Origin of the sequence: Catenulispora sp. EB89 (assembly GCF_041261445.1) — a bacterium.
GTDB lineage: Bacteria > Actinomycetota > Actinomycetes > Streptomycetales > Catenulisporaceae > Catenulispora.
Genome location: NZ_JBGCCU010000006.1, coordinates 403699 through 460242, shown reverse-complemented (window position 1 = coordinate 460242; position 56544 = coordinate 403699). Strand labels below are relative to the sequence as shown.

General features: G+C 68.5%; 52 protein-coding genes, 2 tRNA genes and 2 pseudogenes (2 of these 56 cut by a window edge). 23 read left to right on the top strand and 33 right to left on the bottom strand.

Features of this window, described 5'->3' with window-relative positions:
* Positions 1 to 4142, top strand: the 3' portion of a protein-coding gene (locus ABH920_RS16430; RefSeq protein WP_370349843.1) for a bifunctional DNA primase/polymerase. 3181 nt of this gene lie to the left of the window's left edge; the window shows 4142 of its 7323 coding nt (coding positions 3182–7323); its start codon lies beyond the left edge, outside the window; it ends in the stop codon at positions 4140 to 4142.
* On the opposite strand, the gene ABH920_RS16425 is transcribed toward ABH920_RS16430, so the two are convergent.
* The 4 genes from ABH920_RS16425 to ABH920_RS16410 all read right to left on the bottom strand — a co-directional run bounded on the left by ABH920_RS16425 (position 4054) and on the right by ABH920_RS16410 (position 7160).
* Positions 4054 to 4632, bottom strand: a complete 579-nt coding sequence (locus ABH920_RS16425; protein WP_370349842.1) for a helix-turn-helix domain-containing protein — start codon at positions 4630 to 4632, stop codon at positions 4054 to 4056. The two genes, ABH920_RS16430 and ABH920_RS16425, sit on opposite strands and share 89 nt — an antisense overlap.
* An 85-nt stretch (positions 4633 to 4717) precedes the next feature.
* Positions 4718 to 5170 (bottom strand): ATP-binding protein, encoded by a 453-nt coding sequence (locus ABH920_RS16420; RefSeq protein ID WP_370349841.1) that lies wholly within the window; start codon positions 5168 to 5170, stop codon positions 4718 to 4720.
* Positions 5171 to 5173: 3 nt separating this feature from the next.
* Entirely contained in the window at positions 5174 to 5479 is a 306-nt protein-coding gene (locus tag ABH920_RS16415; RefSeq protein WP_370349840.1) for a hypothetical protein, read from the bottom strand.
* Positions 5480 to 5933: 454 nt separating this feature from the next.
* Positions 5934 to 7160 carry a helix-turn-helix domain-containing protein gene (locus ABH920_RS16410; RefSeq protein WP_370349839.1) on the bottom strand — a complete coding sequence of 409 codons (1227 nt, stop codon included), beginning with the start codon at positions 7158 to 7160 and terminating at the stop codon, positions 5934 to 5936.
* Positions 7161 to 7278: 118 nt separating this feature from the next.
* Between ABH920_RS16410 and ABH920_RS16405 the strand changes: the two genes are divergently transcribed.
* The 4 genes from ABH920_RS16405 (at position 7279) to ABH920_RS16390 (ending at position 10388) form a co-directional block, all read left to right on the top strand.
* Positions 7279 to 7833, top strand: a complete 555-nt coding sequence (locus ABH920_RS16405; RefSeq protein WP_370349838.1) for a flavoprotein — start codon at positions 7279 to 7281, stop codon at positions 7831 to 7833.
* Positions 7834 to 8058: 225 nt separating this feature from the next.
* Positions 8059 to 8970 carry a helix-turn-helix domain-containing protein gene (locus tag ABH920_RS16400; RefSeq protein ID WP_370349837.1) on the top strand — a complete coding sequence of 304 codons (912 nt, stop codon included), beginning with the start codon at positions 8059 to 8061 and terminating at the stop codon, positions 8968 to 8970.
* 279 nt (positions 8971 to 9249) lie between these two features.
* Entirely contained in the window at positions 9250 to 9924 is a 675-nt protein-coding gene (locus ABH920_RS16395; RefSeq protein ID WP_370349836.1) for a hypothetical protein, read from the top strand.
* An 80-nt stretch (positions 9925 to 10004) separates the two neighbouring features.
* A complete protein-coding gene (locus tag ABH920_RS16390; protein WP_370349835.1) occupies positions 10005 to 10388 on the top strand; it encodes a hypothetical protein in 384 nt (127 codons plus the stop codon).
* Positions 10389 to 12734: 2346 nt separating this feature from the next.
* Here ABH920_RS16390 and mobF read toward each other — a convergent pair.
* The 9 genes and pseudogenes from mobF to ABH920_RS16345 form a co-directional block, all read right to left on the bottom strand.
* Positions 12735 to 15005 (bottom strand): annotated as a pseudogene (mobF, locus tag ABH920_RS16385) (MobF family relaxase); the annotation flags it as partial.
* A 170-nt stretch (positions 15006 to 15175) separates the two neighbouring features.
* A complete protein-coding gene (locus ABH920_RS16380; protein WP_370349834.1) occupies positions 15176 to 15754 on the bottom strand; it encodes an isoprenylcysteine carboxylmethyltransferase family protein in 579 nt (192 codons plus the stop codon).
* A gap of 289 nt (positions 15755 to 16043) precedes the next feature.
* Positions 16044 to 16796 (bottom strand): aminoglycoside phosphotransferase family protein, encoded by a 753-nt coding sequence (locus ABH920_RS16375; protein WP_370349833.1) that lies wholly within the window; start codon positions 16794 to 16796, stop codon positions 16044 to 16046.
* Positions 16797 to 16922: 126 nt separating this feature from the next.
* Positions 16923 to 17282 carry an ASCH domain-containing protein gene (locus tag ABH920_RS16370; RefSeq protein ID WP_194893755.1) on the bottom strand — a complete coding sequence of 120 codons (360 nt, stop codon included), beginning with the start codon at positions 17280 to 17282 and terminating at the stop codon, positions 16923 to 16925.
* 1095 nt (positions 17283 to 18377) lie between these two features.
* A complete protein-coding gene (locus ABH920_RS16365) occupies positions 18378 to 18950 on the bottom strand; it encodes an AAA family ATPase (protein WP_370349832.1) in 573 nt (190 codons plus the stop codon).
* Positions 18950 to 19849: a hypothetical protein gene (locus ABH920_RS16360; protein WP_370349831.1), complete on the bottom strand. Its 900-nt coding sequence runs from the start codon at positions 19847 to 19849 to the stop codon at positions 18950 to 18952. Before ABH920_RS16360 ends, ABH920_RS16365 begins: the two co-directional genes overlap by 1 nt.
* A gap of 122 nt (positions 19850 to 19971) precedes the next feature.
* Complete coding sequence (locus ABH920_RS16355) at positions 19972 to 20640, bottom strand: DUF4352 domain-containing protein (RefSeq protein ID WP_370349830.1); 669 nt, start codon at positions 20638 to 20640, stop codon at positions 19972 to 19974.
* A gap of 316 nt (positions 20641 to 20956) precedes the next feature.
* The gene (locus ABH920_RS16350; RefSeq protein WP_370349829.1) at positions 20957 to 21565 is read right to left on the bottom strand and encodes a hypothetical protein; all 609 of its coding nucleotides are present in this window, start codon (positions 21563 to 21565) and stop codon (positions 20957 to 20959) included.
* Between the two features lie 501 nt (positions 21566 to 22066).
* Positions 22067 to 22612, bottom strand: a complete 546-nt coding sequence (locus tag ABH920_RS16345; protein WP_370349828.1) for a hypothetical protein — start codon at positions 22610 to 22612, stop codon at positions 22067 to 22069.
* Positions 22613 to 22830: 218 nt separating this feature from the next.
* Here ABH920_RS16345 and ABH920_RS16340 point away from each other — a divergent pair, with 218 nt between their 5' ends.
* A complete protein-coding gene (locus tag ABH920_RS16340; RefSeq protein WP_370349827.1) occupies positions 22831 to 23274 on the top strand; it encodes a hypothetical protein in 444 nt (147 codons plus the stop codon).
* Positions 23275 to 23317: 43 nt separating this feature from the next.
* Here ABH920_RS16340 and ABH920_RS16335 read toward each other — a convergent pair whose 3' ends face one another.
* Positions 23318 to 24298, bottom strand: a complete 981-nt coding sequence (locus tag ABH920_RS16335) for a DUF2637 domain-containing protein (protein WP_370349826.1) — start codon at positions 24296 to 24298, stop codon at positions 23318 to 23320.
* 77 nt (positions 24299 to 24375) lie between these two features.
* Entirely contained in the window at positions 24376 to 24867 is a 492-nt protein-coding gene (locus ABH920_RS16330; protein ID WP_370349825.1) for a hypothetical protein, read from the bottom strand.
* A gap of 241 nt (positions 24868 to 25108) precedes the next feature.
* Here ABH920_RS16330 and ABH920_RS16325 point away from each other — a divergent pair, with 241 nt between their 5' ends.
* The 4 genes from ABH920_RS16325 to ABH920_RS16310 all read left to right on the top strand — a co-directional run bounded on the left by ABH920_RS16325 (position 25109) and on the right by ABH920_RS16310 (position 28075).
* Positions 25109 to 25303 carry a hypothetical protein gene (locus ABH920_RS16325; protein WP_370349824.1) on the top strand — a complete coding sequence of 65 codons (195 nt, stop codon included), beginning with the start codon at positions 25109 to 25111 and terminating at the stop codon, positions 25301 to 25303.
* A gap of 158 nt (positions 25304 to 25461) precedes the next feature.
* Positions 25462 to 25659: a hypothetical protein gene (locus ABH920_RS16320; protein WP_370349823.1), complete on the top strand. Its 198-nt coding sequence runs from the start codon at positions 25462 to 25464 to the stop codon at positions 25657 to 25659.
* Between the two features lie 5 nt (positions 25660 to 25664).
* Positions 25665 to 25952, top strand: a complete 288-nt coding sequence (locus tag ABH920_RS16315) for a hypothetical protein (protein ID WP_370349822.1) — start codon at positions 25665 to 25667, stop codon at positions 25950 to 25952.
* A gap of 659 nt (positions 25953 to 26611) precedes the next feature.
* Complete coding sequence (locus ABH920_RS16310; RefSeq protein ID WP_370349821.1) at positions 26612 to 28075, top strand: tyrosine-type recombinase/integrase; 1464 nt, start codon at positions 26612 to 26614, stop codon at positions 28073 to 28075.
* A 191-nt stretch (positions 28076 to 28266) separates the two neighbouring features.
* Here the strand turns inward: ABH920_RS16310 and ABH920_RS16305 are convergent.
* Both ABH920_RS16305 and ABH920_RS16300 read right to left on the bottom strand, forming a co-directional pair.
* Positions 28267 to 28340 (bottom strand) — tRNA-Ile (locus ABH920_RS16305).
* Between the two features lie 151 nt (positions 28341 to 28491).
* A tRNA-Asn gene (locus tag ABH920_RS16300) sits at positions 28492 to 28564 on the bottom strand.
* Positions 28565 to 28757: 193 nt separating this feature from the next.
* Between ABH920_RS16300 and ABH920_RS16295 the strand changes: the two genes are divergently transcribed.
* Both ABH920_RS16295 and ABH920_RS16290 read left to right on the top strand, forming a co-directional pair.
* A complete protein-coding gene (locus ABH920_RS16295) occupies positions 28758 to 29045 on the top strand; it encodes a YtxH domain-containing protein (protein WP_370349819.1) in 288 nt (95 codons plus the stop codon).
* Between the two features lie 156 nt (positions 29046 to 29201).
* Positions 29202 to 29942 carry an SDR family NAD(P)-dependent oxidoreductase gene (locus tag ABH920_RS16290; protein ID WP_370349818.1) on the top strand — a complete coding sequence of 247 codons (741 nt, stop codon included), beginning with the start codon at positions 29202 to 29204 and terminating at the stop codon, positions 29940 to 29942.
* Positions 29943 to 29991: 49 nt separating this feature from the next.
* Here the strand turns inward: ABH920_RS16290 and ABH920_RS16285 are convergent, their stop codons facing one another.
* The 3 genes from ABH920_RS16285 to ABH920_RS16275 all read right to left on the bottom strand — a co-directional run bounded on the left by ABH920_RS16285 (position 29992) and on the right by ABH920_RS16275 (position 32101).
* Positions 29992 to 30447: an SAM-dependent methyltransferase gene (locus ABH920_RS16285; RefSeq protein WP_370349817.1), complete on the bottom strand. Its 456-nt coding sequence runs from the start codon at positions 30445 to 30447 to the stop codon at positions 29992 to 29994.
* Positions 30448 to 30568: 121 nt separating this feature from the next.
* Positions 30569 to 31192, bottom strand: a complete 624-nt coding sequence (locus ABH920_RS16280; RefSeq protein ID WP_370349816.1) for a DUF4352 domain-containing protein — start codon at positions 31190 to 31192, stop codon at positions 30569 to 30571.
* A gap of 159 nt (positions 31193 to 31351) precedes the next feature.
* Positions 31352 to 32101, bottom strand: coding sequence for a GNAT family N-acetyltransferase (locus ABH920_RS16275; RefSeq protein WP_370349815.1), 750 nt, complete (start codon positions 32099 to 32101; stop codon positions 31352 to 31354).
* A gap of 75 nt (positions 32102 to 32176) precedes the next feature.
* Between ABH920_RS16275 and ABH920_RS16270 the strand changes: the two genes are divergently transcribed.
* Positions 32177 to 33049, top strand: a complete 873-nt coding sequence (locus tag ABH920_RS16270) for a hypothetical protein (RefSeq protein WP_370349814.1) — start codon at positions 32177 to 32179, stop codon at positions 33047 to 33049.
* On the opposite strand, the gene ABH920_RS16265 is transcribed toward ABH920_RS16270, so the two are convergent.
* From ABH920_RS16265 to ABH920_RS16255, 3 genes are all read right to left on the bottom strand, one after another.
* Positions 33016 to 33777 carry an alpha/beta fold hydrolase gene (locus ABH920_RS16265; RefSeq protein WP_370349813.1) on the bottom strand — a complete coding sequence of 254 codons (762 nt, stop codon included), beginning with the start codon at positions 33775 to 33777 and terminating at the stop codon, positions 33016 to 33018. The genes ABH920_RS16270 and ABH920_RS16265 overlap by 34 nt on opposite strands.
* Before the next feature lie 92 nt (positions 33778 to 33869).
* Positions 33870 to 34247, bottom strand: a complete 378-nt coding sequence (locus ABH920_RS16260) for a winged helix-turn-helix transcriptional regulator (RefSeq protein WP_370349812.1) — start codon at positions 34245 to 34247, stop codon at positions 33870 to 33872.
* A 90-nt stretch (positions 34248 to 34337) separates the two neighbouring features.
* A complete protein-coding gene (locus ABH920_RS16255) occupies positions 34338 to 35225 on the bottom strand; it encodes an NAD-dependent epimerase/dehydratase family protein (RefSeq protein ID WP_370349810.1) in 888 nt (295 codons plus the stop codon).
* A 141-nt stretch (positions 35226 to 35366) separates the two neighbouring features.
* Here ABH920_RS16255 and ABH920_RS16250 point away from each other — a divergent pair, with 141 nt between their 5' ends.
* Together ABH920_RS16250 and ABH920_RS16245 are read left to right on the top strand one after the other, a co-directional pair.
* Positions 35367 to 36218, top strand: a complete 852-nt coding sequence (locus tag ABH920_RS16250; RefSeq protein WP_370349893.1) for a helix-turn-helix transcriptional regulator — start codon at positions 35367 to 35369, stop codon at positions 36216 to 36218.
* A 67-nt stretch (positions 36219 to 36285) separates the two neighbouring features.
* Complete coding sequence (locus tag ABH920_RS16245; RefSeq protein ID WP_370349809.1) at positions 36286 to 36588, top strand: hypothetical protein; 303 nt, start codon at positions 36286 to 36288, stop codon at positions 36586 to 36588.
* Between the two features lie 82 nt (positions 36589 to 36670).
* Here the strand turns inward: ABH920_RS16245 and ABH920_RS16240 are convergent, their stop codons facing one another.
* The 4 genes and pseudogenes from ABH920_RS16240 to ABH920_RS16225 form a co-directional block, all read right to left on the bottom strand.
* Positions 36671 to 37165, bottom strand: coding sequence for a GNAT family N-acetyltransferase (locus tag ABH920_RS16240; protein ID WP_370349808.1), 495 nt, complete (start codon positions 37163 to 37165; stop codon positions 36671 to 36673).
* 52 nt (positions 37166 to 37217) lie between these two features.
* On the bottom strand, positions 37218 to 38813 hold the full coding sequence (locus ABH920_RS16235; protein ID WP_370349807.1) for an FMN-binding glutamate synthase family protein: 1596 nt from the start codon (positions 38811 to 38813) through the stop codon (positions 37218 to 37220).
* An 11-nt stretch (positions 38814 to 38824) separates the two neighbouring features.
* Positions 38825 to 40234, bottom strand: coding sequence for a GntP family permease (locus tag ABH920_RS16230; RefSeq protein ID WP_370349806.1), 1410 nt, complete (start codon positions 40232 to 40234; stop codon positions 38825 to 38827).
* Between the two features lie 113 nt (positions 40235 to 40347).
* Positions 40348 to 40899: pseudogene (locus tag ABH920_RS16225) on the bottom strand (gluconokinase); the annotation flags it as partial.
* Positions 40900 to 41130: 231 nt separating this feature from the next.
* On the opposite strand from ABH920_RS16225, the gene ABH920_RS16220 reads away from it, so the two are divergent.
* Both ABH920_RS16220 and ABH920_RS16215 read left to right on the top strand, forming a co-directional pair.
* Positions 41131 to 41847: a FadR/GntR family transcriptional regulator gene (locus tag ABH920_RS16220; protein ID WP_370349805.1), complete on the top strand. Its 717-nt coding sequence runs from the start codon at positions 41131 to 41133 to the stop codon at positions 41845 to 41847.
* Positions 41848 to 42139: 292 nt separating this feature from the next.
* On the top strand, positions 42140 to 43036 hold the full coding sequence (locus tag ABH920_RS16215) for an amidohydrolase family protein (protein WP_370349804.1): 897 nt from the start codon (positions 42140 to 42142) through the stop codon (positions 43034 to 43036).
* Positions 43037 to 43067: 31 nt separating this feature from the next.
* Here ABH920_RS16215 and ABH920_RS16210 read toward each other — a convergent pair whose 3' ends face one another.
* Positions 43068 to 43610 (bottom strand): DinB family protein, encoded by a 543-nt coding sequence (locus ABH920_RS16210; protein ID WP_370349803.1) that lies wholly within the window; start codon positions 43608 to 43610, stop codon positions 43068 to 43070.
* 44 nt (positions 43611 to 43654) lie between these two features.
* Here ABH920_RS16210 and ABH920_RS16205 point away from each other — a divergent pair, with 44 nt between their 5' ends.
* A complete protein-coding gene (locus ABH920_RS16205) occupies positions 43655 to 44608 on the top strand; it encodes a 2-hydroxyacid dehydrogenase (RefSeq protein ID WP_370349802.1) in 954 nt (317 codons plus the stop codon).
* 1002 nt (positions 44609 to 45610) lie between these two features.
* On the opposite strand, the gene ABH920_RS16200 is transcribed toward ABH920_RS16205, so the two are convergent.
* Positions 45611 to 47851, bottom strand: a complete 2241-nt coding sequence (locus ABH920_RS16200; protein ID WP_370349801.1) for an MMPL family transporter — start codon at positions 47849 to 47851, stop codon at positions 45611 to 45613.
* 87 nt (positions 47852 to 47938) lie between these two features.
* On the opposite strand from ABH920_RS16200, the gene ABH920_RS16195 reads away from it, so the two are divergent.
* Positions 47939 to 48607: a TetR/AcrR family transcriptional regulator gene (locus ABH920_RS16195; RefSeq protein ID WP_370349800.1), complete on the top strand. Its 669-nt coding sequence runs from the start codon at positions 47939 to 47941 to the stop codon at positions 48605 to 48607.
* 297 nt (positions 48608 to 48904) lie between these two features.
* Positions 48905 to 49423 carry a DUF3145 domain-containing protein gene (locus ABH920_RS16190; RefSeq protein WP_370349799.1) on the top strand — a complete coding sequence of 173 codons (519 nt, stop codon included), beginning with the start codon at positions 48905 to 48907 and terminating at the stop codon, positions 49421 to 49423.
* A 143-nt stretch (positions 49424 to 49566) separates the two neighbouring features.
* On the opposite strand, the gene ABH920_RS16185 is transcribed toward ABH920_RS16190, so the two are convergent.
* Positions 49567 to 50508, bottom strand: coding sequence for a nitrilase family protein (locus ABH920_RS16185; RefSeq protein ID WP_370349892.1), 942 nt, complete (start codon positions 50506 to 50508; stop codon positions 49567 to 49569).
* Positions 50509 to 50581: 73 nt separating this feature from the next.
* On the opposite strand from ABH920_RS16185, the gene ABH920_RS16180 reads away from it, so the two are divergent.
* Positions 50582 to 51460 carry a LysR family transcriptional regulator gene (locus ABH920_RS16180; RefSeq protein WP_370349798.1) on the top strand — a complete coding sequence of 293 codons (879 nt, stop codon included), beginning with the start codon at positions 50582 to 50584 and terminating at the stop codon, positions 51458 to 51460.
* Positions 51461 to 51536: 76 nt separating this feature from the next.
* Here ABH920_RS16180 and ABH920_RS16175 read toward each other — a convergent pair whose 3' ends face one another.
* Positions 51537 to 52517 (bottom strand): DUF5937 family protein, encoded by a 981-nt coding sequence (locus ABH920_RS16175; protein WP_370349797.1) that lies wholly within the window; start codon positions 52515 to 52517, stop codon positions 51537 to 51539.
* Positions 52518 to 52648: 131 nt separating this feature from the next.
* Between ABH920_RS16175 and ABH920_RS16170 the strand changes: the two genes are divergently transcribed.
* Both ABH920_RS16170 and ABH920_RS16165 read left to right on the top strand, forming a co-directional pair.
* Positions 52649 to 53152 (top strand): tetratricopeptide repeat protein, encoded by a 504-nt coding sequence (locus tag ABH920_RS16170; protein ID WP_370349796.1) that lies wholly within the window; start codon positions 52649 to 52651, stop codon positions 53150 to 53152.
* Between the two features lie 21 nt (positions 53153 to 53173).
* Positions 53174 to 54205, top strand: coding sequence for a hypothetical protein (locus tag ABH920_RS16165; RefSeq protein WP_370349795.1), 1032 nt, complete (start codon positions 53174 to 53176; stop codon positions 54203 to 54205).
* Between the two features lie 76 nt (positions 54206 to 54281).
* Here ABH920_RS16165 and ABH920_RS16160 read toward each other — a convergent pair whose 3' ends face one another.
* Positions 54282 to 55745: an acyl-CoA carboxylase subunit beta gene (locus ABH920_RS16160; protein WP_370349793.1), complete on the bottom strand. Its 1464-nt coding sequence runs from the start codon at positions 55743 to 55745 to the stop codon at positions 54282 to 54284.
* A 19-nt stretch (positions 55746 to 55764) separates the two neighbouring features.
* Positions 55765 to 56544, bottom strand: partial view of a beta-ketoacyl-ACP synthase II gene (fabF, locus tag ABH920_RS16155; RefSeq protein WP_370349792.1) — the 3' portion only. It continues 465 nt past the right edge of the window; only the last 780 of its 1245 coding nucleotides appear in the window; the start codon falls outside the window, past its right edge — the gene reads right to left on this strand; the stop codon is at positions 55765 to 55767.

Here is a 56544-nt window from a genome sequence, read left to right as displayed (position 1 = left end):
GCTTCGGCACGGGAGTCGAGATTACCCCGGACGGCGGATTCCGGCTCAACCGTCGGCCGGTCGAGATCATCAACATCCCCGAGCTGATGCACACCGTCGCCGAGTTCGCCGAGCTGCGCGCTCCCGAAGCCTTTCCCGTCGTGCGGCCCGATGCCCAACGGCACATCGTGGTCGTCGATGCTTCTGACGTCGTGCGCGACTATGTGCATGATCTGGCGGACCGGGCGGATGACATCCGCGCCGGGGGAGTGCCGGCCAACGTCGACAACATGCTCAAGATCTGCTCCGACGGTCGCAAGGTCGCGCTTCACGAATCTCTCGTCGGCCTCGAATCTGAGGGCCCTGGCAAGGTCGGCGCCGTCGCGGCGAACGTCGCTCGCATCTACCACGAGACGAAGGACCTCGAGCTCGCCGGCCACGGTTCGGGTGTGCGGGGTCGGCTGCAGCTGGTCTTCTGCGACCTCGGCACACCGAACAAGGACAAGGGAAACCAGGTCTACGGGATCCTTCGCCACCAGCTGATCGTCGCTGGCGTGCCGGCGCGGAGCATCCGCTTCATCCACGAGGTCGCCACCGACGCTCAGCGCCTGGTGCTCTTCGACCAGTGCAACAAGGGCGAGATCAATGTCCTGCTCGGGTCCACCGACAAGCTCGGAGTCGGTGTCAACGTCCAGCGCCGCGCCATCGCGCTGCACCATGTCGACGCCCCCTGGCGGCCTGATCAGGTGGAGCAGCGTGAGGGACGCGTCTGGAGACCGAAGAACCTGAACTTGAACGTGGATATCTACCGCTACGTCACGCAGGACTCCTTCGACGCCTTCATGTGGCAGACCCTCGAACGCAAGGAGAGGACCCTGCGTCCGATCCTCTCCGGTCAGGTCACCGCGCGCACGGTCGAGGACATCGGCGACGTCGCGCTGGACTACGGTCAGATCAAGGCTGTCGCCACCGGCAATCCGATGCTCGCCGAGCTGAACGAGCTGAATGTCAAGGTCAAGAGCCTCGCAAGCCTGGCGTCCAGCCATCAGCGCAACCAGCGTCGACTCCGCGCTGACATCCAGACCTTCACCATGCAGGCCTCCGCAGCGGCGACCAGCTGCCAGGCGCTGGACAGCGTCGCTCAGTTCGCCGCGGCCTACGGCGCTGAGTCGCTGTGGCGCGGTGCTGACGGAAACGCGATCTCGTCGGAAGACGTGCCCGCGGTCCTCGGAGCGCTGGCCGAGTCCACCATCGCCAATGGCTACTGCGACCGCGAGGTGCTGTGGCGCGGTATGACGATCGGTTTCGCCTGCACCCGGAACGGGTTGGAGCAACTGCTCTCTGCGCGCATCGTCACCGGCGACAACCGGCGGCTGGACGTTCCGCTGAATGCCGCCTGGACAGCCAAGGGACAGCAGTGGCGCATTCGTGACGCCATCGCGGGTGCGGTCGACAGCGCGCACCAAACAGCCGCCGCGACGCGGGCGAACATCGAAGTGCTTCAGCAGCGGATCGCTGAGAACGAAGCCGCCATCGGTCAGCCGTTTGCCGACCAAGCGGCCCTGGACGAGGCGCGCGCACGTCGCGCGGCGCTCGATGTGGCGATCCGCGAGCAGGCCCAGAAGGACGAGGAAGCGCGTCGAAACCGAGTCGAGCGCGCAGCGGAGAAGGCTGCTGGGGTCGGTGCGGACAGTGAGAGAGACGTGCTGTTTCGTCGAATGCTTACGGCCATGTCTGCCGTTGTTTCGCGAGCGGATGCGGAGCACGAACCGGCGGCCCTGGGCGCGACCGAAGAACAAATCCGCGCTGGCGACGAAGACCGGGAGCCGGCAGCCCCGGGACGGCCTGATGTCGCCGCAGAGTCTGTTGCCGAGCCAGGGTCGCCTGTCGAAGTGCTGCCCGGAGTGCCGGGGCGGCCGCCCGGCCCAGCGGAACAAGCTCCTGCGCCGGAACCGATGCAGTCCAAGCCCGGATTCACATCGGAGCCCGAACCGCGCACGCTGCCGCCGGAGCCGGAGCCGGAGCCGGAGCCGGAGCCGGAGCCGGAGCCGGAGCCGCGACCCGCGCTTCCGCCGGCGCCCCGTACCCCTCAGCAGTCCCCAGCAGAGGAGCGATCGGAGATGCTTGAACACGCGCTCGCCTTGGCCGACCAGGGATTCCACGTCTTCCCGCTCAAGCCAGGCACCAAGAAGCCGATGCTCAATGACTGGGAGAACCAGGCGAGCACTGATCCCGAGATGATCGCCCGTTGGTGGACCGCGGTACCCAGCGCGAACATCGCCGTCGCCTGCGGCCCGTCGAACCTGTTCGTCATCGATCTGGACAAGGCGAAGAAGCCTGGTGGACCGCTGCACGGCCAGCAAACGCTGACGGCGTTGGCGGGCGGTCGCCAGCTGCCCGACACCTTCACTGTCGCCAGCGCTCGGGGCGGTCGTCATCTCTACTTCCGCCAGCCCGAAGGCGCCGCGCTGCGCAACACCGCCGGCAGCCCGACCGCTGGCCTCGGTCCACTGATCGACACCCGTGGCCACGGTGGCTTCATCGTGGCGCCCGGCTCCGTCTTCGAAGGAAGCGACTACCGCGTCGAGAGCGAGGCGGCTGTGGCGTCGCTGCCCGCCTGGATTGTGGACGAACTCTCGAAGCGAAGGGTGGTTGCGGACCCGGCGCCGGCTCTTCCCCGCGCCCCCATCGCTGACCGACGCCGCAGCGCGTACGGCGACACGGCTCTCAGCCGGTCCGCCGACACCGTTGCCACAGCTTCGGAGGGGACGCGCAACGACACGCTAAACAGGGAAGCGTTCCGGATGGGTCGGCTCGTCGGCGGCGGCGTCCTGCACCAGAGCGATGCCGCCGACGAACTGCGCCGCGCGGCTGAGCGGGCCGGCCTGTCACCTGGCGAGGCCGCGAACACCATCGCGTCCGGCCTTGCCGCCGGTATCAGCCGACCGCGCTCCATTCCCGACCGAGATCCGTTTCCGCAGAGCCGCCCCCAGCCTAAGGACGACGTCATGACCAGCACACCGGACGCATCGCCGGAGACAGTCATCGAACCGGAGGGCGCCACAGCGCCTCCCGACGACTTCGAAGACATCCGGAGCGATCTTCGCGCCAGCTTCGAGGACGCTCATCAGGTCCTGCTCGACTGGACCGATCGCGACGGGGCCGACGGTCTTGAGCCTGCGATGGACGAGGCAGCCAGGCTTGTCGCCCAGACCGTCGCCAGGGACGGCCAGGGCAACAGTGCCGGCACCACGGCTGACGAATCGGCACCCGCCGTCGAGCCTCCGGCCGACGACGACGACGTTCTGGTACCGGTGGACGCTGCGTATGACGACGCCCGGATAGCGGGCATCCCTGCCGACGCTCCGGAATGGACGGGCATCAGCACCATCCGCGATGCGATGCGGAACCTCTGGGACACGGTCAAGGCAGTCGCTGGCAGGTATTGGGCTGAGCTGTCTGCCGACATCCGCGTCCGCGGACCTCTGAACGCGCTCGCGACCCGGGCTGCCCTCGGCATCGCGAACCTGGCCACCCGCGCCGCCGACCGCCTCGAACGACGTGGTCCACGGCAACCTCGTGTCGAGTCGTTGGCGGGCCTGCGCGAGGCGTACATCAACGCGCGCGGCCAGGTACGTGCACACGCCGCCACCTACGAGTGGCAACGCATCTCAGCTCTCTGGGGAACGGTCAACACGCTCGCCCGTCAGGTCCAGGACCCGGGAATCCGTGCGGTGGTCGCCCGCAGCGCTGACGCCATCTCCGACCATGCGGACGCACTCAGCCGTCGAGCCGCGCAGGATGTTCACGCCGGCGCTCCGAGTGCACTCGCTGCCCTTGCCAGAGCGGCTGAGGGTCATGCTTCCGCCCTTCGCGCCACCGGCGTCGATGGGCATCCAGTTGCTGGCCCCAGCCTTGTTCCGGGACCGGTGGCTTCCTCCAACGCGCCCTCCGCGCAGCAGGGCGCGGAGGCGCGAGCGCTTCAAGCGAGGGCACAGGAGGTCGCCCGACTTGCTCAGACAAGGCTGGGTCAGCCGTCCGGGACTGATTCTGTTCCGCGTAGTCCTCGTGGCGTCAACGTCCCACGTGGTCAGCAGGACAACCCGATGCGAAACCAGCCGCTGGCGTCCCCACGGGAATCGGCAAGGGGCCCGCGTTGGTGAGCCCGTGGGTCAGGTTGTCAGAACAGGTCGCGTTTCCGCCGTCGTACTGGCTCATGCTCCGTATGGAGAGGCTGTACCCAAGCTTCTGCGCCCAAACGATCAGCGCCATCGGCCGCGGAGGTACACGTGCGAGCTCCCATCGTTGGATCGAGTCCCGGCTGACGCCGACGTGAAAGCCGAGTCCATCCTGCGACAGCCCCAGAGCTAAGCGGCGGTTGCGCAACGGAAGGGCCAGGCGCCTTCGCTCGAAAACCTGCCAGGAATCGCCAGCAGGCCGCCGTATCGGGTGCGTTCGCAGGTCGCCGGACAGGCCGAGGATCACCAGGTAGCTGCCGAGCTTCTGCGCCAACTGCATCAGGTGCTCCAAGGTCGGCTCGACGGCTCCGGTCTCCCACTCGGAGATCGCGCGTCCCCTGAACGGCAGTCCTTCAGCAAGCGCGTTCTGGGAAAGATCCGCTTCTTCTCGGACGGATCGCAGATGCCTGATCATCCGTGCGTATGTCCGCCTCGCAGCGTCGTCGACCTGAAGAGTCCGAGACTGCGCTTCTCGCCTCTGAGCGACGATGGCGGTGCTTCTAGAGACGTCCACGGGCAGTTCCCACCGTCGTCCTTCCCGATGCCATGATCTCCGCCCACACCTCGTGCGCCTTCCGATCACCGACCACCCCCCATGCCGACGACACCGCTGCGACCATCGCCAGACCACGTCCGGCCTCGACCTCATCGCCGAGCGTGTCGAGGTCTTCGGCGCTTTCTATCGACGTGAGTTCGCATAGGTGCGGCACTCGAGGCCCGCCTTCGTCGATCACGCGGACGTGCCATCTGTCGTGGAAGTCCGCGACTTGAATCGTGAACTTCCCACCGGGTCCGCCACTTTCGCTGTGCTGGATCGCGTTGCCGGCCAATTCCGACGCGACCATCTCCACCAGATCGGCGCCTTCACGGTCGCCGGCAACGATGCGCGTGAACTCCCGTACTTCCGTCAGGTGCTCGGGTAGCCCCGCGAAATCCCTGGACCAGTACGACATGGTTCACCCCGCGCTTCCAGCGCTATCGCCGCGCCTGAGGTCGGCCGCGGCTTCCACGAGGTGTCGGTCGACAGTCTCCGCAGCCTTCTGCGGCGTGCTTTTGCGCTCATACATCGCCAGACAGAGCAGTGAGCCCTTCAAGCCGTCGAGGTGTCCGGACCACGTGGTGAGCTCGACGGAGTTGGCCGGGCCGAGCGCCATCGGGTCGACTCCTATGACCGCCACCAGGTACAGCAACGTGCCGTAGCTGTCTGTGTGGCCTTCTTCCATGATTCTTTCCAGGATTCTGTCCTTCGCGCTGTCAGCCATGAGCACCCATCCTTGATCGTGAGGACCGAGACTTGATTTGCTGGTGACGCCAGAACGCCGGGTCGTGGCCACGGGCATGCGAATGCGGCCTCGGCGGCACCGTGGAGGTCGTCCGTCGTACTCGGTGCTCCGAGACGCGATGACGGCCCGAATTGGCGCACTGCTGCCGGCCAGCGCGTCCCCATAGGAGCGAAGCCGTCAGCAATTGCGCGGCGCAGAAGAGCGACGCCTTCGACGGTGTTCGGGACGCGTGCCGTCCGCGGGCGACCGACCGTGTGGGGTAGTAGCCGTAGCACCAGACCGTCAGCGCCAGAAGCGTTGCCTGCATCCGCTCCTCCGTCGTTCTTCGAACGTTGGGATTCGCGGCGGGTTGTGTGCCGTATCCCGTTCTTGACGGTAAGAGCTGTCTACCTCGGTCGATCCAACAAAGTGTTGGGTGGTCTGAGACTGATACCTACGCGATGTCGAGCAGGTGAGCGAGCTGGGCCAGCTGCGGTACCTGGTCGGGCTTGGAGGCGCGGACCTGAGCCAGAACCAGGTCTCGGGCGTCGGAGCTGTAGACGATGGTCTCGCGGGACTCGGCGACGGAAGCTAGCAAGGCCGGGAGCACCTGAGCGGCGTTGCCGGCCCGATGGTGGCTGCGCGCTACGTCGATGAAGTGCTGGGCCCGGCGATTCGTCGACGGGATCTTGCTGGGATCGAGGCGGGCGGCCTTGTCCGCCGCCACGATCGCGTTGCCGGTTTCGACGTGCAGGGCCACGCCGTAGACCGCCACGTTCGCGCTGCTGAACTGCGTATGCGGATGCTGGTAGCCATGATGCAACTGCTCGGCGATCCTGGCCGCCTCGTCCCAGTACCTCCATGCATCGGCGGGGCGACAGACACGTGCGGCGCCGATCGCGGCGAAGAGCAGGAGGGAGCCGCGCAGCGCAGCTTCACGGGGGGTGCTCGTGCCGGAGACGTGCTCTCTCGCGCAAAGTGCGATCGCCGCGGCCTCACCGGGTTCATCGGCGGCGAGCGACGTCATGGCGGCGGCCCAGCCGGCGAGAGCCAGCAGCTCCGGATCATCGGCCTGGTCGGCAGCCAGGAGCGCGCGATCAGTGCAGCGAGTCGCGAGTGACGTCGCGCTTACGCAGAATGCGAAGCGTTGGGCGAGTAGGTAGACATGCGTGAGCAGTTTGTGTGCTGCTCGATGCTCGATTTCCGGCGCCCAATGCGCCAGCGCGATAGCGTCGGTGAGCAGGTCCGGCAGCACGGCGCCAAGCGCGATGTATTGCGCTCGCGACATTCGCCAGCCATTCCACGCGTGCTGAACGCGCTCCTGCAGCGAGCGCATGGTGCATCGCGGGCCATCGGCTGCCGGCGCGAGGAGAGCGAGGCTCAGGGCGAGGCGTACCTCGGCGACCGCAGGATGCTCAGGTACTCCTGCTGTGCCGCGGGGGCGGAGTTCGAAGCCGACGAGCATCGAGGCGTCGCTCATGCCGAGCGCACGCGCGATGTCGACCAGATTGGAGAGCCGTTCCGCGCCGCGTCCCTCGACCTCGAGTAGCCGGAGCCATTCCTCGGATCTCCCGACCAACTCGGCCAGGGCCTTGCGTCGCATGCCGCGTCGTTCCCGGTGCCACTTCACACGTTCGCCAGTGGTGAGCGGGTCGGCGCTACGCTTCTCGGACGACGGCATGGGACACCACCCGGGGCATAGTTAACGGTAGGTGGTTCCGATGTTACGATGCGCGACGTCCGCCCCGGAACCCTCGTGCCCTGATTATTTATGGCCGTGCGGTTGGAAGGACACTGTCTTGCCGAAGAAGCCCGTTCTTTACGCCATCGGTTGCGGTGGCTACCCGTCGGAGCTCATGCCGGATCTCGTGAGGCATGCGCAGGGTGAGGGATGGGACGTCTGCGTGATTGGGACCCGGATGGGAATACGGTTTCTTGACGCCGTTCTGCTGCAGGAGCTGACCGGCTATCCCGTTCGCGATGACTATAAGAAGCCTAACGAGCCCGATGTCTTGCCGGATGCAGATGCCTTCGTTGTTGCGCCGGCGACCTTCAACACCGTCAACAAGGTAGCCGCTGGCATCTCTGACACGTTGGCGCTGGGTTTGATCAACGAAGCCATCGGCATGGGGAAGCCCGTCATCTTGGCGCCCTGGCCGAACCAGGAGCTCGTCAAGCATCCAGCCTTCCCTCGAAGCGTCGAGCTGCTTGCCGAGGCTGGAGTGCGTTTCGTGCTCGATCGGGCCGCCCTCCCACTGCCGGCCTCGGGGAGGCCAGGGGCTGCCACGTTCCCGTGGGCCGAGGTCCATTCCGCGCTCGCGGCGGCGAAGGACGAACTTCTGGCGGGCTTCTGAAGCCTGCTCTCGGCCGGCCGCGCGATATCGCATTCGGCATGTGCCGGCCGAGCTGAAGCGCCTTCACGCGATCGGGTGAAATCTGAGCGTGCGACCTTATGGGGATGCGAGATTCTGCAACCCGGAGTGCCCCGTGGGTACTATCTTCGGCAGCTGAGAAGCAAGTACCCCGGCCGGTGCTACCAACACCGCCGGGGCGTGGCACCAGGAGTAAAGGGCTCCCGAATGCGAATCCATCGTAGCGCGCGCGAACGCTTTTTTACGACGTTGGGCAACGAAGTTCTCCGCGACAGCCGCTTGAGCTTCTGCGCTCGCGGCATCCTCGCCTACCTGCTCTCCCAGCCTGACGGGAAGCGCGACGACATCCGGACGCTCTCGGAACGAACACCGGAGGGTCGGGAGCGTGTGGCTTCCGCGATGCGGGAGCTGGAGAAGCTCGGCTACCTCACCCGGACCAAGAAGCGCACGCCCGACGGGCACATCTACACCGAGGTAGAGGTCTTCGACAGGCCAGAGGGAGCGTCGTCGCAGCGTGAGCCGAACGCCGGGTTCCCGGCCTCCGGTGCGCTGGCGGTCAGCCCAGACGGCGATCACCCCGTGAAGGAACGGGTTGAAGAACCCACCCGCCCGACGCCGGCCGCCGAAGGCGGGGATAACGGGCCCAACAAAAACCTCAACGAGAAGACGCAAGCTAGCGCTGCCCAACTGCTTGCCCGCGTGTTGCGGGCGGAGCCACGGTTGGCGTTGGGATGGACCGACGTACTGCGGTTAGCGCCCTTGGTGGCTGAATGGCGGCGTCGCGGCGCCTCAGAGCTGCACATCGCCAGTTCATTGACCTCCGGACTGCCGCGGGCTGGAGTCCACCACCCGGCGCGGTTCGTCGAGACGCGACTCGTTGCCAAGATGCCCCTTGAGCGCTGCGTGGTCCCGCTGCGGCCCGAGTGCGAAGGGTGCGGCGTTCCGGCTCCGACTCCGGGCCTATGCCGATCCTGCCGAGAAGCCCAGCCTGCTGGAGCCTCAGCGGCGACGGAAAACCAGGTCCTTGCTCGCGGTGTCGCGAAAGCCCGCGCGGCACTACGAGGTCTGTCGGTAGAGCGTTTGACGCCTGCTTTGGCCTACGGGGCGGTGGATCTTTAAACCGCAGCGTTATGTGTGATGCAAATCACGCGGATGTGCCGTATTTCGATCTTGGATAGCGGCTCTACGCGCGATTCATACGTGTTGTGCTGGGTGCCTTCTTTAGCATGTCAAATGATGCAGATCAAGAGGCCGTTATGATCCGTTGACAATGACGTTCGGTGCTGGAAGGATCACTGCACATGGGTCGCAGGGCCCTGACATGGGGGCGGCCGGGTGGTAGGACACCCGACCGCCGAAGATCCCCACTGTCCGTCCACTCGTGAAGGGGAGGGGTCCGTGAGGACACCGAACATGGTACTGCGCGCAGGCGCAGCTCTCAGCATGTTGCTTGCAGCTGGAATCATCAGTACGGGGGCGGCGTCGGCCGCATCGCAGACGCTGTCTGTGAGCTCAATCGCTTCAGTGACGGGTTCGCCGGTTCGGTGCGTCGACGACGTGAAGAGCCAGCTTCCGGCGTCGGCGCAGACGACGGCCAACCTGACTGAGGCGGCGGAGAAGGTGTGCGCAGTCCACACCACCGTGCATCGTGCTGCTTCCAGCGCCTTGGGCGTGGCAAGCCCGCAGGCTGCGCACGCCACCTGGGTGTCGGAGACCGACGCCTACGGTGGAAAGTTCTGGGGCGAGAAGATCACCTGGGGTTGGAGCGACATCGAAGGGATCTACAACAACCGGTACACGTTCGGTGCCACGCCGAACGGGAACCCGGACTGTCAGGACAACTGGGCTGTTGGCGGGGACGTCACGCTATCGACCGGCGCCGACGAATGTTCGTGGTACGGGCAGATCCCCGCCTTCACGAGTGGCCAAGGATTCGGGATGACGCAGGACTTCCAGGTCACTGCCATTGTCAAGGGATTCCCGATCCACGCGGGTCACGTGCTGCGTGGGGAGACCCGTGGCGATGGCGCCACGTGCTACAGCAGTGATGGCGACGGCGGGAGCTGCGGCTAGTAACCCGACGGCCCCCGCTTCGCAGCGGGGGCCGTTCTTTGGATGTAGGTTGAACGGCGATCTAGCGAAGGTGAAGCCCAATGACCGACTCACTCGGTGCTCCGCTAACCGTGTTTGCTCCGCACCGGCCGACCTGGCCGATTCTAGGAATCGCCGCGCTAGAAGCTGTGCAGTATATGTCAACCGCCTATCCGTCATCGCTTAATGCAACTGTCGTTCTTTGGGCTCTCTTGAGCGGCTATTTGGTGTGGCGAATCTGGCGGGGTGGAGAAGTCGCATGGAACGTCTTGCTGGCTCTTGTCTCCGTCGTGGCAGTGTTGGACGGTTTGGCGATCTTCAACGTCGTTCATACCGGCCAGAGCAACCAGTGGGCGTTTTGGCACCTTGTTCTCGTTGCCGCCGAGCTCGGCTTGCTCCTGATGCCTCGTGTTCGGCGCTGGGTTGAGCAAGGCCGTACGGCGTAGCTGAATCACGGCGACTCGGACCCAGCCTGCACGACCTTAACGTCCTGCCTCTGGCCTACGTGGCTGGTCCGGCGCGGTCTGGGGCGGGCGCTGAGCGAAGGTGCCCGACCGGCTTTCTGGCGACTCGATGATCTCGGGGATTCTAGGCAGCTGCTGCTGCGGATTTGGGTGGATCGAGCGGCGGTGGCGCTGCTTGGCACGACCGCGGGCGCTCGGCGTCCTTGGTGTGGGCTGGCTGGCGAGGCTGGGTTCGGGGATGTCCAGGTGTCCGTGCTCGACGAGGATGGCGGCGAGTTTCTGGTGGTAGACAGGCTGGTCGGCGTCGACAGCCGGCTCGCGGTTGTCTCCGAGCCAGTTTCGGCCGAGTCGGTTGGCGAGTTCGGCGGCGATGCGGTTCTGCTCCTCGATGTCCAGAGTCCGGTAGCGGTCGGCGGCCAGTCGCCCCCAGCTCGGGTCTGCGGTCGGACTGGTGCCACGTAGGGCCAGGAGGGACGCGGCAGCGATCCAGTAGGCGCGATGGCCGACCCGTCCGCTCTCGGGATATGGGCCGAGAGCGGACGGGTCGTCGTCTGCGACCTGGTACTGGTCGCGGTAGGCGGCTATGGCGGCGACGTGGTTCAGCCAGGTTTCGCGCTGGGCCGGGTCGGTGGGTTCCATGCTGAGGTGCGCGGTCCAGGTGGGTCGTTCGGCCACGGCGGTTTGGGCCAGCTGGTCGACGCGACGGCGGATCAGTTCGGCTCGCGCGTCCAGATACGGGCGCCACTGCGGAGCGGCGACCGGTCGCGCGCTGCGGAGCCAGGCAGGTAGGAGGGGGTCTTCCGCACGACGCGCAGCCGACTCCAGGAGCTTGGCCAAGGTGCTAAGGGCGACGCTGTCCGCGCCGGCTTGGAGGCTCATGATGGCCTCGGTCAACGCGGCTTCGGGTTCGGTGCCGGCCTCTTCGAGCCGCGTCAGCGCATGCGTGATCCGTCGCCAAGCTGAGCGCGAGTCGTCGGTCGTACTGGTGGTTCTCGCGTCAAGGTAGCGGTGGACGGCCAAGGCGGCGGATTGACAGATCGAGGCTCCGAGACGGAGTGTTCTGCGGCAGGTCACGGCTTCCAGAACTTCGGTGGCGTCCGCCCCGAGGGCGTCGGCGCGCCGTAGCGCGAGCAGCAGTGCCGGCCAGGTGTCTTCCACGCGAGCCTGTTCGGTGCGGACGGTTCCCAGAGCTCTATAGACGGCGCGCTCGTACAGCCGGTCGGAATCGTCGCCAGGTGCACCCGGAGCCGGGACCGTCGCCGGAGGAGCCGAATCGACTCCAGATGCCAGGGCCGGGGCGACCTCGGCGAGGACGGAGCGATAGCGGATCTCGTCGGAGCCATCGGTGAGCGGCGCCGATTCCGTCTCGATGACCTGGCGTAGACGCCACGAAATGACTTGAGCAAGCGAGTCTGCGGTGGCCAACTCGCGCTTGCGTGCGGTCCTACCGAGAAGGGCCGAGACGTCCCATCCGCCAGCGTCGGCATCGCGAAGTGCCCGCAGGGCCGCGTGCCATGCCGGATCGCTGATGATCGACTCGGCCAGATCTGGCAGCACCTTCTCGACTACCTGCCGGTAGTGGGAGTCGGTTGCGACATCGAGTGCGTGGTCGTATCGCGGTACGAGGCTGAACAGCGATTCGGCTTCGGCGAACGAGGCTCGGATCTGCTCGGTCGCTGACAGCTCGGCAGTCTCACGAGCCACCACGTGTTCGAGGATCTCGCGGGCGACGTAGGCGTCCGCGTCGAACTTCACGGCGTCTACATGCTCGTCTTCGTCCAAGCTCGCGAGCTCATGAGTGGCGACATACAAGACCGTGCCGTGCCGGGCCCGGGAGGCGATGACGTAGAAGTTCTCCCGTCCCATCTCCTCGGTTATCAGTGCGTGGCAGGTGTCCACTGTTGAACCCTGGGCACGGTGGGCGGTGGTGGCGTAGAGCAGTTCGACGTTGGCGGCGACGTACTCCGGCGGGAGCGACACACGCCCGTGGTGCTCCAGGTGCTCGACGGTCAGGGCGCCGTTGGCGTGGCGTTCGACCACTTCCCAGGCATCGCCATTCTTCACGAAGTCGCGTGTCCCGGAGCGGAGCCGGCGGTCGTTGTCGCGGGTCACGATTAGGTCCCGTGTGCCCGCGAGGTTGCCGTCGTGCAAGCGCACGCCGTCAGCTTCGACCTGTCCGGCGGCGACCCGGTCGGCACGAGCCCGAGCGCACAGTTCGGCCACATCGGCGTTGGCCGCGGCGACCATGAGAGCGTTGCGGCCGGCGAGCATGTCGGTCTTCCAGCCGGCGTACGCCTGCTCGGTCATGCCCTGACGCGACCCGTGCTGAATCCGTCCGGCATCCTGGTAGAAGTCGAGCCCGGCGGTGTCGCCGACACGGATCTTGAGTGTTGCCTCTGCTTCGAAGGGGTCCTCGAACCGGTACAGGGTCGACAACTCCACCGCTCCGGACTCGTTCGCGATGAGCCTCAGGGCTCCACCGGATTCGACAGCGCCAAGCTGCCGGTAGTCGCCTAGCAGGCGCACGGCGGCACCATGTTGGGCGGCGATGGTCACGAGCCGGTCGAGGTTCAAGGTGCCGGCCATGCCGGCCTCGTCCACCAAGACGGTGTCGCCCGGGTTCAGGGCGAAGAACTCCTTCCCCCGCGGTACCTTCCGTCCGGCAGCCAGGGCCTTGGCGTGCGGTCCTTTCCTCCATTCCCACAGGAACTTGTGCAGGTTTTCGGCTCCGGTTCCCAGCTCCGCAGCCAAGACCCCGGCCGCCGATGCCGAGGTCGCCAACGGCACCAGCCGCCCGCTCCTTCCAGCGCCGATTACGGTGGTCAGAGCCTTCATAGCGGTGGTTTTGCCAGCTCCGGCTGGGCCGATTCCGGCCAGCAGCAACCGTCCGTCGCACGCGAATGCCTTCACCAGCGCTCGCTGACCCGCGTCGAGATCGTCGCCGGTCTGCTGCTCGTGAGTGGCCAGCACCCGGTCGGTGGTCTCCCCGTCCACCCCGACCGTGGTGCGATATCCGGCGGCGCCGACCAGCCGGGCCTCGGCGTCCAGAACGGCTTGGCTGGTGAAGCGTTCGGCGCCGTGTTGGACGAACACCGACGACCCGTCCGAGCGGCGCAGCGCCGTCGGCTCAGCCACCAGCTCCGGCGGCTCGGTGGAGATCGACCACCTGGACAGCGCCGCATCCACGACCGCGGTGACGGCGAACTCCTGCTCGGCTGGCGTCGTGAACCGCGTTCCGCGCAGCTCTCGCTGCGCCTGTGCGAATACGCTCCAGCGGGTCCACGTCGCGTGGTGCTCTTGGACTTCGGCCACCACTCGCCTGGCGACATCTGCCACATCCAGCTCGGCGCTGGTGATGGGCCGCGGTCTGCGGCGGCCGCGCGTGGGGACGACCGCGCTCACTCCGGCGAGGGCACGCGGACCGAAGGTCGCTATCAGGTCGTCGCGCCACTCGTCCCGCATCAGGGCCCACGCTCGTGGTGGCTTTTTGCCCTTGCGGGTCGCCAACGTCGCTTGCTGAGCGAGTTCGTGCGCCGCCGGCAGTGTCGGATCGCGTCCATGCGCCGCGCGGAACTCGGCCACCAGGCGCTGGTACTCGACCTCGATGTCGGTTCGCCGGCGGGTGAAATGCGACAGCACCTGCGCAGGGAAGCCTCTGATCTCGCGCACAGGCTCGCGCTTTCCCACGGTGTCCGGACGGGTCTCGAATTCGAGTCCGAGGCGGGCGTGCAGCTCGTTCTCCAGCACGGTGTTGTAGAGCTCGGAGGCCGCCACCGTCATCCGGTACAGGCTGCGGGCGTCGAGTGCCTGCCACTTTCCGTTGGTCCCGAGGACCTTGCTGGAGACTGCGACGTGTGAGTGGAGGTTCGGCTCTCCCAGTCGGTTGTCCGCGTGGTCGAAGACGGCGGCGATCAGTCCATGTGTCTCGATCTGTGCCTGTCCGGATGAGCCGGTACGGGTGTACGCGGCGTGCTCTTCGAGCAGTTTCAAGGCGGCGTCTCGGGCTGCGCGGTGTGCCTGCTCGATCGCCCCGCGGACCCACGGACGGGGATCGAGACCCCACAGCCGCGAGACTGAAGACACCGGTGTGAAGACCAGATCGAAGCCAGCCACAGCCCGCCGCTGGCGCCGGGCTTCCTCCCGCCGGACCTTCTTCTCCTCGGCCGCTGTCGGTGCACGGCCGACTTCGGTCTGGATTGCTTCCAGCCTGGCCGACACGCGATCGTCGAAGGGGCCGAGATCCTGGTACTCGGGGAATGGCCGGCCGAGGCCGGCTGCCTTCCGCGCCTGCTCGTTGACCTTCTTAAGCTGCCGTTCCGACATCTCGGCTGTGACGTTCTCGCGCTGGTAGTTCGCGATGATGGCGGCGGCGTTCGGGTGCAGGCCCTGCCCGTACAGCGCCGTCATCTGTGCTTCTGAGACCTGGCCGGATACGCCGAGACTCTGTAGTCCCGACCCCATCCATGATCCCGGCGGGTTGCCGGTTTCGGTGTAGTACTCGGCCGCTGACTTGCCCCTCTGTGGGCTGCTGTCTCCGGCGGCTACTTGCCTGGTCAGGTAGGTATAGCCGTCCCCGGCGGTGATCTTGTGGATCGTCATCACGATCGGATCACCGCCCTTCGCGAGTCGGCTGTGTCACCGCGTCCCGCGTAGCGGGCCCATGTTCAGATTGTCTGCAAAAGGTGTGTTAGTAGAAATATATGGCAAGTTGTTCATGTGCGCTAACGCAGTCGCGGTCTCGCGGCGAACCCTCAGCCTAGGTACGGCGGTCACCAAACGAAGGGGATCAGCCGATGGGGAGTGGCCGCTGCGTATGTCCGGTAGGCATCACCCAGTTCGCGGTGCAGAACCTCTTCCTCCACCTTGATCGCTGCGGTGAGGAAGACCACGGTCGCCACGGCTGCGACGCCGAGCGACAGCCAATTCGACATCAGCGTTACTGAGCCCACCAACACCAGGACGAGGCCGGCATAACTCGGGTGCCTGACGATTCTGTACGGGCCGGAGGTGATGACGGCCTGGTCGCTGCTGGTCATCAGCTCGAAGGTGAAGTAGTCGCCCAGTGTCTGGAAGCACCACAAACGCAAGGCGGCGCCGCAGCCCATTGCTCCGAGCCCAATCGGAGCAATCAGCCACGAGGGACGGATTGCGGCCTCCGGCACGATCCATGACAGGACGGCCCCCGTGACAACGCCGGTTACAGGGGCGAAGGTGAGGACCCTGCCGCAGCGGTCCTGGGCTTTTTCGGCGGTGGGGCGGGTCCGTCGGCTCTGCCGGAACTCCATCGCAAGCCAGATGACTGAGACCACGAGGAGAGTCGCGTTCTCCGGAGACAGTTCGGGTGGCACAGTGGCACGCTAGGCAGCGCGGAATATGTAAACCTCATTCTATGGACGCCGACACGGCGAAGTTCGCCCCATTGGGTGTTCACCAGGCCGCAGTCACCACCGAGACTCGGTGATGCTTGCGGAGGGTGGGAAGCAACTCGAAGCCGCTCTGGTCGGCTTCTACGGAGCGCAGGACGAGGTCGAGCGGAGCCACAGGACCGCCGAAGTAGTGGCTGCCCCGCGCTGGCTCGCGAAGCTCGATCCCGGCACCCACCAGTAACTGGCGTGGCCGAAAGACCGGCAGGATCCGTCAGTCGATCAGACGCCGGTTGGCCCGGCTCCACGCGACACGCGCTCGAAGCTCCTCCAAATGTCCTTCAGCCACCCAGGTGGCCTGGGGCTCGTGGCCCTGCTCGGCCAAGCGCCGAACAGCGTCGATGCCCTCTTCTTGAACGGTGATGACGGCATCGACGAGACCCGTGGTGTCGGTCAGGCCGTAGGCGCCAGCGAACACCTCAAGGCGGCGGCGCCGATCGGGCGGCTCGGGATAGCGGAGCCAGCGCAGGCACTCGGCATCGTCGCGGAATGGCGCGACGTATTCGAGGGCGTAGGCGACATCATGCCGGCGCTGCGCCGGACGAGCGTGGTCCCAGTCGATGACTCCGACTGGCCGATCGCCGTGCCAGACGATGTTCCAGGGACCGAAGTCTCCATGGCAGACCACCTCATCGTCCGCTGGGGCCGCGGTCGTGGTCGACCAGCAGGTCGTCTCAGTAGGACGGTACCCGGCGACGGCATCGTGGTAGTCGCGCAACAGGCGCGCGAACGCGATCAGCCCACGGTCGCCGATGACCTTGGCCCAGCCGTCCGGGCCGGACTCGCCACCGATCCAGGTCAGAACCTCGCGCCCCTGCTCATCAAACCCGAGAACACGGGGCGCCTGCTCGTAGCCGACTGCCTCAAGATGGCGAAGCAACCCATGGATCGCCGGAGTCCATGGCCCCACCGGTCGGTGCACCGTGTCACCGATCCGTTCGACCCTGCCGAGATCGTGTGTTGTCACCAGGCCAAGGTGGCGAGGCAGCTGCTGAGGCGCAACCGGTTATCGCGCCGCTGCCGGAGAGCCAAGCAGGCCCTGTCGAACTCATCGACAAGCGCTGCCGCAACTTGCAGACGACGCCGGCGTCTGTCAGACGAGTTCAATCTCGATGGCCAGGACGCCGAGGGCTTCCTTCTCCGGGCCGTAGATCCGGCGGATGTTGGCGAGTTGTTGCTCGCGCGGGCTGTCGGGGTTGACGCGTGCCGGGCCTTCGGTGTCGAGCATCTGCTCGAAGGAGGTGTAGCGGGCGACGCGCTTGACGCGCGTCAGGGCGTCGTCGGTGCCGCAGATGAAGCGGATGTGGTCGCCGGCGGCCAGGCTGCGCAGGTTGGGGTACTGGACCCGGACCTCGATGGTCTTGCGGCCGGAGGCGACCAGGTCGAAGTAGCGCCGGTAGAGGTTCATCTCGCGGGCGCGCACGCCGGTCTCGGTGTCAGGGCGGGCGTTCATCAGGCGGTCGATCTCCAGGGTCGTGTACGAGCGGTAGAAGTGTTTCGGGTCCGACAGCACGCGGCCGACGAGCCAGACCATCGCGTCGACGTAGTCGTCGACGGCGCCGGTCCAGGCGGTCGCGTCCAGCATCCAGGGACGGGCGCCGGGCGGTGGGGCCATCCGGCCCTCCCGGATCAGGGACTTGGACAGTTTCGCACCGGTGTCGGTCAGCACCATGGGAGTGAACACGCGCGGCGGCGGTGTGAGGCCGGGCAGCTGGGTGAAGGCCTCGTCGACCAGTTGGCAGCCGAAGGCCCAGTCGCCACCTTTGATCATGACTGACAGTGTCACAGCGTCGCGGGCTGCCACGCGCTCCTTGACGAGGTTCCGGTACAGGGTGGCCAAGTCCAGGTAGGCGTGACTGTCCGGGGTGATGGTGACCTTGTAGTCGCCGTGGTCGGTGCAGACCGCGGCGAAGTCGGCGCCGCCGGAGCCGGCGGCAACCAGGCGCGTGCGTTCGGCTCGCTTCTCGGCCCAGCCGCACGCCGGACACGGGAAGCGTAGGTGGACCTGGCCGTGTGAGGGGGCCAGTGGCCAACGGATTGTTTCCAGATGGCCTAGGGTCGCCAGGAACTCGTACCGGAACACGGGGTCGGCTTGCTGGGTGGTGTAGGTCTCGACTTCGTAGTCGACGCCGGTGGCGTCGGCGAGGGAGTCGAAGAAGGCCCGGTAGTACTGCTCGATCAGGCCATCGACAGCGGGCGCGCCCAGGGCGTGGTGGTAGGTCTGCTGGTAGGCGTGGTGCGTCTCGGGGTCCAGGACGACGTCGTAGGGGGCGTTGTCGAGCGCGCCGAAGCGGACTATGGCATCGACGTTGAAGGTGCGCTTGGCGGCTTTGGCCAGTAGGAACGCGGCGGTTTGCACCAAAGAGGTGCCCAAGTGCGGCGCGCCGTTGATCTGCGTGCCGACACAGAACGCGACGCGCTCGGGCCGGGATGCCTGCAGGCGAGGCCGGATCATGTCGATGCTGCGCAGCATCGCGTTGGCCAGGACGTTGTTCGGGCTGACGATCTCCACGGTCTGTTCGAGGGCCACGAGCGATCTCCTGCGCTGCTAGGCGGTGGGTGCGGAAACGTTGGCGAGGATCTGGTCGACGCGCTTGGCGGGGTCGTCGGCGGGGATGAAGATCGGGCGGTAGCCGGTGTCGTAGTAGCCCTGAACGATCAGTTCATGGACGCGACGGATCTCCCGGTCTTGGGCGAACACCAGGTCGTCCTCCGCGTTGAAGGAATCCAGCGGGTCCAGGACGAACACGGCGTCGTAGCGGTAGATCCTGGCGGCCTCCTCCAACTCCGGGTATGGCGACAGGCCGAAGAAGGCGTCCCAGCCGTAGCCGTCGGGGATGCCGCGGTTGTAGAACCGCAGGCCGTGCTTGTGGGCGGTGTATTCCTGGACAAACGCTGCGAGGACTTCACGGGAGTACTCGCGGCGGTCCCCGACCTGGAGGTGACGGCCCAGGCGTTCGCGGTGCGCGCGGTAGATCTCGCGGGCCGGCTCACCCTCGGTGGCGGGGATGGCGCGGGTGGCCAGCTCGTCGAGCACGGCCTCCTTGCCGGCGGACGGCCCGCCGGTGATCACGTAGCGGCGGGGTGGTCCAGACGGGTCGATCAGTGCGGCGAGGTCCATCAGGAAGCTCCTTCTTCGGCGGCCGCTGAAGCGGCCAGGTCTGTGCACCAGGAGTTCGCTCCGGCGGCGGCGGAGCCGGCTTGGACGGCGGTCCAGAACTGCTCGGGCTGGTCGGACCCGGAGGCAGCTGCCGCCAGTTCGGCGGCGAGTTCATCGGTGAGGACGGGGTACCAGCCGGCCAGCAACGCCAACTCCTCAGGCTCGGTCGGCGGATCAGCCCCGAGCACGCTCGGCCCATATGCGACCGCGTATGCGGCGGCCGCGTTCAGGGTCTGGGCCAGCCGCCACAATGCAGTGCGGGCGGCATCGACCGCTTGTGCCGAGTCCGGCCCGCCGGTTCCGGTGGCCACTGCGGCGGCCAGCAACGCGGCCCGTAGTGCGTAGACACCGGACCACAGCACGGACAGCGCCTGTTCGTGCTCGGCGGCCTCCCACGCGAACACGTCGGCCGGCAGCCGCAGAGGCTTGCGAGCCTGGCCGAGTGCCGGAGGTATCGCTCGGCTGCGCAGGTCCTCGCTGTCAGCGTTGAGCATGTCCGCGAGCTGTTCGCAGATCTCCGGCTCGATGCGCTTTCGGAAGTGGTGAACTTCGTAGTCGGCTGACGCCGCGGCCTTCTCTCGCCGTTCGGTCAGCGTCAGTCCCCTGGCCTCCGGGGCGGCGCCGAACAGCAGGCGGGCCGGGACGGCCAGGCGGTGGTGGGTGAAACGGGCGAGCTGCCAACGAAGCAGCGAGTCCAGGGCCCGCAGCCGGCTGGCGGGGTCGTCCGGCCACGCGGCCCGCGCGACGACGCCGCGCAGATCGAGCAGGACCGGATCGACTGACGCGTAGTCGGACAGCGGTAGCCCGCCACGCAGCAGATCACGCAGGACCGCTCCCGAGGCCCGCGGCGCGGTGGTCACTGGCGGCACCTCGTGAGCGTGAAGGACCTGGTCATAGCATCAGTTAACCACCGATGCCCAGTAAATGCCCAGCACTTTGCCCAGTAAATGCCCACCGACTAGGAGTTCGAATTTCCCGCGGCTCAGAGAGGAAGCGGGACCACGCCGGGAGCAGGGCCGACTGCGAACTCGCTCACGACGGCGTCGAGTCCGTGGGGGTTGGCGGGGACCATGAAGACGACATCGCCTGCGCAGGACGCGCCGGGGGCGAGTTGGCAGTCGGGGAGGTGCAGACCCTGGGCGCCGGGGCCGTCGCTGACGTACTTCATGCCCGAGGAGTCGGAGATCGACAGTTCCATGTGGGAGAAGTTGTCGGTCTTGGTGCTGATGTTCTTCACCTGGATCGAGACGCGGAGGTAGGCCTGGCCGGCCCACGGCTTGTAGGTCGTGCTCTTCGTCGGGTAGGGGAACTGGACGGACTGGATTGTGACGAGCCAGGACGCGTAGGTCGTGGTCTTGCCGACGGCATAGGTCTTGGCGGGGGCCGCTGACGTCGCGGTGGTCGTGGTCGTGCTCGCGGCTCGCGATGGTGCGGTGTGCGACGACGCTGTGGACGTGGATGCGGGTGCGGATGTCTGGGATTCGGACGTTGTCGTCCCACCCGGCGTTGCGGAATCGGAAGCCGCAGAGCTCGTCGCGGGCTGCGTGGCTGAGACCGAGGTGGTTGTGCCCGGATCCGGACCGCTGGCCGCAGTTCCAGAGCTGGAACAGCCGGCGACCATACCGGCCATCGCGACGCTGAACGCCACCATTTGTGCCCGTTTCAAAGCGCCCGTCACCGAACGTGAATCTTGCCTTGCCACGATCCCACCCCATCGCCTGTCAGCTGTCATCGGTCACACAAAGGCTGTAGATAACCAGATCACGGGGGAGGGGTCCAAGCGGCGATCGCGATCCGTTGAGGGCTCATTGAGGCGGTCGTCGCATCGAGGCTCCGCGGCCGTCACCATCACGGCCGGCCTCACCCTGACCGCCGGGAGCGCGACCGCCGCGCTGCGACCCGACGCAACCGCCGGCGAGAGGGTCGAGCGGCTCTTCGATGGGAGTCAGGCGGGTTGGGTTGTCGCCTCAGCTTTCTTCGCGCGCGAGCCACCGCTGAATGGTCCGCGCGCTCACGTCGTATCGTCTGGCCAGCTCGGCCGTGTCAGGCCTCGCAGATCCTGCGTCGTCGAGCTCGGCCAGGTGGGCGGCCAACGAGGCCGCCTGTTTGTTCGCCTTCTTTGCCGCCGGCGCTGGTGTTCCTCGCTTCTTTCTTGGCGTGAGGTCCTTCGCGCCTGCCGGTTTGCCACGCTTGCCGGGTGCCATCTCGTGGCGTTGCACCAAGTCCCCGCGGCGCCAGTAGCGCAGGTTGTGCGCTTCGATGCTGTGTGCAGTGAGACCGAGGCGGAGGACCTGGTCCGTGAACACGTCGACCGATACGCCCACCACGGCCGCAGCTTCGAAGTCGTCGAGTAGGTCGTCGGGGGAGGACCCTGGCGCTACGGGAGGAGTCTGCCCAGCCATGTGCGCCTCGACCGCGGCCGGATCCCATACGTAGTCCCGCCCGCGGTGAGGGTTGAGCGGCTTCGGGAAGCCGGCGTCCTTGAGCACTTGCGTATTGCGCAGTGTTCCCAGCGTGACGCCGCGGATCCGGGCGACACCGGCGGCATTCACGGGCTCGACGCCGGCTGGGATCACCCTCAACGGTCCTTCCTCGTGGGCATCAGCGACGAGCCGCTCAGAGCTTCAGGGCGGCTGGACTACTCCGACCTATACTCAACACCACAGCGCTTCTCAAGGGCTGTAACCGGTCGGGGTCGGCGAGCTTCCACCGCGCGAGCGGACATCTCCGTCGGCCCCGATTCCTTCTTCTCCCGGCTGGTGATGATTCAGCGTCCCCGATGTCGCGCGCAGGCGCTGTGCAGCCCGTCCCCGACCTGCGTCTGTGCGCTCCCGGTGCGTTCGAGTACGTCGTCGTGCATCTCGAGCGGCACGATCCGAGTCAACTCACCGATATGCCCGGGTGCGAAGGCTCCCGCAGCTACCCGGATCGTGCGTGATATTGCAGCCCGCTCCAGCAGCGGAGCCCCCTTAGTGAGGATGTCTTGGAGTGACAGCCCTCTTCTGCGGGAGCTCCGCTTTTTTGCTTACCTCAGGCCTTGATACACCCCCACCACGCCTAAGCGAACGACGTTGGGACTAGTGCAGCAAGACGTATGCACGTGTTTCGGTGAGTTCGTGGAGAACGCGTGCTGAGCACCGTCGGACGGCCGCCGTGTCGAAGTCACTCTCGACGTTGAGCACGTCGGCGAACCACTGACCGGCGACCATCTCGCGGACGCGTTCGGCGAGTGTGTTGTGGGCTGCGTCAAGGGATCGCAGCGCCAGGTTGTCGGCCACTGCCCAGCGGCCCAGGCTTAGCGCGCACCATCCCGCGACGCTCAGCGCGGCGGCGCCGGACGTGCTTACGTGGCCGGCCATCCTGGCGAGGCCGAGCGTCAGCAGCAAGACCCGGCGCGCTCCCTCCTCGGTGCAGGCGAATGTGGCGAGGTAGTCCCGCACTACAGCGTCTTCGCCGATCCGGCGAAGCACCGTCGCGGACCACGGGTGGCCGTCGATCAGGTGGCCGGGGGTCTCGCTGAAGACGACTCGATCGGTTGCTGCGCGGTCCTCGACCGAGAGCAGGGCCATGAGTACGACCGTTTGCTCGCTCCTTGGCATGACCTGCGCTGTGTTCTTGTTCATGCGTGTCCCTTCTCAAGGCTGTGACCTGGTCCGTCGCGTCGGCTTCCATCTCTCGGCGACAAGTCAAATATAGCAATGAAAAGTCACGCGATGCGGGACTGAGGCGGATTGGAGGGTGGGATTCACTCGCGTGGGCGAGTGCGCCTCGGGCGGCCCGGCGGAGGCCGTTTGTGAGCTGAGATGCACTCAAGTCGCCGTTGGCTGGCTATCCACTTACCGTGGTGAACATGCCACGACGAACTGGAGCGTCAGCGCGGACCCTGGCACTGACCAGGGCGCAGGAAGCGGTAGCGCTGCGAGACGCGGAACGGATCAAGCGGGAGAGGCAACTCGAAGCCACGCTGGCCGACTACTACCAGGCTCAAGGCGAGGTGGCGCGAATACAGAACGATGCCGAGGCGGCAGCGGCACCGTTCGAGGCCATGATTCGCGGGGCTGTGCGTGCCCTGGACCATCTGGGCGAGACCCGTGCCGGCATCGCCGGGCTCACTGGTCTTTCGGTGCCTCGCGTCCGTGACTACCTCTCCGACATGGCTTCGAACGAGTCGGCGCCGGGTGCGCCGACTGTCGAAGAACTGGCGCGGCGCGGCAGCCGGCCGGATGCCGACACCGTTGGCGGGCAAGCACCCGCTGACACGCCTGTCGTACGCGCCGGAGGCTGATGGCCATCCGCTCCGGAGTTCGAACTGCGCCGCTTCGGGTGCGTCAGCCGGACTTCGGTGCGCCCGCTGACGTCGGCAACTCGAGAGGCGCGCCGCTCTTCTCCAAGCGTGGCAGAGCTTGCACCACGTAACGCCGAGCTGTTCCGCGAGAAAGTGGCGCAGGAAGTGACGCGGCAGCCTGATACGCGGCTGCGTTTCGTTCACGCTCGTCTTGCGAGAACAGGCGCAGATCGCCGGACTGCACCTGATCCTTTAGCGCGGCTTCGAAGGCGATGCGCTTGGGGCCCGGGCCCCGACCGCGACGAAACGCTCGCGCGGGCGCTTTTGTGCGTCGGGTGCCCTTGGTGCCCTCCGGTCGTTCCACTTGTTCTTCCACGGCCGAACCAGCACATGGCGAGACGTCGTCGGAGCAGGACGCAGATTCCGACGCCTTCAGCGCGCTTTCGGCCTCGTGGCGCAGCAAGCTGCGCCGCGTACTCCACATCAGTGCGGGGAAGTTGACCCACAACGTGGACGTGCGCCACATGCTGCGCCGCTCCTCATCCCGCGCTAGGACGTTGCGCACGTTGGCGAGCAAGTGCTCCAGAAACACCGCGTACATCACAGGCGGAACGGCTGCGACGAGATACCCGCCAAGCGAGTGAGAAGGAGTGTTCAGCAGGTTCATGACCACGCTCGCCGTGATGCATCCGAGTAACGAGACGCTCGTAGCCACATTCGTACGGCGCTGCAGCGTCTCGTAGAGACGGAGGAGGGAAACGCCGGCCGTCCCGGCGTCCAGGAGTAGAGCCCAGACTCTTGCCTCCGCGGCCTGGTTGCCGTTGTGGGCCAGCACGTACCCCACCTGGGCGTGGTACGACAACCAGGCGGAGGCGCACGCGAGCGCGAGCAGCACACCTCCGGATAGAGCCAGCAATCCGGTCGCCAGCCAGGTCGGCAGAGGCGGGGCATCGGACGCATGGCCGGCCGCTGCGGACGATGGTGCGACCGCGCGTACAGGCCAAACCGTATTCTGGTGAGACATCAGGGGTGCCTTCCTCTGATCAGGCCCCGATGGGATCCGCCAAGATCTTCACCATCGGGGCTGCCTAATTTTCGTGTTCAACAGCTGGCAGTCGCCTCGCGGGAGTCGAGGAACTGCAACCAGGACGTCAGCAACTCGCCCTCGGTCGCACCGCGAAGCGCGTCCTGGTGCCGAGCGAGTCCGGCGACGGCAACCCGGATCAACGTGCTTACGGTGATCGGATCGCCCACTGTGTTTCGGGCAGCGTCGAGATCGTTGGCTGCGTCAATGAGCGCCGTCTCAAGGCTTCCCAGCGACGCGGCAAGGCTCAGGAACTCGCGCCATGACGCGAGCAGCTGCACTTCGTTGTCGCCGTGCAGCCGGTCTTCGTGCTCGACCAATCCGTCGATCGCGACCCGAAGCACTGTGTTGGCGGTGATCCTCTCGCCCTTGACACTGCGATCGTCATGGAGCCGGCGAGCCAGGTGGTCCAGTCCGGTCTGCTGGTCGGGGCGGATCAGCGCCTGCTTCGGGCGAGTCTTCGGGCGTTCATCCGAACCCTGCGAAGTGTCACGGCCCAGGGGCGTCATCTCGTGCCTTCCAGCTGGAGCGAGTCAGGAACATGCGGTAGTCCTACCTTTGTAGCCCGCTATCAGCTCAAATCCAAAGAGATTCACTCTTTTGGACCTCTAAGACTTTAAGGGTTCTGAGCTATCGTGAATCTTGGAAACGCGAGAGGGGGCCGGGTTGGCGCCCGACCCCCTCGTTAGACGCTCGACTCGGTGTTACAGCACCGGCCGGGCCAGGACCCCTAACACAGGAGGGAATCCAGTGACCCATTTTGCCATTCCCGACGACGAGTTCCTGCCCTTCGAGGACGAACCCGTCCCCGGTCTCGACGACATGTTGCTCGCTGACGGCCTTGAGCCCCTCGGGCTGTCGCTTGTCGGGAAAGACCTCACCTTCAGCATCGTGGTCTTCGCCGTGGCTGCCGGGATCGATGCCGGAAAGTGGTGGAGCCGGTGAGCGAACCGTTGGCCGTCGTCGCCTTCGGAAACCCCGAAGTCTGAGGCTTCACGCGCACGTCCCCTCGGAGTCGAGTTGGCGCTCGATCCCATCAAGAAACTGCCCGGCCGGTGTTACAGCGTCGGCCGGGCCAGGACACCCCTACACAGGAGGATTTCGTGTCCCAGTTCGTCATGTCCCGGCGCATGTTCGCCGGAGTCGTGGTCATCGTGGCCATGGTGACAAGCCCTTTCGCGGAGCCGCACGAGCCGCGCCGTGTCGTCGCTCTCGGGCGGATTTCGCGACGTGGTGGTCAGATCACCATCTCCGACCGGCTGGTCGGCCTGAATGTGGCTCCGGCCACGGCTGGACGGTGATCGCCGTGTGGGATCTCAACGAGAGCGACCTCGCTCTGGCGTGTATCACCGACGCTGTCTTCTGCTCCGACCTAGAAGCCGGCGCCGTTCTCACCGGCAGTCAGGTGGGTCAGGCGGTCAGCGATGCGTTACGAGCCCATCGTGACTGGAACGGGCTGACCCGGGCGGTCCGTGCGGCGTTCGCGAATGAGCCGGTAGAAGCCGCCTGCCGCGAAGAGTGGTCTCGCAAGGTCGCCGAAGACGTGCTCAACCGCAGAGACGTCCTGCTGGATTGCAGCGCGTTCTCGGCCTAGGCCCGGCTGTCGTCGCTTCAAGCGCTGGTCGCAGGCCTGATTCCGCTTGCACAAGGCGGGCCGCGGCGTGCGGCCAGCGCTGGCACCGAACCACAGTCTTGTTCACGGGAGCACTACAAGTTGCTGCACGTTAGCTGAGGACCGACCCTGGTGTTAGCTGAAACGAACAGTGGCGACCGGATTGGCTTACGCCGTTCATTTGGGATCGATTGCTGTGAGGTCCGCGCCCGCAGCTCGGAACCGCTCCGGTACGGCTCAAGCCCGCCTAGGCCGCCACCCCGGCACTACCCGTGGAGGACTGCGCATGGCCGAGGAGCACACCATCGCCTTGGTCGCTGGACTCAGTTCCCGCCGTCCGGTCTTTCCGATCCCGCGATGAGCCGGCGACTTGCCGCCGGGCTGCGGCCTCACCTCGACACGGTTGATGTCCTCGCGGGTACCCCAGCGTGCACCTGCTCTTCAGCCGTCCAACTCGTCTCGCTCAAGCGCCTGTTGGCTGAGCTCGGCGAGGACGAAGACACTCCACTTCCGCGCTCCACATTCGATGACTGGCTGGCGAAAGGAGCCGCTCCCGTTGGGTTCAAGCTCCCCAACGGCCAGTGGCGATTCCGCCGCGCGGCTGTAGAAGCCTGGCTGACCAGGCTGGAACAGGGTTGTTCTTGAAAGACGTCCGTACGACCTTCAAGGTGAGGGTGTGGGCCAACCGCCCGGTCAAACTCGCCAAAAGGACTCACTATCAGGTCCGTTGGTTCCTCGACGGCCAAGAGTTCAATCAGTCCTTCCCCAACGCCAAGGCCGCGGACAGCCATCGGTCGATGCTGGTCGCTGCCCTTCGCAACGGCGAGGCCTTCGCGTTCGTCACCGGCTTGCCGCTGTCGCACCCCAAGACGGTCGAGGCGCGGACCGAGCCTGCCGTGCAGCAACGGAGCGCTTTCGACCTGGCTACCGCCTTCGTCGACCGTAAATGGCGCGACGCTGCGGCTGCCTATCGGGTGGATATCGCGAAGGCGATGACGGCATTCACCGCTGCGATGCTCACCGAAACACCATCTGCGCGCATCAGTGGCACGAAGCTGCGCGCGGCTTTGAGGAACTGGCAGTTCGCCGTCACTCAGCGAAAGGCGATGCCGGCAGATGTCGCTGTGATCGTCGAGTGGGTGAGTGGACGTACTCGGCCCGTTGCCGACCTGGAAGACGCAAACACCTTCGAAGACGTTTTCTCGAAGATTGTTCGCAAGCTCGATGGCAAGCCGATGGCGGAGTCGTCCTACAAGCGCTATCGGGCGATCATGAACAACTTCCTCGCCTACTGCGTCCGCTTCAAGCAGTTGGAGGTCAACCCGCTGACGGCAATGGAGATCTCCGACACCAAAGCGAGCCCGCCGACCAAGGCGATCATCCCGGTCGACAGGAGGCGCCTCACAGACCAGGCGACGGCCGAAGCACTTCTGGCCGCCGTGGGCCGCACCAGTCGCAACGGCCGGGTGCTGGAACTGGCGATGGAGGTGATGTACCGGGCGGGGCCGCGCCCGGAGGAGATCGTGGCTATGGAAGTCGGCGACTTCGTGGGTGCCAAGACAGGCGGGGGATGGGGCGAACTCGTCCTCTATGAGGCGGCTCCCGAAACTGCCAAGCGCTGGACTGATGACGGCACGCGCCGTCAGCGTCGCGGGTTGAAGGGCAGGGCTCGCAGCGAGAGCCGTCGCGTGCCCGTGCACCCGGTTCTTGAGCAGAAGCTCTCCGCCTACATCGCCGAGAAGGAGCTCAAGCCGGGGACCCGCATGTTCAGTGGGCAGCGGGGCGGCGAACTCGCCTACTCCGTGCTCGACAAGGCCCTCAAGAGAGCGCGGCAGGCGGTTCTCAGTGAGGAGCAAGTCGCCTCGGCGCTGGCCAAGACGTTGTACGACTGGCGCCACCTGTGCCTGACCAACTGGCTCAACCGTGGCATCCCGCCGGCGAACGTCGCCCAATGGGCGGGCAGCTCTGTGCCGGTACTGCTCGCAACCTACGTGAACGTCATCGACAACGAGGCGGTGCTGCGCGGCCTGCTTGACCGGATGTACGACCTGCCGGTCGACGCGGAGGTCCTACGGGACGTGAGCGGAGATCAAGATGACGGTTGACCTGGGAGGCCGTTCAAGATCTTTTGCCGCGTATTTGCCGCGGCCAGCCGTAAACGGCCGTGAAAAGTCGGGTAGAGCCGGGTAGCGCGTGCTGGACGAGTCTCACTCAAAGTCAACAGCTTGAGCTGAATAGAACGGCCCTGACCTGGTCATTCCCTGGTCAGGGCCACATGTTTTCATTAAGTTAGGAGTGGGGCGTGAGGGACTCGAACCCACGACCAAGGGATTATGAGTCCCCTGCTCTAACCAGCTGAGCTAACGCCCCAAATGGGAAGTGTCTCGCCGCTCACGACGATGGTGGGCATCTGCCCGGCGCCGCGGCGGATCAACCCTCCCCTGTGATCGACTCCCCCTACTGACGGCAAACGTCTCCGGGTCGCGTGGGTTTCCACGTGAGCGGAGACGTTCGTCGTGCGCTCCTGCAATAGGACTCGAACCTATAACCTGCCGGTTAACAGCCGGCTGCTCTGCCAATTGAGCTATGCAGGATCGTTCTTGTCCGTCGGTCCTTGGCGCTTGGCGCGGTTCCGGTCCGGCGGTGCGTGACTAGGTTAGCGCATCCTGGGGGGAGATCCGCAATCCGCTTTGTTCGGCAGGTCGGGGCGGGTGTGGGAACTCTGGTGGGTCGCCCGTCCGTCGTAAGGTCCGTTCGTCGGATCGGGTCGGGGGTATTGGGGTTGCCATGAAGGCTGGGACGAAGATGACGTTGGCCGCCGGGCTCGGGGCCGGGTATGTGCTTGGCACGCGTGCCGGGCGCGAGCAGTACGAGAAGATGCGGACGGCGGTGCGCAAGGTCGCCGATGCGCCGGCGGTGCGGCAGACCGCGAACGTGATCCAGGTGCAGGCGTTCGAGATCACGCGGAACACCGCTTCCAAGGGGCGTGAGGCGGTCGGGCACGTGGTGGAGACGGTGCGGCATCGCGGGGATGGGGACGGTGGTGACCCCGGCGCCCCGGATGACCTGCGGTAGCGGGCTCTAGGGCAGGCGGCGAGCGCGGCCGAGCAGACTGTGGCCGGGCGGCGATGTCGTATGCGCGAAACCGCACCGCTTGACTCTCACACTGATGGCAAGGATCGATCCTTTCGTCACGGGCCCACACCGGACCCGTGACGAAAGGAACCGATGATGAACGACCTGGCCGGAACCGTAGCCCTGGTCACCGGCGGGAGCCGCGGGATCGGCGCCGCGATCGCCCGCAAGCTGGCCGCGCAGGGCGCCGCGGTCGCGCTGACCTACGTGCAGGCCGCTGAGCAGGCGGAGAAGGTGGTCGCGCAGATCCAGGCCGACGGCGGCCGGGCCGTCGCGATCCGCGCCGACCTGAGCGCGCCGGATGCCGCCGCCCGAGTTGTCGAACAGACCGTTCGGGACCTCGGCGGCCTCGACATCTTGGTCAACAACGCCGGCTTCCTCACCTACGGCCCGCTGGACCAGGTCACGGAGACGGAGCTGGACCGCGTGCTCGCCGTCGACGTCCGCTCCGTCTTCCTGATCTCCCAGGCCGCCGCCCGCCGCATGCGTGAAGGCGGCCGGGTGATCAGCATCGGGTCGTGCTTCAACGGCCGCGTGCCCGGCGAGAACTTCGTCCTGCAGGCGATGGCCAAATCGGCGCTCGTCGGCCTGACCAAGGGCCTGGCCCGCGAGCTCGGGCCGCGCGGGATCACCGCCACGATCGTCGATCCGGGCCCGATCGACACCGACATGAACCCGGCCGACGGCGACAGTGCCGACTTCCAGCGTTCGCTGACCGCCCTCGGCCGTTACGGCGCCGCCGAGGACATCGCGAACGCCGTCGCGTTCCTGGCCGGGCCCGGCGGACGCTACATTACCGGCACCGCCCTGGCCGTGGACGGCGGCTACACGGTCTGAACGCGGCGGAAGGGGGCGGGCAAACCGAAGGTCAGGAAGTTCGGGAAGCTCAGTAGTACTCGCGCATCAGCTCGGTCGCCCACTCCGGCTGCGTCACGTCGCCGATCGGCCCGAACTCCACCATGTACGGCTTCACATCGAGCACCGGCGTCCCGTCCACCGCGTCGAGCCCGGCGACGTGCATCTCGAGCCCGTCGACCCGCACCAGCCGGCAGCGCGAGACCCCGATCCGGTTCGGCCGGTTCTTCCCGCGTTGCGCGAAGATCCCGACCAGCGGCCACTCCGTGTTGTTCCGCGGATGCCGGGCCCCGGTCTGCACCTTGTCCGGGTCCACCAGGTGGAACTGGTAGACGACCTCCACGTGCGAGAACGCGTCCAGCCCGGCCAGCGCCTCGGGTACGAAGCGCTCGTCGAGCCGGATGACGGCCTGCTCGCCGCCCCAGTCGTCGTCACGGGGCTCGGTACGGCCGCCGACCACTTGGCCGATCGGGATGATGTTGGTCATGCGGCCCAGGATAGGCAAGCCCGGCGCGGAGGGCGGCCTCCGGGTCCGGCGGAGGGCACCTCGCCGGACCCGGCCGATCTCACATACGCGGCGTCAGTTGGCCGCGCTCACCGGGCCGCCGTCACTTGCTCAGCGAGATCGACGGCGGGTTCTGGCTGGCATGCCACATGTTCCCCTTGAAGATGAGCCGGAACGGGCCGCCGTTCTGCGGAAGGTCGAAGACCACCTCGCCGCGCGCCGTCTCGCCGGGCTTCACCTCGTGGTCCTGGAACAGCTTCCCCGCCGGCAGCGTGTCACCGGGCACGACCGACGTCAGATGCGAGGCGTTGGCGTTGTCCCGCAGGTCGAAGGCGCCGATGGTGTCGAACATCGACTGTGCCCCGCTGACGTTGGTGACCGTGAAGTCCATCATCAGCCAGCTCCGGGTGGGCGCCGGCGTGAACTGCGCACCGGCCGGCGGGTTCCAGGGCATCGTGATGGAGTTGATTTTGAGCGTGAAGCCGCCCTCGGTGACGGTGTCGGTCAGCTTGTAGAGCTTGCCCGGCGCGCTGGCCGACGTCGAGCTGTCCGACGGCGGCTGGTCGACGGACGAAGCCGAGTCCGCCGGCGAAGCCGATGACGAGCTCGACACCGCGGACGGCGAATCAGTACCCGAAGTCACGGAAACCGGCGGCGAACTGATCGCCCCCGAATCCGCCGCCTGCCCGGCGGTCACCCCCTGCGAGGCGCACCCCGCAGCCGCCAACGACACCACTCCCACTGCGAGCAAAACGCGGACGGGCAGGCTGGAACGCCGAGAACGCAAAGACATTACTTCCCCCATGTCTGAAATCACCCCTGTGCGCGGCCCCCTCCCGAGGACGCGCGCACGCAAGGTTAGCGGGCCGCAGCGCCTCCTGCCAGGTCAACCCCGGGGCGCGAGATGCAGCCACCACGTGATGCCCGCGCCGATCTGACGGAAGCCGCAGGACTCGTACAGCAGCTTCCCCTGCGGCGTCGCGTTCAGCACCGCGTGGCGCGCCCCGGCGTCCGCAGCAGCCGCCACCACCGCGCGTAGCAGTCCACTGCCAAGCCCTCGCCGCTGGAACGCCGGCCACACCTCCATGTCGAACACGCCGGCCGTCTCGCCGGCCGTCCCACCAGCGGCCCCACCCTGCGCCCCACCGCCCAGATGCGACCACGCACGACCCGCGAACCGGCCGCTCGGGTGGTTGTAGGCGGCGGCGTACCACGTGTGCTGAGGACGCACACGGGTCATCAACAAGGTCTTCCGGTAATCCGCGTACTCGCCGGTGTAATCGAGCGTGTCCTGCTGAAGCTCGATCCGCGGGTCGTCGGCGGCACCGACATCGGCCACCGCAGCCGTCATCCACCAGGGCTCCCACCCGCGCTCGAACCCCGCAGCCGCCAACGCCGACGCGTCGACCTCCGCCCCCAGCCACGCCCCGATGATCCGCACGCCGGTATCCCGAGCCCGCTCCACGCCCCGCAGGACGGCGTCGGCGGGAAGTCGTTGCGGGAACATCAGGCTTTGCTCGTCGCCCTCACGGACCCACGTCAACGGTCCATCGGTCCAGCTCTGCCCGCCGAGAACCTCGGCGCGGCACGTGAACCAGCAGGTCTGAGCGACTTCGCAGTCCTCGACGGTCGGCATACCGCCACCGTAACAACCGTCGCCCGGCGCGCGTCGAACATCACGCAGGAGGAACCGAGCCGGAAGAGGAGACCCGTGCGCGACGATCTGCCTCAAGCCATGCGGGAGACCGCGCGCCGGTTGGAACCGGACGTCGTGCGGCTCGCCGCCGGCGGCGTCACGCGCGGGACGCGGATGCGGCGCCTGCAGCGGGGCGTCCAGGTGCTGGGTTCGGCGCTGGCTGTGACGGTCGTGTTCGCGGGGGTGGTGCTCTTCGGGCCGCATCGGACGAGCGGTGCCGGTGCCGGTGGTACGCCGACAGCCGGCACGCCGACGACCAGCCTGGCGACGGCCACGCCGTCGACGACCAACCTGCCCGGCACCCCGGACGCCGGCGCCCCAACCTCCACCGGCGCTCCACAGACACAGACACAGACGCAGACACAGATCACCGGCAACGAGCTCATCAGCACCCTGAAATACAGCCTCCAAGGCACCGGCGTCACCGGCAGCTCCTACCTGGCCCGCGGCAGCGACTTCACCGCCCCCGTGAACGTGATGCCCCTGGACATGATCGTGGTCAGCGCACGCCTTTCCACCCAGCTCGGCATCGGATCCATCGTCATCGTCGTCTCCGGCCACCCGGACGCCGCCTCCGAGTCCGGCGTACCGCAGGCCGTCGGCGGCGGTTCGACCGTGTACGTCAGCCAGATCTCCGCCGGCACCGACGGCCCCCAATCCGACCACACCACCCTCGACGTGACGCTGGTTCGCGCCGACGGCTCAAGCCTGTCCGCCATCGAGACCAACTCCCTGAACGACAAGAGCCCCGCGGCGCCCGGCGCCCCGCTGCTCCTGACCTCGGATCAGGTCACCACGCTGCTGGAGAGCCCGGCCTGGGACGCCGCCAGCGCCGCTGCCGAAGCACTTCCCGCTCAGCAGCCGACTTCTGCGACGTCCTCCCCGTGACCCGCCGAGAACTCGTTGACGAGGCGGACGACGTTATCCGCCTGTTCGTAGAGCAGGGCGTGACCCGAGTCCAGCACCTCGGTCCGGACATCGGGGATGAGCGCCTCGACAGCAGCAGTCTGATAAGCCGGGATGACGTAGTCCTGGCTTCCCCTGACGATCAGGGTCGGCGCGGTGACATTCGGCAGGTCGGCCACCAGATCGGCTTGTCCGGCCAGCCGGATGCGGGACAGGGTGCCCGCCGGCGCCGGCTGCCGGACCATCGCGTCGAGGTCTTCGCGGGGGATCGCCGCCATCTTCGCCGGGCTGATCGACAGGCTGAGCGCGAAGCGTGCCGCCTCCTCCGGGGCGGTGGCCTGCAAGCGGCCCCAGGTGCTGAAGACGAAGTCGTGGCGGGGATCGGAGGCGTCCGCCCACGGCGCGATCAGCACCAGGCTCCGAACGAGGCCCGGGTGCCGAGCCGCCGCGGCGGCCGCGACGACCGATCCGAGGGAATCGCCCACGAGGTCGACAGCCGTGTCGGTGGCCGACCGGATTTGTGCGACGACCCGGTCGACCACTCCGCTCAGGTTCTGATCGGCGTTTCCGGGACGCTTGTCCGCCGAATAGTCGGGGCAAATGACCTGCGAATGATTGGCGAAGCGAGAAATGACATGACCGAAATTGGACGGCGCGTCGAGACTCGTACCGTGGATGAGGACAAGTACACGCTTCGGTGCGTCGGGCATATCGGGGTTGGTCCAATTATGCATGGAAGGACTCCTGTCGGTGAATTCCCTTCACCGTAAGGAGAGCCCGACACGGTCACAAGAAGGCACCTTCAGGTACCCTCCCCAAGGCGCGCTTGCCGCGCCGCCTCCACCTCGGGAAGATGCTCCTCCGCCCACACCTTCACGGCCTGCACGATCGGCAGGAGAGTCTGTCCCAGCGGGGTCAAGTCGTACTGCGAGTTCCGTACCCCGCCCTCGACACTGCGTGTGGCGGACACGATCCCGTCGTTTTCCAGGCGGCGCAGAGCCTCGGTCAGAACTTTCGGTGTGATGCCCTCGATACGGCGCAAAAGTTCGCGATAACCGGATGGTTCCTTCGCCAGCGCGACAAGGATCAGAGGTACCCATCGACCGCTGATGGTGTCGAAAACCGTCCGGGTAGGGCAGTCTTCGAAAAAGGCATCCCCATAGGATTTCGGGCGACTCACAGCTTGCGATCCTTGTATTCCACGGCGATCAGATAGCGATCAGGGGCAACTCATCGAGATGAGTTGCCCCTCATTTTAGTCGTACCGCTTTCACATGGCCCCGGCGTCCACGGCCTGCCACATCGTCGGGTACAGCGGCCGGTACCCGAGCACCCGCCGCGCCTTGCCGTTCTGCACGATGCCGAACCACGGCTCGGTCACGTCCCGCTCGGCCATCTCCGGCGTCAGCTCGCGCCCCACGTAGCGGTAGATCTCCGCGAGCGTCGCTGCGGAGTCGTCGGCGATGTTGAACACCTCGCCGCTCAGGCCTTCGGCGCGCAGCGCGAGCAGTACGCCCTGCGCCACGTCGGCGTGGTGCACCATCTGCAGGCGGCGGGAGGAGTGCCAGTCCAGCGGGCGCTGCATGAACTCCTCGATGTGCGGGTCGCCGTCGCCGTAGACGAAGGCCAGACGTACCACCCGGAGGTCGAGACCGCGCCGGATCCGCAGGTCCTGCAACGACTTCTCGGCGGCGACCTTCGACTCCGGGTACGGGCCGCCCCACGCGATCGGCCCGAGTTCGGTCTGCTCGTCCTGCGGGGCGTGGTGGCCGGCTCCGTAGACCAGGTTCGTGCTGGCGAACACGAAGCGGGTCACGCCGGCGTCCAGCGCGGCCTCGGCCAGCGCCGTCGTCGCGTCGGTGTTCACCGCGGTGGCGCGCTCCGGGGTCGGGGCGTCGCGGAAGGTGGCCGCGAGGTGGATCACCGCGGAGGTGCCGTCGACGACGTCCTTGAAGCCGGCGGCGTCCAGCGTCGCGAGGTCGCCGACGACGAGCTCGGCGCCGGCCGCGCGCAGCCGCAGCGCGGCCTCCGACTCCGGGTCGCGGACCAGGGCGCGGACCGCGTCGCCCTGGGACAGCACGCGCGGGATCAGCCGGCTGCCGACCTTCCCGGTGCCGCCGGTGATCAGGACGGGCTTGGCGGAAGTGGTGGTGGTCATGAGGTTCGTCTCCTTCGGGCGACTTCTGATGTCCAGAGCGTTGCCGCAGGTCGGAGGCGGTGTGCAGAGACCCGCTCATCCTGGGACTCGCGATCCCTGGATAGCTCGCGGCGGGTGCGCGATGCTGGAGGGGTGCTCAAGATCGATCGCCCCGAACTCGCCGCCTTCCTGCGCACCCGCCGTGAGCGGCTGCGTCCGGAGGACCTCGGTCTGCCCGCGAGCAGCCGCCGCCGGACCGCCGGCCTGCGGCGCGAGGAGGTCGCGATGGCCGCGGGCATGTCAGTGGACTACTACATCCGGCTGGAGCAGGCGCGCGGGCCGCAGCCCTCGGCGCAGCTGCTCGGTGCGCTCTCCCGCGCGCTGCGGCTGACCCGCGACGAGCACGACCACCTGTTCCACCTGTCCGGCGTGATGCCCGAGAACGACAGCTTCGTGCCGACCGACCACGTCCGCCCGGGCGTGCTGCACCTGCTGGACAAGCTGGACGACACCCCGGCCCTGGTGTGCAGCGACCGCGGCGACATGCTGGCCTGGAACGCGATGCAGGCCGCCCTGATGGGCGATCCCGGCCGCTTCCCGGTCGAGCAGCGCAACATCGCCTGGCAGCACTTCTGCAACCCGGAGGCCGCGCAGTTCTTCCTGCCCGAGGACTTCGTCCGCAACGGCGAGCACACCGTCGCCGATCTGCGCGCCGGGCTCGCGGCCCGGCCCGACGACGCCCGGCTGCGGGTCCTCGTTGAGGAACTCAAGGCGCGCAGTCAGCGATTCGCGGACCTGTGGGAGCGGCACGACGTCGCGCGGCGCCGCTCGGACCACAAGACCGTGCTGCACCCGGTCGTCGGCCGCATCGACCTGGACTGCGAGGTCATGCTGTCGCCGGAGCACGACCAGCGCCTGATCATCCACTCGGCGCGGGCCGGGACGCCGGCGCAGCAGGCGCTGCAACTGCTCAGGGTGATCGGCACGCAGCGCATGGCCGAGGTGGATACGTAGTCAAAATACGTCGCGAAACGGAGGAGACGCTCCCGCGCGCGGGTGTCCCCCCGATACGGTTGTCAGCATGTTGGCGAGGGCAACGAAGGTCGGACTGGTCGTCGGTGTGGTGCTGGTGATCGTGGCGGCGTACTCGATGTACAAGGGCTCGAACACCACTCCGACCTGCGACGGCCGGCAGATGACCGCGACGGACCGGTGCATCACGCACTATGCCGACGGCCACACCGTCACCGAGGACTACGCGCAGGCCAAGCACTACGACAATGCGGGCCTGGCCTGGGTGCTGCTGATCGCCGGCGTCGCGATCGGGGCGGCGTCGGCCGCGGGCTGGCAGCGGCGGCGCGGGTTCCGGCTGCGCGAGGCGTGAGGGCGTCGGCCGTCAGGCGCCAGGCATCGGGCGTCGGGCGTCGGGCGTCGCGCGTGAGGCGTCAGGCGTCAGGCGTCAGGCTCTACTTCCCGGGCCGGTCCAGCGCGTAAACCGTGCAAGGCATCCCCAGCACCTCGTCCTCCCGGCGCGCCGTGAACCCGAGCCGTTCGGCGACCGCGATCGACGCCTGGTTGCCGGGGGCGATCATCGCAGTGATCTGATCGAGCTCGAGCTTGCCGAAACCCCACTCCAGCACGGCCCGCGCGGCCTCGGTCGCGTACCCCTTGCCCCAGTGCTCGCGCCGGAACGTCCACCCGATCTCGGTCTCGCCGAACTCCTCCCACCAGTTGAGTCCGGACCGGCCGATCGCCTCGCCGCCGTCCAGCAGCTCCACGACGCACAGGCCGTAGCCACGCGCGGCCCAGCTGTCCGAGATACGGCGGAGCCGGTCCTCGGCGCGCTCCTCGGTGTACGCGCCGACGAACCTGTTGACCTCCGGATCGGCGTGCAGGTCGACCCAGAAGTGGACGTCTTCCATGGTCGCGGGGCGCAGCCGCAGGCGCTCAGTGGTGATCATCACACCACTCTAGGCCGGACGGTGATCAAGCCGGCGTCGGGTTCCCGACGCGCTAGGCCTTTTTCACCCCCACCGCCCGGAACGTGTCCGGATCGGCGGCCTGCCAGTCCTCGTCCCAGCCCGGGACCGGCTCGGCGAGCAGTTCGCCCGGCCGCAGGTAGTGGTAGAGCTCTGCGTACGTGCTCGTCTTGCGCTGGCTCACGCGCCGCTGCACCATCTCCGGCCGCAGCTCGTGCGGGCCGCTCAGGCCCATCGCGGCGATGAGCTGCTGCGCCTCGGCGACCGTCGCGGACTGGAAGCGCTGCACGCGCAGCGCCTTGTCCGGCACGTCCAGGGCCCGGTAGCGCTTCGGGTCCTGGGTCGCGACGCCGACCGGGCAGTGGTTGGTGTGGCACTTCTGCGCCTGGATGCAGCCGACGGCCATCATCATGGCGCGCGCGGCGTTGGTGTAGTCGGCGCCCTGGGCGATGCGCTTCACGATGTCGGTCCCGCGCGCGATCTTGCCGCTGGCGCCGATCCGGATCCGGTCCCGCAGCCCCACGCCGACCAGCGCGTTGTGCACCGTCAGCAGGCCGTGGGTGAGCGGCGTCCCGACGTTGTCCTCGAACTCCAGCGGCGCCGCGCCGGTGCCGCCTTCGGAGCCGTCGACCACGATGAAGTCCGGCGTCACGCCCTCGGCCAGCATCGCCTTGCAGACGGCCAGGAACTCGCGCCGCGAGCCCACGCACAGCTTGAAGCCGGTGGGCTTGCCGCCGGACAGCTCCCGCATCTTCGCGATGAACAGCACGAGCTCGCGCGGCGTGCTGAAGACCTTGTGCGACGGCGGGCTGATGACCGTGACGCCCGCCGGGACGCCGCGGATGTCGGCGATCTGCCGCGTCACCTTCGGCCCCGGCAGCACGCCGCCGAGCCCAGGCTTCGCGCCCTGGCTCAGCTTCAGCTCCACGCACTTGATCTGCGGGTCGGCGGCCTTGTCGCGGAACTTGTCGGGGTCGAAGTTCCCGTCGGCGGTCCGCGCGCCGAAGTAGCCGGACCCGATCTCCCAGACCAGGTCGCCGCCGCCCTCGCGGTGGTACGGCGAGATGCCGCCCTCGCCGGTGTCGTGGGCGAAGCCGCCGGCCTTGGCACCCTTGTTCAACGCCAGGATCGCGTTGGCGGACAAGGCGCCGAAGCTCATCGCCGAGACGTTCAGCAGCGCCATCTCATACGGATGCCTGCAATCCGGGCCGCCTACGAGCACGCGCGGCTGCTCCGGTGTCGGCTGCAACGGCGACATCGAGTGCTCCAAGAACTCGTAGCCCGAGGACTCGACGTCCAGCTCGGTCCCGAACGCCTGGTCGCCGTGGATGCCCTTGGCCCGCTCGTAGACCACCGAGCGGGTGTCGCGGTCGAAGGGACGCCCGCCGGTGTTCGTCTCGATGAAGTACTGCTGGATCTCGGGGCGTATGTACTCCATCATGAAGCGCGCGTGGCCCAGGACCGGGAAGTTGCGCAGGATGGAGCGCCGCGGCTGCAGCACGTCGGAGATCCCGAGCGCCAGCAGGAGGGCGAGCGGGATCAGGGCGAAAAGCCAAAAGGGCGAAACAGACACTGCCCACGCCGAAAGCAGCGTGAGCAGCGCCAAAACCGGCAGCATGAGCAGTCCCATGCCGCCGCACACTAGTGCACGAAGGTTCCGAGGATCAGGATGACCACGATGGATACGGTCGACAGGATCGTCTCCATCGCGGACCACGACTTGAACGTCTGCTTGACGTCCATGCCGAAAAACTCCTTAACCAGCCAGAAACCGGCGTCGTTGACGTGCGACAGGAACAGCGAGCCGGAGCCCACGGCCAGCGCCAGCAGCGCGGTGGAGGTGTTCGTGTGGCTCGCCGCGATCGGCGCGATGATGCCGGAGGCGGTGACGGTCGCCACCGTCGCCGATCCCGTGGCCAGCCGGATACCGACCGCGATCAGCCAGGCGAGCAGCAGCAGCGACAGGTGCGAGTTGTTCGCGGCCTTGCCGATCGAGTCGGCGATGCCGGTGCCGACCAGCATCTGCTTGAAGCCGCCGCCGGCGCCGATGATCAGCAGGATGCCCGCGATCGGGCCGAGCGCGGCGCCCATGACGTCGGAGGCCTTGCGGCCGAAGCCGAAGGCGAACACGGCGTAGACCACGCCGACGATCATCGCCATGATCGGGTCGCCGACGAAGTCCATCACCTTGTGCAGCTCGGAGGTCGGGCTGCTGTCGGCGATGTCGACCACCGTCTTGACCAGCATGATGGCCACCGGCAGGAGGATCACCGAGAGGGTGGTGAGCACCGAGGGGGTCTTGCCGTCGGTCCGCTCGGTCGTCGTGTACTGCGCCGCCAGGGTCTCCGGCGGGTGCGGGTGCACGCGCTTGGAGATCCAGGTGCCGTAGAGCGGGCCGCCGATGATCGCGGTCGGGATCGCGACGATGACGCCGAACAGCAGCGTGGTGCCGAGGTCCGCGTGCAGGGCGTTGATCGCCACCAGCGGCCCGGGGTGCGGCGGGATCAGGCCGTGCAGGATCGACAGGCCGGCCAGCGCCGGGATGCCCACGCGCAGGATCGAGCCGCCGGTGCGCTTCCAGACCAGGTAGATGATCGGGACCATCAGGACCAGGCCGACCTCGAAGAACATCGGGATGCCGACGACCATCGCGGCCACCACCATCGCCCACGGCGCGCGCTTCTCGCCGACCCGGTCGACGATCGCGCCGACCAGCCGGTCGGCGCCGCCGGAGTCGACCAGCATCTTGCCGAGCATGGCGCCCAGGGCCACGATCACGCCGACGTTGCCCAGGACGCCGCCGACGCCGGTCTCGGTGGTCGACAGGAGCTTGTCGACCGGGATGCCGCCGGCGATGCCGACGAACAGGCCGCCGATGAGCAGGGCGAGGAAGGGGTGGATCTTCGTCACCGCGGTCATCAGGACGACCAGGGCGATGCCGGCCAGGGCGACGAGGATCAGGCGGGTGTCGTGGCCGGTCCAGGCGGTGGATTTGGCGGTTTTGGCGGCGGCTTCGGCGAGGGCCGGGTGGGCCGCTATCGCTGCGATCATGCGCCGGCCTCCTTGTCGGCGTTGCCGGCGGTGTCGGCCGTGTTGGCCGTGGCGACCGTGTCGGCGTTGCCAGCCGCGGTGTCGTGGTGCGCTGCGCCGGGCTCGTCATGCGCGGCTTCGTCCCGGTCGTGCTCGGCCTCGACGGCTTCCAGCTTCTCGGCACGGATCAGGCGCTCGGCGACGGTCAGCGGCGAGTCGTGGTCGTCGACCTTGACGCGCACCGGGTGCTCGTCGTCGGCCGGCGGCTCCAGGTCCCCGAACTGCGAGTCGAGGAGCTCCGGCGGGAAGAAGTGGCCGTTGCGCGCGGTGAGCCGCCGGGCCACGGTCTCGCGGTCGGCGTCCAGGTAGATCAGGCGCACCTGCGGACGCCCGGCCAGCAGCCGGTCGCGGTAGACGCGCTTGAGCGCGGAGGAGGTGACGACGCCGGGCCGCCCGCGGGCCGTGGTCTCGTCGATCCAGCGCCCGATGTTGTCCAGCCAGGGCCACCGGTCCTCGTCGGTCAGCGGATGCCCGGCGGACATCTTGGCGATGTTGGCGGCCGGATGGAAGGCGTCCGCCTCGGCGTACTCCCAGCCCAGCCGGCCGGCGAGCAGCGAGCCGATGGTGGTCTTCCCGCTGCCGGAGACCCCGGTGATGAGCAGGATGGGCGGTAGCGCGCCCGGCACGGCGGGCAATGCTGCGGGCGATGCGGCATTCACGGTTCAGTCTCCTTTGACCCCGTACGCGACACCTCGTGACGCGCCACGCGTCACGGTAGGCCAAAAAGTATGACGATTGAAGAGGTGGTGACTATTCCGTAATACGAAACGACTCGCGCCGGGGCGCTGAACCGGCGATGGTGGCGCGATGATGGTCTCGGACTCACCCGCACAGGACCTGGCAACGGGAGGAACGGCATGCCGGAGTTGGGCAAAGGACTGGCCGGCAAGGTCGCGGACGACCTCGGCCACGCCATCGCCGGCGGCCGCCACAACCCCGGCGACGTGCTCCGCACCGACGACCTCGCGGAGCGCTTCGGCGTCAGCCGCACGGTGGTGCGCGAGGCGGTCCAGGCCCTGCAGTCGAAGCGCCTGCTGCGCAGCTCCCCGCGTGTGGGACTGACGGTACGGCCGGTGCGGGAATGGCACCTGTACGACCCGGACGTGATCCGCTGGCGCCTGGCCGGAACGGAGCGCGCGACGGTGCTCGACGAACTGACGGAACTGCGCGGCGCGGTGGAGCCGGCGGCTGCGGCCGCGGCCGCTCGGCAGGCGGACCGGGCGAAGCGCACGAGCCTGCTGGAGAGCTCGGCGCGGATGCGCGCGGCGGCGGCGGTGGGGGACCGGACGTCGTTCCTGGAGGCGGACGTCGACTTTCACCGGCTGGTGCTGGGCATGTGCGGCAACCCGCTGTTCGCGCAGCTGGCGCCGGTGACGGAGGAGCTGCTGCGCGGGCGCGCGGCGCTGAAGCTGCTGCCGACCGCGCCGGATCCCGCCGACGCGGACCGGCACGACGCGGTGGCGGTGGCGGTCGCGGCGGGGGACCCGGGGCGGGCGGAGGTGGCTATGCGGGCTGTGGTGGCGGAGTCGTTGGAGGACATTCATATGCGGTTGGCGGGGCGGCGGGGGGAGTGAGCGCGGCGAGGTTTCGGGCGCGTCGGCGAGAGTGGTCGGGCGCGGCGGCGGGTTGCGGCTGCCGCAGTTTCGGTTGTGCTGACAGCGTTTCAGTGACTGGCGCAGAAGCCGGGCGCCGCCGTGCTAATAACAGGCCCGACTTCTACGGCCCGGCCGCCATCGGTACGACTGATGAGAGCCCTGATTTCCATGCCCGGCGCCCGCTCGGCCGGAAGTTCGGCGAGCTACGGTAGATCTTGTGTCAGAGACAGATCGCGTGCCTGAGAAAGATCTTGTGTCGGAAACGGATCTTGTGCCGGAAACAGATCGCGCGGCCACGGCCGAGGAGACCTCCGACGTCCGCCGCTTCTGGCAGGCGCTGGGCCTGCCGGGCCTGATCGACGTCCACACCCACTTCATGCCGCACCGCCTCCTGGACCGCATCCGGGCCTACTTCGACGCCGCCGGGCCGCTGATCGGCCGCGAATGGCCGATCCGCTACCGCCAGGACGAGGAGCAGCGGCTGGAGATCCTGCGCGGCTTCGGCCTCCTCGCCTTCACCTCGCTGGCCTATCCGCACAAGCCGGGCATGGCCGAGAGTCTGAACGCCTGGACCGCCGATTTCGCCGCCCGCACCCCCGACTGCCTGCACAGCGCCACGTTCTTCCCCGAGCCGGAGGCCGCCGCCTACGTCCCGGCGGCGATCGAGGCCGGGGCCCGCGTCTTCAAGGCGCACATCCAGGTCGGCGACTACGATCCCGCCGATCCGCTGCTGGATCCGGTGTGGGGGGCGCTGGCGGAGGCCGGAGTGCCGGTGATCGCGCACTGCGGTTCGGGGCCGGTCGCGACCCGCTTCACGGGCCCGGCGGCGATGGCGCCGGTGCTGGCCGCGCACCCGACGCTGCGGCTGATCGTGGCGCACTTCGGGATGCCCGAGTACGTCGAGTTCCTCGACCTGGCCGAGCGGTATGACGGCGTGCTGTTCGACACCACGATGGCGTTCACGGACTTCTTCGGGCGCGTCGAGCTGTCGGACCGGGACCGGAAGCGGATCGCAGAGTTCGAAGACCGGATCCTGTTCGGGAGCGACTTCCCGAACATCCCCTACTCCTACACACAGGCGCTGGAAGCCTTGTCCCGCCTCGATTTCGGGGACGACTGGCTCCGCGCCGTGTGCCACGGGAACGCGGCGCGGATCTTCGGGGTGTGACGCCGGACTTCAGCGCTTGGGCCCTCGGTCGTCAGCCTTCGTGGCGGCGGCCGGTCACGTCCCACAGGTGGTGGATCGGGTCGTGGACGAAGTAGCGGGCCAGCGACTCGATCGTGAAGTCGGAGCCGTCGCCGCGGTGGCCGGTGCGCTGCCACTCGTCTTCGGGCACTGATTCGAACTTCGCGGCGATCGTGTCGGTGGTGTCTACGAGTGCTGCGATGACGGTGTCAGGGTCCTGTTCGCCGTACTTGTCGTCCACCGCCGTGGCGTCCTGGTCCCAGTTCGCGTACTGCGGGTCGTCCTGCTCGACCATCAGCTCGACGCGGCGCAGGTAGACCTGGTTGCAGTCGCGGACGTGGCAGGCGTACTCCAGCGGCGACCACTTGGCCGGCTCCGGGCGCGTGCGGACGTGCGCGGCGCCGTGCTCGGCGAAGTAGGCGCGCCAGGCTTCGGCGTTGGCGCGCAGCAGGGCCGGGATCTGCTCGCGGGCGACGGCGCCGGCCGCGAAGCCGCACTCCGGGCAGGGGCGCTGGAGGACCCACGTCCAGTTCTTGGTGTCCGGTGTGATCGTCATGGCGTCACCCTAGCGGCGGGGGTGCGGTCGGTAGAGTGCGTTCCATGCCGCAGACAAGCTCACGCCGGGTATGGGTGCCTTACGGACAGTCCGCGAAGGAGGTGCCCGAGGGGCTGGTGGCCGACGTGTTCACCGGCCGGGACCTCGACGCGCCGGGCGGGGTGCCGGAGTCGATCGACGAGGTCGAGTTCTTCGTGCTGCCGTACATGTTCGTCAACGCGCACCCGGAGTTCATGGGGCGGATGCCGCGGTTGAAGGTGGCGCAGACGCTGACGGCCGGGTACGAGAACGTGCTGCCGTACGTGCCCGACGGCGTCACGCTGTGCAACGCCCGCGGACTCCACGACGCCTCGACGGCGGAGCTGGCGGTGACGCTGACCCTGTCGGCGCTGCGGGGCATCCCGCGCTACGTGCGGCATGCGGAGCGCGGCGAGTGGCAGCCGACGTACAAGGCCGACATCGACGCGGTCGACGACGCGCTGGCCGACAAGACGGTCCTGATCCTCGGCTATGGCTCCATCGGCTCCGCGATCGAGCGCCGCCTGGCCGGCTTCGAGGTCGAAGTGCTGCGCGTGGCACGGACGGCGCGCGAAGGCGTGCACGCCTTCACGGAGATCGACGCACTGCTGCCGCAGGCGGACGTGGTGATCGTGATGGTGCCGGCGACGGACGAGACGCGCGGCATGGTCGACGCGCGCTTCCTGGCCCGGATGAAGGACGGCGCGCTGCTGGTGAACGTGGCGCGCGGCGTGGTGGTGCGCACCGACGCGCTGATGGCGGAGTGCGCCTCGGGGCGACTGCGCGCGGCGATGGACGTCACGGACCCGGAGCCCCTGCCCCCGGACCACCCCCTGTGGCAGACGCCGAACGTGCTGATCACGCCGCACGTGGGGGGCGCTACGACGGCGTTTCTGCCGCGGGCGTTGCGAATGATCGATGCGCAGCTACGGCGGTTCGCGGCGGGGGAGGAGTTGGCGAATGTGGTGCGGGCGGGGTGAGGGGCGGTTGGTGGTGACGTCGGGGTGCGGGCGGCCGGCTTGGGGTTGAGGTGGGTGGCTGCGGTTTGGTGGGCGCGGGCGGGTGGGTCGGGTTTTTGCGGCGGCGGGCGCGGCAGGCCTGCGGTTAGCCGGGCTGGGGTTCGCGGCAGTGGTGGCGGGTTCGCGGGCGGCCGACGGCGGCGGCGGGTGTGCGGGGCGGCGAGGCCGGGTTCGCGGCGGGCGGCGGCGGCCGGCGGCGGGTGTGCTGGGTGGCTGGGCTGAGGTTCGCGGCGGGCGGCGACGGCCGCCGGCGGTGGCGGCGGGTACGCGGGGCGGCGCGGCTGCGGTCTGGTGGGCGCGGGCGGTTTGGGGGGGTCGGGTTTTTGCGGCGGAGGGTGCGGCGGGTGTGCGGGGCTGGGGTTCGCGGCAGCGGTGGCGGTCGCGCGGGCGGCCGTGCTGAGTTCGGGGCGGCGTCTGCGGCGGCGGGTGTGTGGGGTGGCGAGGCCGGGTTCGCGGCGGCGGTGGCGGCGGTCGATCTGGGGCTAGGTCCGGTTGCCCACGCTCAGACCGCAGCCCGGGCGACCAAAGCCGAGCCGCCGCGGCTGAGATCTTGGACCTCGGTGGCTTCGTGCAAACCGCCGGCCGCCGAAGGGCCGCGAGCTGCGACTCGGGGCGGCGCGCGGTCGTGTCCACCGGCACCGGCGGCCGCCAGCGGACCTTGCGCTGCGCATCCGAACTGCGTCCCCCCGCGAGGTCATCAAACCTTAGGCGAAGCCGTAAAAATCGCCTGTGAACCGCAAACTGGCCGCAGCGCCACGCCCACGTTCGGCCCAACTTCGCGGCGGATTTCGGGCCTGGGCGTTGACGGTGGAGCGCGCGCCGCCGATCCTGAAGTGGATCCGGTGGCGCGCGCTCCTTATTTGAGGTGGTCAGCCCCCTTGGTAGGGCGGGGCCCTACACACTGGAGCTCTGCGTACTGGGGACCTGGGCGCTAAGCGCTAGGCATTCAGCGCCAGCAACGTCCTACGCCCCCTCGCGTGAAGATCCGACCAGCTCCACCGGCCGGCCCGCGCCGCTGTCGGTGCCGATGTCCTCGCCCGCGTCCTCGCTCACGCCGAACCGTTCGTGCACCCACCGCAGCGGGCCCGGGGCCCACCAGGCGCTGCGTCCCAGGATGCGCATGGCGGCGGGGACCAGGATGCCGCGGATCAGGAGGGCGTCGATCAGGATTGCGATGCCGCAGCCCAGGCCGAAGAACTGCAGGAAGCTCACTGATGCCGTTCCGAAGGCGAAGAAGCTCACCGCGAGCAGGCCTGCCGCCGTCGAGACGATGCGGCCGGTTCGGGCCAGGCCCTCGCTCACCGAGTGGTGCAGGTCCGCGCCTTGGGCGTGGAGTTCCTTGATGCGGCTCGTGAGGAAGACCTCGTAGTCCATCGACAGTCCGAAGGCGATGCAGAACAACAGCACTGTCATCGCCGTGTCCATCGGACGTGGTGTGAAGCCCAGCAGTCCGGACAGGTGTCCCTGCTGGAAGACCCACACCATCGTTCCGATCGACGCCGACAGTCCCAGTGTGTTCAGCACCAGTGCCCGCAGCGGCTGGGTGACGCTGCCGGTGAACAGGAACAGCACGATGAACGTCGTCAGCACCACCCACGCGATCGCGTACGGCAGCCGCGCCGTGATCCCGTGCTCGGAGTCGATCAGCCGTGCCGTCTCGCCGCCGATCAGGGTCGACGTGCCCGCCGGGCCCGGGATCGCGCGGGCGTCCCGGACCAGCTGCTCCGCCGCGGCCGAGTGGCCGTCCGAGGAGGTGAACACCGTCAGTTCCTGGGCGGTCTTCGCCGCCATGCCGGCGTCGGACGGGTTCATGCCCAGCGACGCGCCGTGGGCGTACGAGCCCGCGCTGCTGTCCACGCGGACCGCGCCCGGCAGGGTCGAGAGCTTCGCCGCGTACGTGCTCACCGAAGCGGTGTCGGCCGGGCCCGTCGTGACGATCTGGACCGCCGTCGCCTGGTTGCCCTGGAAGTCGTTGTGCAGGGCGTCCGCGGCCTGGCGCGCCGGGGCGCTGGTCGGCAGCACCGTTTCGTCGGGGGTGCCGAAGGACGCCCCCAAGAGCGGCGTGGCCAGGAACGCCAGGACCGCCACCACCGGCAGCGCCATCAGGGCGGGGCGCTTCATCACGAGCGAGGCCAGGCGGCCCCACGCCGGTGCCGCCGAGCCCTGCTGCGCACCTCGTGCCCAGGGCAGCCGGCCGGCGTTGACGCGGGTGCCGAGGACCGCCAGCAGCGCCGGCATGATGATCAGGGCGCTGGCGGCTGCGATCGCGACCACGCCGATGCCGGCGTAGGCGAACGAGCGCAGGAAGTAGAGCGGGAACACCAGGAGTGCGGCCAGGGCGGCGGCGACCGTCAGGGCCGAGAAGGCGATGGTGCGGCCGGCTGTGCGCATCGTTCCGAGCACCGCGTCCTGGACGCTTGTGCCCTGCGACAGGTACTCGCGGAAGCGGGCGACCATCAGCAGCGCGTAGTCGATGCCCAGGCCCAGGCCCAGGGCGGTGGTGATGTTGATCGCGAAGACCGAGACGTCCGTGAGGCGGCCCAGGATCGCCAGTTCGGCGAAGGTGCCCAGGATCGCGACCAGGCCGATGGCCAGCGGCAGGAGTGCGGCCACCAGGCTGCCGAAGGCCAGGACCAGCAGGATGAGGGTCAGCGGGACGGCGATCGACTCCGCGACCGCCAGGTCCTTGGTGACCTGGTCGGTGACGTTGTGGTTCACCGCCGCGTCGCCGCCGGCCTGGACCGTCACCGCCGCGTTGTCCTTGACGTAGGCGCCGAGCAGGCGGTTCGTGGTCGTGCCGACCTGGTTGTCGTCGCCCAGGACGCGGACCAGGACCATCGCCTCGTGGCCGTCCGTGGAGCGCAGGCCCGGGCTGTGGTTGGCGAAGTACGACACGACGTTGCTCACGCCGTGGTCCGTCGACAGCTGCTGGGTCAGCGTCTGGCCGGCCTGCGCCGCGGCGCCGCTGTCGACGTCGCCGGTGCGGGCGCCGACCACCAGGACCAGGTTCGGCTGGCCGCCGAACTGGGCGTCGATCGCTTCCTGGGACCGCCAGGACTGGGAGCTGGTGTCGTCGAAGCCGCCGGACTTCAGCACGCCGAACGCGCCGATGCCGACCACGACCATGGCCACCAGCAGTATCGATGCTGCCGTCAGGACGGCTTTGGGCCGCCCTACCGCGAGTCTGCCGATTCTTCCGAGCATGGTTGTACAGACCCCCTCCGGGTCGGGCGTCGCGTCAAGTTGACGCCGTTAACATCGAGCATGCCGGTCATTGTTAACGGTGTCAACATGAGGCACGATGAACAGGTGACCACGTCGAAGACCACCCCCCGGACCCGCTACCACCACGGCGACCTGCGCAACGCCATGATGGATTCGGCGGTGGAGCTGGCGCGGACCGGCGGGCCGGACGCGGTGGTGCTGCGCGAGGTGGCGCGGCGGGTCGGGGTGTCGGCGACCGCGGCTTACCGGCATTTCTCCGATGCCGAGGCGCTGCTGGACGAGGTGAAGCGCAGCGCGCTGGAGGTGCTGGCCGAGGCGATGACGGCGGCGGTGGCGCGGGTCCCGGCCGACGGCGATCCCGGAGAGGTCGCGGTGGCCCGGCTACGCGCGGTGGCGCACGCTTACATCGACTTCGCGATCGAGCAGGCCGGGCTGTTCATGACGGCCTTCTGCCGGACGAACACCGTGCCCGGGCACGTTTACGGCGGCGAGCCGTATTCCGAGACCAGTGCCTTCCAGGGGCTGGGGTTGCTGCTCGACGACCTGGTCGCGACCGGGCGGATGCCCGCCGACCGCCGGCCCGGCGCCGACATCGCGGCCTGGTCGATGGTGCACGGGTTCGCGCTGCTGCTGGTCGACGGGCCGCTGGAGCGGCACCTGTCGGCCGAGGAGCAGGATTTCGCCCGGCGGCGGACGATCGATGTGATTGTCCGAGGGCTGACGGACGGCGAATAGGCGGTGGGAGGGAAAACCCCGAACAGTCCGTCGCGTATAGGACGGTCTGCCCATATCAGCGATCATATCTAAGGACTCATAGGGTCTGGCGGGTTCTGATGCGGTTGGAGATCACCCAATTGGCGGCCTGTGCTCAGGCCGCCGGGGAGCTTAGAGTGCAAGAGCACTAAGACAACTGGTGCCGCGCCCCGAGCGTGCGGCAGAATAAAGGCCGCTGACATGGGGCTCCACGAGTTGTGGTGCGGGCAAGGCCGCTGGGGAAGGCGAACCTCGCCGCAGCACAGCCAGGAGGTCCCGATGACGGCACAGTCGGCAAACAAGACAGTGACAAGCGGAGTCCTCTACATCCACTCCGCTCCACGCGCGCTCTGCCCGCACATCGAGTGGGCGGTGGCGAGCGTACTCGGCGTGCGCGTCAGCCTCGACTGGACGCACCAGCCCGCCGAACCGCACATGTGGCGGGCCGAGCTGTCCTGGCGCGGACAGGCCGGGACCGCCGCGAGCATCACCTCGCAGCTGCGGGGCTGGCAGCAGCTGCGCTTCGAGGCCACCGAGGACCCGTCGGACGGGACCGAGGGGGAGCGCTACTCCTCCACGCCCGCGCTCGGCGTGTACCGGGCCGCTACCGGCATGCACGGCGACATCGTCATCGCCGAGGACCGGCTGCGCGCCGCCCTGGCCCGGGCCCACCGTGGCGAGTCCACGCTGGAGCGCGAGGTCGAGGCGCTGCTCGGCAAGCCCTGGGACGACGAGCTGGAGCCGTTCCGGTACGCGGGTGAGGGGGCGCCGGTGCGGTGGTTGCATCAGGTCGGGTGATGCCCGCCGGGCGGTGCCCCGGATGCCGGACAACGACGCCGGACCATGACGCCGGATCATGGCGCCGTTCACCCTCACGGGTGGTCTTCGGCGACCGGTATTTGAGCTGGCTGATGATCGGCTCGGCGCCGGAAGCGCCATGATCAGCTGAACCGCGCCGTCCGTGCGTCCACCTCGTCGCCGTACTTCGTGGTCAGCGGCCGGTACAGCTCCGGCCGCCGGGCCCGCAGCCAGCGCCGGCCGGTGGCGGTCGGCACCAGGTCCAGGTCGAGGTCGGCGGCGACCATGTCGTCGGCCGCGGCCCCGGACTCGGCGAGGATCCGGCCGTAGGGGTCGATGATCATCGCGTTGCCGGTGCGGACCTCGTCGTCGTCCCGGCCCACGCCGTTGCTGAAGACCACGAACAGGCCGTTGTCGTGGGCCCGGGACGGCAGCCAGCGCAGCAGCCACTCCCGGCCGTTCGGGCCGCGGAAGGCGTCCCGGACGGCCGCCGGGTCGGTGTGCCGGTTCTCCCAGACGCTCACCGGGATCGGCTTCATCCCGTGCGGGCTCACCGAGTTGGTGCCGCCGGTCTGGTGCGGGGCCAGCAGCACCTCGGCGCCGAGCAGCGCGGTGGCGCGGACGTTCTCGACGAGGTTGTTGTCGTAGCAGATCAGCACCCCGACCCGGACGCCCCACGGCGTGTCGAACACCGTGTAGCGGCTGCCGGAGGAGATCGCCTCGTGTTCGAAGGCGTGCAGCTTGCGGTGGAGGTGCACTGTGCCGTCGGGCAGACAGACGGCGTAGGCGTTGAACAGCCAGCCGTCGCGCTCGGTGAGCAGCCCGAAGCCGATGCCGAGGCGCAGCTCGGCGGCCAGGGCGCGGACCCGGGCGATGCTCGGGCCGTCGTCGGGCTCGGCGACGGCGTGCAGATAACCGGCGTCGCGCTTGGTCAGGTGCCAGTATCCGAGCAGGCACATCTCCGGGAACGCGACCAGCTGCACGCCGTCGGCCGCGGCGGCGCGGGCGAAGTGCTCGACCCGGGCCAGGTTGTCCTCCTTGGCGCCCGGGCTCGGTTCGAACTGGACTGTCGCGGCGCGAAGCATCATGCGTCTATGCAAGCTCCGCCGCCTTCGATGAGTCCAATGAATGTCGCGAGGCTGTCGATAAACTGCGGGAATGGAAGACCGGCTGGTGCGGGCATTCGTCGCGGTCGCCGACCACGGCACGTTCGGCGCGGCGGCGAAGGCCCTGGCCGTGACCCAGCCGGCGCTGACCAAGCAGATCCAGGCGCTGGAGGCGCGGATCGGCGGGGCGGTGTTCCGGCGCGGACGCCTCGGCGCCCGCCTGACCCCGCTCGGCCGCACCCTGCTGCCCGACGCCCGGGAGGCCCTGGACCGGCTCGACGGCTTCGAACTGCGGGCCAGACGGCTGACGGCCGGCGGCGCGGGCCGGCTGGCGCTGGCGTTCGGGCTGTCGACGATCGACTTCGCGCCGCGCGCGGTCGCCGAGTTCCGGCGCCGGCACCCCGACGTCGGCGTCACGCTCGACGACATGGCCTCGGCGGTGCAGCTGGAGCGGCTGCGGCGGGGGCAGTTGGACGCCGGGTTCGCGCGGCTGCCGGTGGACCCGGACCTGTCCGTGCTCGAACTCGGCGTCGACCGGCTGACGCTGGCGGTCCCGGGGAACGTCGACACCGGGCCCGGCGTGCGGGAGCTGATCCGCCGGCACGGGATGGTGGCGCTGGTGCAGACCCGGGGGCCGGGGTTCGTCGACCAGGTGAAGCGCTATCTGGCCGCCGAGGGGATCAAACCGCGGGTATTGCAGCGCGCGAACGATCTGCAGACGGTGATGGCGCTGGTCGCGGCGGGTGTCGGGGTGGCGCTGGTGTCGGCGCGGGCGCCGGTGGTGATCGCGCCGGAGCGGATCCGGTGGGTGCCGATCGATCACGAGGCGGCGCGGTGGCGGGTCGGGCTGGTGTGGGGCGGGGGCGAGGTCGCGCCGGCGTTGGCGGCGTTCCTGGAGGTCACGCGGGAGTTGGCGGCCGGCGGGTGGTGATCGGGGATCAGGTCTCGGCGATCGAAGCGATGAAGCGATCGGAGCGATCGAAGCCTGATGCTCGGCGCCGAACGAGCTAACGCCCCTGCACGACCCGGTCGCCGAGCTCGGTCCGCCGGTACCGGATCTCGTGCCGGTGCCGCTCCCCGACGACCATCCCAGCCTCCCGCAGGACCGTGAGGTGCTCCGAGACCGTCCCGAGCGCCAACGCGTGCCGGTGCGCCAGCAGGCTGGTCGAGGTCGGCTCCTCCAGCCCGGTGAGCAGGTGCGCGCGGGTGCGGCCGACGAGCTTGGCCAGGGCGGCGGCGGACGTCCCGCGGCGAGGTTCGAAGGCGTTGCCCAGGCCGCGCGCCGGGTAGACGAGGGTCGGCTGCCAGGGCGCGTCGGTGATGACGACGACCTCGTCCCACTTGAAGACGGTCGGCATCAGGATCAGGCCCCGGCCGTCGAGGTCGTGGTGCTCGTCGCCGCCGGGGTCGCGGATCAGGGTGTCGCCGGTCCAGTGCACGGTCGGGTGCAGGCCGGCGAACAGGCCGTCCAGGCCGCCTTCGGCCAGGCGCCGGGACTGGTACGCGACGTCGGCCTCCAGCAGCGCCCGGATCCGCGGCCAGTGCGGGGCGACCAGGGTCTCCCAGGCGCCGCGGATCAGCTGCGTCAGCAGGCTGAGGACCTCGGCGGGCGGGCCGAGCAGCAGCCGGCCGGTCGGGGTGTCGCGGGCGCCGGGGGTGTACCGGAGCGCCAGCTCGATCTCGCGGCGCACCACGGGCTCGGGCGTGGCGGCGATGCGGGTCAGCTCGGCGTCGAAGTCGCCGACCGGGGCGGTCGGGGGCGGGGCGAGGAAGTCCGGGGTGTAGCCGCGGCGCGGTTGCAGCAGGACGATCGGGTCCAGGTCGAGGCCGGGCAGGGCCGGGCGCACGCTCTCCAGCCAGCGGCCGTGCGCGCCGGGGCCCTGCGGGCCGGTCGCGTCGCGGATGGCGGACAGCGTCTCGAAGGCCGGCGAGACGGCGAACCGGCATCGGGCCAGGTCGGCGGGGCCGAAGCCGAGGCTGATGGGCATCTGGTTCCTTCTCCCGGGCGCTGGGTCTATCGGAGGTGTTTCGGTGGTGACCGAAAGAGTATCCATGATCCCGGCGCTTCGGCACGATCGTCCTCGCACCGCCGAACACCCTGACGAAACGGAGAACGATCATGACCGCCGCCCTGAAGGCCGACGTCAACCGCCAGGTCGCCGCGCTGTTCGCGGCCATCGACGACTACTCGGAGGAGGCCTTCATCGCGCAGGTCGACGCACTCGCCGCCGAGCTGCCCGAGGGTGACGCCGACGGCGTCTTCCACCGCGGGAGCGCCCGCGACAGCTGGGGCCACTCCGACCTCGCCGTGCCGCTGTACGCGCAGGCGCTGGAGACCGGGGGCCTGACCGGCGAGAACCGGCGGCGGGCCGTGATCCAGATGTCCAGCTCGCTGCGGAACGTCGGCCGCGTCGACGAAGCGCTGGCCACGCTGCTCAGGGAGAAGGAGACCGGCGGCGAGGACCACCTGTCCGACGCGCTGGACGCCACGATCGCGCTGTGCCTGGCCACGCTCGGCCGGGAGCGCGAAGGGCTGTCGTTGGTGCTGGTCGCGCTGGCCAAGCACCTGCCGCGCTACAACCGGTCGATGGCGAACTATGGCAGGGTCCTGCTTGAGGGCTAGCTTCTACGGCAGGATGACTGCATGTTGATGAAGCGTCATCCCGCGAACCCGATCCTGCGTCGCAACCCCGACCAGCCCTGGGAGGCCGGCTCGGTCCTCAACGGCACGGTCGTGCGGGGCGCGGACGGCGTCGTCCACATGCTGTACCGCGCGACCAACGGGGTCGAGTTCAGCACCGCGGGGCAGTACGTCTCCTCGATCGGGATCGCGGACAGCACCGACGGCGTGCACTTCGTCCGGCGCCCCGAGCCGCTGATCGCCCCGGACCAGCCCTACGAGCACGGCCTGGGTTGCGAGGACCCGCGCGTGGTGTACCTCGACGGCGAGTACTACATCTACTACACGGCCGTCGAGGGCACGCCGCCGGACATCAAGGTGCGCATCGCGCTGGCGACGACGCCGGACCTGCGCGCCGACACCGTCACCAAGCACGGCGTCGTCGGCCCGCAGGGCGCGCCGTCGAAGGCTGCGACGCTGTTCCCGGAGCCGGTCGACGGCAAGTACCTCTGGTTCTTCACCTGGTGCTCTGACACGCCCGGCGCGGCGATCATCCACACCGTCTTCGACGACCTGGACGCGGTCAAGAACCCGCCGCCAGGCCACATCGCCGCCGCGATCGACAACTACGACGACACCGCTGTCCTGATCCCCGGCGACCGCGCGGAGCTGGCGAAGAAGCGGGTCCGCCGCGGCCCGGAACTCGGCGCCCCGCCGATCCGCACTGACGCCGGCTGGCTGTTCTTCTACTGCAACTCCGACAGCGAGGAGGAGCCGGAGTGGCAGATCAGCGTCGCGCTGCTGGACCTGGCCGAGCCGTGGCGGGTGATCGCGCGCACGCCCGCGCCGCTGCTGACCCCGCAGACCGAGGCGGAGCTGACGGGGGTGGTGAACCGGGTGACGTTCCCGTCCGGCGCGCTGGTCATCGACGGGCTGGTGCATTTGTATTACGGCAGCGGGGACCAGGGGATCTGCTTGGCGACGTGCGAGCTCGACGCGCTGCTGGAGCACCTGACGTCGTTCCCGGTGAAGGACGTCGGTCCCTGCGTGGGCTGAGGCTGCTCATCGCGAGAGACGAATCAGCCCCCGACCGGTGCCGGAGCACCACGCCGGGGGCTGAATCGATGAAGACCTACAGCGGAATGTTCCCGTGCTGCCCGCGCACCAGCGCGTCCCCGCCGATCCCGCCGGGCGCTGCGGCGATCGCCGCCGCGATGGCGCCGCGCGACACGCTCGGTTCCACGACCTCGTCGACCACGCCGATCTCGATCGCGCGCTGGACGCCGCCGGAGACCTTCTCGTGCTCGGCCGCCAGTTCCTGCTCCAGCTGCGGGCGGATGTCCTCGGAGACCTCCGCGAGTTTGCGGCGGTGGATGATGCGGACCGCCGCCACCGCGCCCATGACCGCGACTTCGGCGGTCGGCCAGGCGAAGACCTTCGTGGCTCCCAGGGCTCGGGAGTTCATCGCGATGTAGGCGCCGCCGTAGGTCTTGCGGGTCACCAGGGTGACGCGCGGGACCACGCATTCGGCGAAGGCGTGCAGGAGCTTTGCGCCGCGGCGGACCACGCCGTCCCACTCCTGGCCGACGCCCGGCAGGTAGCCGGGGACGTCCACCAGGACGATCAGCGGGACGCCGAACGCGTCGCACATGCGGACGAAGCGCGCCGCCTTCTCCGCCGAGGAGGAGTCCAGGCAGCCGCCGAGGCGCAGCGGGTTGTTGGCGACGACGCCGACCGTGCGGCCGCCGAACCGGCCCAGGGCGGTCACCACGTTCGGGGCCCACTTCGGGTGCAGCTCCACGCCGGCCTTGTCGAACACCGCGTTCACCAGCGGGTGGACGTCGTAGGCGCGCTTCGGAGAGGCCGGGAGCAGGTGCGCCAGGTCGCGGTCCTCGACCGCCGAGACGTCCAGCGTGCCCTGGTCGCCCAGCAGCGCGGCCAGCTTGCGGGCGTTGGCGTACGCCGTGTCGTCGGTGTCGCAGACCACGTGCACCACGCCGGAGCGCCGGCCGTGCGGCTCCGGGCCGCCCAGGCGCAGCGCGTCCACGTCCTCGCCGGTGACCGAGCGGACCACGTCCGGACCGGTGACGAAGATGCGGCCGGCCGGGCCCAGGATCACGATGTCGGTCAGCGCCGGGCCGTAGGCCGCGCCGCCGGCCGCCGGGCCCAGGACCACGGAGATCTGCGGGATCTTGCCGCTGGCGCGGGTCATGGCCGCGAAGACCAGGCCCACCGCGTGCAGCGAGGCCACACCCTCCTGCAGGCGGGCGCCGGAGGAGTGGAAGAGCGCGACGATCGGGCAGCCCTCGGCCAGCGCGCGCTCGTAGGCGGTCAGGATCACCTGGCAGCCGGTGGCGCCCATGGCGCCGGCCTGGATCGTGGCGTCCGAGGCGTAGGCCACGGTGGGACGGCCGTCGATCAGGCCGGCCGCGGCCAGGAAGCCGGAGTCGTCGACCGGGGTCAGCAGCTCCGTGGTGCCGGCGTCGAAGAGCCGCTCCAGGCGCTTGACCGGGTTGCGCGGGTCGTCCTCGCGGGAGGGCTTCGCGGAGGCCGGCGCCGGGATGGCCGGCGCGGCCTTGGTGTCGGTGACAGTCATGTCGGTGCCTTCAGTCCCCTCAGACGGACCGGAAAGCCACGACCACGTTGTGCCCGCCGAACCCGAAGGAGTCGTTCAGCGCCGCGATCTGCCCCTCGGGCAGCGCCCGCGGCTTGTCGCGGACGATGTCCAGGGTGACCTCGGGGTCCAGGGTCTCGATGTTGATCGTCGGCGGGGCCTGGCGGTGGTACAGGGCCAGCACGGTGGCCACCGACTCGATCGCGCCGGTGCCGCCGAGCAGGTGCCCGTGCATCGACTTGGTGGCCGAGACCGCGACGTCCTCGGCGGCCGAGCCCAGGATCTTCCGGAAGGCCATGATCTCGGCGAGGTCGCCGCGCGGGGTGCTGGTGGCGTGCGCGTTCAGGTGCTTGACGTCGTTCGCCGACAGGTCGGCGTCCTCCAGCGCGAAGGCCAGCGCCTCGGCGACGCCGCGGCCGTCCGGCTCGGGCTGGGCGATGTCGTGGGAGTCCGCGGAGAAGCCGACGCCGGCGGCCTCGGCGTAGACCCGGGCGCCGCGCGCGGCGGCGTGCTCGGCCGACTCCAGGACCAGGATGCCGCAGCCCTCGCCGAGCACGAAGCCGTCCCGGCTGACGTCGAAGGGCCGGGAGGCGTGCTGCGGGTCGTCGTTGCGCTTGGACATCGCCATCATGTTGGCGAAGGCCGCGATCGGCAGCGGGTGGATGGCCGCCTCGGTACCGCCGGCCAGCACCACGTCGGCGCGGCCGGAGCGGATCATCTCGATGGCGTGGCCGACGGCCTCGGCGCCGGTGGCGCAGGCCGACACCGGCGCGTGCACGCC

Coding starts and splice junctions, on each gene's coding strand:
- ABH920_RS16425 (WP_370349842.1), bottom strand. CDS start 4,632: ATGATCAGGCATCTGCGATCCGTCCGAGAAGAAGCGGATCTTTCCCAG.
- ABH920_RS16420 (WP_370349841.1), bottom strand. CDS start 5,170: ATGTCGTACTGGTCCAGGGATTTCGCGGGGCTACCCGAGCACCTGACG.
- ABH920_RS16415 (WP_370349840.1), bottom strand. CDS start 5,479: ATGGCTGACAGCGCGAAGGACAGAATCCTGGAAAGAATCATGGAAGAA.
- ABH920_RS16410 (WP_370349839.1), bottom strand. CDS start 7,160: ATGCCGTCGTCCGAGAAGCGTAGCGCCGACCCGCTCACCACTGGCGAA.
- ABH920_RS16400 (WP_370349837.1), top strand. CDS start 8,059: ATGCGAATCCATCGTAGCGCGCGCGAACGCTTTTTTACGACGTTGGGC.
- ABH920_RS16390 (WP_370349835.1), top strand. CDS start 10,005: ATGACCGACTCACTCGGTGCTCCGCTAACCGTGTTTGCTCCGCACCGG.
- ABH920_RS16370 (WP_194893755.1), bottom strand. CDS start 17,282: ATGAACGCCCGCCCTGACACCGAGACCGGCGTGCGCGCCCGCGAGATG.
- ABH920_RS16365 (WP_370349832.1), bottom strand. CDS start 18,950: ATGGACCTCGCCGCACTGATCGACCCGTCTGGACCACCCCGCCGCTAC.
- ABH920_RS16355 (WP_370349830.1), bottom strand. CDS start 20,640: ATGGTGGCGTTCAGCGTCGCGATGGCCGGTATGGTCGCCGGCTGTTCC.
- ABH920_RS16345 (WP_370349828.1), bottom strand. CDS start 22,612: ATGAACAAGAACACAGCGCAGGTCATGCCAAGGAGCGAGCAAACGGTC.
- ABH920_RS16335 (WP_370349826.1), bottom strand. CDS start 24,298: ATGTCTCACCAGAATACGGTTTGGCCTGTACGCGCGGTCGCACCATCG.
- ABH920_RS16330 (WP_370349825.1), bottom strand. CDS start 24,867: ATGACGCCCCTGGGCCGTGACACTTCGCAGGGTTCGGATGAACGCCCG.
- ABH920_RS16295 (WP_370349819.1), top strand. CDS start 28,758: ATGAAGGCTGGGACGAAGATGACGTTGGCCGCCGGGCTCGGGGCCGGG.
- ABH920_RS16290 (WP_370349818.1), top strand. CDS start 29,202: ATGAACGACCTGGCCGGAACCGTAGCCCTGGTCACCGGCGGGAGCCGC.
- ABH920_RS16285 (WP_370349817.1), bottom strand. CDS start 30,447: ATGACCAACATCATCCCGATCGGCCAAGTGGTCGGCGGCCGTACCGAG.
- ABH920_RS16275 (WP_370349815.1), bottom strand. CDS start 32,101: ATGCCGACCGTCGAGGACTGCGAAGTCGCTCAGACCTGCTGGTTCACG.
- ABH920_RS16265 (WP_370349813.1), bottom strand. CDS start 33,777: ATGCCCGACGCACCGAAGCGTGTACTTGTCCTCATCCACGGTACGAGT.
- ABH920_RS16255 (WP_370349810.1), bottom strand. CDS start 35,225: ATGACCACCACCACTTCCGCCAAGCCCGTCCTGATCACCGGCGGCACC.
- ABH920_RS16245 (WP_370349809.1), top strand. CDS start 36,286: ATGTTGGCGAGGGCAACGAAGGTCGGACTGGTCGTCGGTGTGGTGCTG.
- ABH920_RS16240 (WP_370349808.1), bottom strand. CDS start 37,165: ATGATCACCACTGAGCGCCTGCGGCTGCGCCCCGCGACCATGGAAGAC.
- ABH920_RS16235 (WP_370349807.1), bottom strand. CDS start 38,813: ATGGGACTGCTCATGCTGCCGGTTTTGGCGCTGCTCACGCTGCTTTCG.
- ABH920_RS16230 (WP_370349806.1), bottom strand. CDS start 40,234: ATGATCGCAGCGATAGCGGCCCACCCGGCCCTCGCCGAAGCCGCCGCC.
- ABH920_RS16220 (WP_370349805.1), top strand. CDS start 41,131: ATGCCGGAGTTGGGCAAAGGACTGGCCGGCAAGGTCGCGGACGACCTC.
- ABH920_RS16210 (WP_370349803.1), bottom strand. CDS start 43,610: ATGACGATCACACCGGACACCAAGAACTGGACGTGGGTCCTCCAGCGC.
- ABH920_RS16205 (WP_370349802.1), top strand. CDS start 43,655: ATGCCGCAGACAAGCTCACGCCGGGTATGGGTGCCTTACGGACAGTCC.
- ABH920_RS16200 (WP_370349801.1), bottom strand. CDS start 47,851: ATGCTCGGAAGAATCGGCAGACTCGCGGTAGGGCGGCCCAAAGCCGTC.
- ABH920_RS16195 (WP_370349800.1), top strand. CDS start 47,939: ATGAGGCACGATGAACAGGTGACCACGTCGAAGACCACCCCCCGGACC.
- ABH920_RS16190 (WP_370349799.1), top strand. CDS start 48,905: ATGACGGCACAGTCGGCAAACAAGACAGTGACAAGCGGAGTCCTCTAC.
- ABH920_RS16185 (WP_370349892.1), bottom strand. CDS start 50,508: ATGCTTCGCGCCGCGACAGTCCAGTTCGAACCGAGCCCGGGCGCCAAG.
- ABH920_RS16180 (WP_370349798.1), top strand. CDS start 50,582: ATGGAAGACCGGCTGGTGCGGGCATTCGTCGCGGTCGCCGACCACGGC.
- ABH920_RS16175 (WP_370349797.1), bottom strand. CDS start 52,517: ATGCCCATCAGCCTCGGCTTCGGCCCCGCCGACCTGGCCCGATGCCGG.
- ABH920_RS16170 (WP_370349796.1), top strand. CDS start 52,649: ATGACCGCCGCCCTGAAGGCCGACGTCAACCGCCAGGTCGCCGCGCTG.
- ABH920_RS16165 (WP_370349795.1), top strand. CDS start 53,174: ATGTTGATGAAGCGTCATCCCGCGAACCCGATCCTGCGTCGCAACCCC.
- ABH920_RS16160 (WP_370349793.1), bottom strand. CDS start 55,745: ATGACTGTCACCGACACCAAGGCCGCGCCGGCCATCCCGGCGCCGGCC.